The sequence below is a fragment of the Streptomyces sp. NPDC059499 genome (genome assembly GCF_042749285.1).
Taxonomy (GTDB): domain Bacteria; phylum Actinomycetota; class Actinomycetes; order Streptomycetales; family Streptomycetaceae; genus Streptomyces.
Genome location: NZ_JBHYTT010000024.1, coordinates 31,042 through 87,368 on the forward strand (window position 1 = coordinate 31,042; position 56,327 = coordinate 87,368).

A 56,327-nucleotide genomic window follows, 5' to 3' on the forward strand; every position below is an offset into this window, starting at 1 on the left:
GGCGGCCCGGGACCGCTGTGGCAGGGTGCCTTCCCGGAACGCTGTCCCCCGCCTTAGCATTCCGACCCCCGCCCCCCCCCCCCCGCCGGGTTGCGCGCCACCCCCGTCCCCACGGTGCGGCGCGGGCGGGCCGCCGTCATCCGCTCGGACGACGGCCCACGTTCATCGGGGCGCGGGCGGGGGCGCCGGGGGCCTGAGCGCGGGAAGGACGGCGCACTCGATGAAGCGGGTGACGAACGCGTCGTCCGTGTACCGCCCCTCCAGCAGCGGCCGGGCGCGCATGATGCCCAGGATCTGTGCGGCGACGTACTCGGCCGCGGGGTTGTCCGCCTCGATCTCGCCTCGGTCGACGGCGCGCCGGACCATGCCGTCGATCGCGGCGATCGACGGCGCGATCAGCGCCTCACGCAGGGCCAGTAGCAGGTCGGGGCTCTGGAGTGCGGCGTGGCCGAGTGCGTGGACGAGGGTGGAGTCGCGGTCGGACGCCGTGCAGACGGCCTCGGCGGCCGCGTGCAGGTCGCCGCTCAGGGTGCCCGTGTCGATGTCCGCGAGCACCGGCCTGCGGGTGCTGTGCAGCGCGGCGACGACCAGCTCCGGCTTGGATCCCCACTGCCGGTACAGGGTCGACTTGCCGCACCGCGTGCGCGAGGCGACACCCTCCATGGTCAGTGACTCGTAGCCGCTCTCCCGGAGCAGGTCCAGCACGGCCGTGTAGAGCTCGTGCGCCCGTTCCGGTGTGATCTTCGACCGGCGCGACGTGGGAGCCGACTCCTGTGCGGAACCGGCCGGCTGTGTGGAACCGGGCGACGACATGCGCTTTTCCCTCTCTGCGGCTCTGCGACGAGGATCCTCTGCACTCCAGTGTATCGATACGCCAGTGTACCGATACGCGAACGTATCGGTACACTGGCGTATCGATACGGCATGGGCTCGACCATGCCGCCGTAACAGCGCTTCGTCAGCAAGGGGGCACGGGTGATGCACACCCGCAGCGAGCCTGCGGACCGGGAGCCGGACACCTCTGCCCGACCGCCCCTCGTCCGCGAGCTCCTTCTGGTCGCGGGACTCTTCCTCGTCTACAAACTCGGCCGGCAGGCCGCGAACGGACATGTCGAGGAGGCCTACCGCAACGCCGGGGACGTCTGGGACCTGGAGCGGGCACTGCACCTCCCCGGTGAAGGGAGCGTGCAGGGCGTGCTGCTCCACAGCCAGACGCTCGTGCAGGCGGCGAACACCTACTACGTGACCGTGCACTTCCCCGTCACGCTGCTGTTCCTGGTCTGGCTGTACTGGCGGAGGCCGCGCCACTACGTGTGGTCGCGCCGCATACTCGCCGTTCTCACCGGTGCCGCGCTCGTACTGCACGTGCTCTTCCCGCTCGCACCCCCTCGGATGCTGGACGCAGCCGCTCTCGTCGACACCGGACAGGTGTACGGCCCGACGGTGTACGGGGCCACGCCCTCGACCGACTCGATGGCCAACCAGTTCGCCGCGATGCCGTCCCTGCACTTCGGCTGGGCTCTGACGGTCGCCGTCGGACTGATCGTCGCCACCCGCTCCCGGTGGCGCCTGCTGTGGCTGCTCCACCCGCTCGTCACCCTGCTCGTCATCGTGGGCACGGCCAACCACTACTGGCTCGACGCGATCGTGGTCTCCGCGCTGCTGGCCGTGGTCCTCGCGGCGATCCGGCTGCCCCGCCCCGGCCCCCTCCACGCGCACCTGCCGTGGCAGTCCGCCGGGATCCCTGCCGAGGCGCCCAACCTGCCCTCACCCGTCCCGAGCCCCGCGTACGCGTCCGCGTCCGGGCCGTACGCACGATCCGGAGCACCGCGATGAACGCCACACTCGTCGCCGTCGCGCTGTCGCTCGTCTCCGCAGCCGCCTACGCCGCAGCCGCGGTGGCGCAGGCACGGCTCGCCGGCCGTGCCGAACCGTCTGCAGGAGTGCTCCGCCTGATGGGCCGGGGCGCCTGGTGGTCGGCCGTCGGCCTCAACGCCGGAGGGGCGCTGCTGCACGTCGCCGCGCTCAAGTACGGACCGCTCACCCTCGTCCAGCCGCTCGGCGCGCTCACTCTCGTCGCAGCCGTCCCGCTCGGAGCCCGTGCCGCCGGACGCAAGGTCAGCCGCACGGAGTGGCGCGGCACGCTCCTCACGCTGCTCGGTCTCGGCGCCCTGCTGACGGCAGCGGGAGGCGCCGGCCCGCACGACACGCTCAGCCTGCCCGAGGCCCTCGGTGTCTCAGCCGTCACGATGGCGCTGGTCGCCGGTCTCAGCCGTCCGGGCGCCCGCCCGGGCCTCCGGCACGCCGCGGCTTCCGGCATCACCTCGGGCGTGGCCTCCGCGCTCACCCAGACGCTCACGGTCGCGGCCACCGACCACACGGGTCCGCTGCTCAGCTGGCGGCTGGTGACGGTGGCCGTGCTCGTGTCCTTGTTCGCCATGGGCGGCCTGCTGCTGTCCCAGACCGCTTACCGGGGCGGACTCGGTGCTCCGCTCGCCGTGGTCACCCTCGCCAACCCGATCGCCGCCGCCGTGATCGGTCTGGCTCTGCTGGGCGAACGCCTGCAGGGCGGCGTGACCGGTCTGGTCCCGGCGCTCATCGGCGCGGCGGCCGCGGTACGGGGCGTGGTTCTGCTCAGCCGCGCCCAGCAGCGGACCGCATCCGGCCCGGCCGGTGCGGACGCGCCCTCGCGGGTCGTCGTCAGCAGCGCGTCGATCGCGGGCCGTCCGCCCGTGACGAGCCCGGTCGGCGTCAGCCCGCCCGTCACGATCCCGGTCGGCGCGAGCCAGGCGAACAGCAGTCCGGTGACGAGCAGTCCTGTCGGCAGCGGCCCGGTCGGCGTGGGCAGTCAGGTCATCGGCACTCCCCGGGCCGCCGACCCGCTCGGGCTGAGGCCCGAACCGGTCAGGACATCGGTCTGCGGCCCATAGGACCCGGCTTCAGGCAGCCGGGTCCTCGTCCGGCCCGAGCCCGTCCAGATCGCCGATGGCCCTGGTCAGCCACCCGGTCCAGAAGGTCTCCAGATCGATGCCCCCGCGCAGCACCAGATGCCGCAGGGTGTCCTCGCCCGCGGTCCGCTCCGGCGGGAAGTCCCGTTCCTCGATGTCCAGGTACTCCCGCAGTTGCCGCTCGTGCAGGGCGAGATGCCGGCGCAGCTCGCCGGCCAGCCCGGGGGCCCCGACCACCGCCGCCGCCCGCATTCTCAGCAGCAGCGGATCGCGGACCGGGCGCGGGTCCTCGGACACCGCCACCCAGGCCGTGAGCTCGTCGCGGCCCGCGGGCAGGACCTCGTACTCCTTCTTCTGCCCGCGGGCCGGCTGCGGCGACGGCAGGACCCGGATGTGCCCCGCCTGCTCCAGTTTCCCCAGCTCGCGATAGATCTGCTGATGCGTCGACGGCCAGAAGTACCCGATCGACCGGTCGAACCTGCGGGTCAGCTCCAGCCCCGACGACGGCTTCTCGAGCAGGGCGGTGAGGATCGCGTGCGGGAGGGACATGCAGTGCATCCTAAGGAGGGGTGGAGCGGAGCCGTCACAGCGCTGCGGCGAGCTCCGTGCCCTGACGGATCGCGCGCTTGGCGTCCAGTTCGGCGGCCACGTCGGCCCCGCCGATCAGGTGCACAGGGCGGCCTGCGGCACGCAGCTCCTCGTACAGCTCGCGACGCGGCTCCTGGCCGGCGCACAGGACCACGGTGTCGACCGGGAGCAGGTGCTGCTCGCCGTCGACGGTGAGGTGCAGGCCCTCGTCGTCGATGAGGTCGTACGAGGCGCCCGCGATCATCGTGACGCCGCGGTGGCGCAGTTCGGTGCGATGGATCCAGCCGGTCGTCTTGCCGAGTCCGGCCCCGACCTTGCTCGCCTTGCGCTGGATCAGATGCACCGTGCGGGGCGACTTCGGACGCTCGGGGGCACGCAGTCCGCCACGGTCCGCGTAGTCGGTGTCCACGCCCCACTGCCGGAAGAACACCTCCGGGTCCAGGCTTGCCGCGTCACCGCCGTCCGTGAGGAACTCGGCGACGTCGAAGCCGATGCCGCCGGCCCCGACGAGCGCGACCCGGTCGCCGACCGGTGCCCCGTCGCGCAGGACGTCCAGGTAGCTGACGACACTCGGGTGCTCGACACCGGGGATCGCGGGGGAGCGGGGCTCGACCCCGGTCGCCAGGACGATCTCGTCGTAGCCGTCGAGCTCGGCGGACGTGGCGCGCGTGCCGAGCCGGAGCTCGACGCCCTCCTCGGCCAGCCGGGTACGGAAGTAGCGCAGCGTCTCGTTGAACTCCTCCTTGCCGGGCACCCGGCGCGCCACGTTGAGCTGGCCGCCGATCTCGTCGGCCGCGTCGAACAGCGTCACCGCGTGCCCGCGCTCGGCGGACGTGACGGCACACGCCAGACCGGCGGGACCCGCGCCGACCACGGCGACGCGCTTGCGGGTACGGGTCGGCGAGAGCACCAGCTCGGTCTCGTGGCAGGCGCGCGGATTCACCAGGCAGGAGGTGATCTGGAGGCTGAAGATGTGGTCCAGGCAGGCCTGGTTGCAGCCGATGCAGGTGTTGATCGCGTCGGCACGCCCCTCGGCCGCCTTGGCGACGAAGTCCGGGTCGGCGAGGAACGGCCGCGCCATCGACACCATGTCCGCACGTCCCGAGGCGAGGATCTCCTCGGCCAGCTCGGGGGTGTTGATGCGGTTGCTGGTCACCAGCGGTACGGAGACGGCGCCGCGCACCTTCTCGGTCACCCAGGTGAAGGCGCCGCGCGGCACGGACGTCGCGATGGTGGGGATGCGTGCCTCGTGCCAGCCGATGCCGGTGTTGATGATCGTCGCGCCGGCCGCCTCGATCTCGCGGGCGAGCTGGACGACCTCCTCCAGCATGGAGCCGCCGGGCACCAGGTCCAGCATGGAGAGCCGGTAGATCAGGATGAAGTCGGTGCCGACCCGCTCGCGTACCCGGCGCACGATCTCGACGGGGAACCGGATGCGGTTCTCGTAGCTGCCGCCCCAGCGGTCCTCGCGGTGGTTGGTGGCGGCCACGATGAACTCGTTGATCAGATAGCCCTCGGAGCCCATGATCTCGACGCCGTCGTAGCCCGCGCGCTGTGCCAGTTCCGCGGCCCGCACGAAGTCCTCGATGGTCTCCTCGACCTCGTCGTCGGTCAGCGCGTGCGGGGTGAACCCGCTGATCGGTGCCTTGAGAGCGCTCGGGGCGACCAGGTCCGGGTGGTGTGCGTAGCGCCCGAAGTGCAGGATCTGCATCGCGATCCGGCCGCCCGCCGCGTGCACCGCCGCGGTGACCTCCGCGTGCTGCGCCGCCTCCGCCTCGTTCGTCATCTTGGCGCCACCGGGGAAGGAGCAGGCACGGGCGCTGGGCGCGATACCGCCGGTGACCATGAGGCCCACGCCGCCGCGCGCGCGGGCCGCGTAGAAGGCCGCCATCCGCTCGAAACCGCGCTCGACCTCCTCCAGGCCGATGTGCATCGATCCCATCAGCACCCGGTTGGGCAGGGTGGTGAAGCCGAGGTCGAGCGGGCTCAGCAGGTGGGGGTACGGGCTCATCCGGGTCTCCTCGCACAGTGTCGTCGTGCCAGTTGTAGACGAGGGGAACGTCATTGTGCAACTAGTTGCACAATGACGTACGTCGCACTCGGTGACTCCTGCAGCGCAGTCCCCGCACGGGCGGCCCCCGAACGGCCCAGCACTGCCGCACCCCGCCGCCCGGGCGCGACGACAGTGGATTCGTACGGTTTCGTACCTCCGCGCGCTCCGCCTCGACGGGAGACCCCCATGACCTGCATCAACCGGCGTGACCTCGGACTTCTCATACTCAGGGTCGGTACGGGCGCCGTGCTGGCGGCCCACGGCAGCCAGAAGCTCGCCGGCTGGTTCGGCGGCGGCGGTATCGAGGGCACCACCGCGGGAATGGAGGCCATGGGCTTCCACCCGCCCAAGTACAGCGCAGTGGCCGCCGGACTCGGCGAGGCCGGCGGAGGGGTCCTGCTGGCCCTCGGTCTCGCCACCCCGGCGGCCGGAGCCGCCGCGGCCGGCACGATGGCCGGTGCTGTCGCCGTACACGCCCCCGCGGGCTTCTTCGCGATGGGCGGTGGCTACGAGTACCCGGCGTTTCTCGGCTTCACCGCCGCCGCGATCGGCCTGACGGGTGCCGGACGCTACTCCCTGGACCACGCCACCAACCACGTCCTCGACCGGCCGTGGACGCTCGCCCTCGCCTTCGCCGGAAGTGCCCTGGGCGCGGCCGCCGTCGTGGGCCGACGCGCGAAGGGGCAGGTGGCGACGCCCGCGGAGGAGGAGTAGGGGCGCGTCCGCAGCGACAAACGGGCATTGATCGCCGCTTCGGGGGCAACCGGCAGTTCATGAATACAAACGCGTTGTCGGCGGACGGACGTCGTACTGCCAGAAGAGCCGCGAACAGCAAGGCCGTGGCCGCCGGCGCCCGGGCGGGGTTCGTCGCGCGCGGGGTGATCTACCTCCTTGTCGGACTGCTCGCGCTGCGCATCGTCTTCTCCGACAGCGGCGGGAAGCAGGCCGACCGAGGCGGCGCCATCGCCGAGATAGCGGAGAAGCCCTTCGGGAACGTCCTGCTCTGGGTGCTCGGCGTGGCGCTGGCCGGAATGGCCGTGTGGCGCCTGTCCGAGGCCTTCTTCGGGCAGGCGGGCCCCGACGGCGACAAGCCGGGCAAGCGGGCCATGGCCGCCGGCCGCTTCCTCTTCTACGGCTTCGTGTCGTACTCCGTCCTTTCCTACGCCGCCGGTGACCAGGGAAGCGGCAGCGGCTCCAGCGACCGGCAGACCGACGACGTCACGGCAAGGGCCCTGGAATGGACCGGCGGCCAGTGGATCGTCGGGATCGCGGGTGCCGCCGTCGTCGGAGCGGGGCTCTGGATCGCCTTCCGGGCCGTGACCCGCAAGTACCGCAAGCACCTGAAGATGTCCGAGATGACACGGAAGGTCCGCCGGGCCGTCGATTTCTCCGGCATGTTCGGCGGCGCGGTCCGCGGCATCGTCTTCGCGACGGCGGGCGGGTTCGCCGTCGCCGCCGCGGTCCGCCACGAGCCGGGCCGGGCCAAGGGCATGGACGACACCCTGCGTTCCTTCACCGAGACTCCGGCCGGCCCGTGGCTGCTCGCACTGGTCGCGCTCGGCCTGGCCGCCTTCGGGGCCTTCTCATGGGCCCAAGCCCGCTGGCGCAAGGTCTGAAACGCCCTGAGCGCTGTCCCGTGATCCCTGGTGGGCCGGGTGGTCCGGCCCTCAGTCGAGTCCCCTGGCCTCCCTGAACCGGGCCAGCCCGTCGGCCAGGCCGACGACAGGCTCCGGATAGTCGTACCTGGCGCGCTCCGCGGCCCGCAGCTTCCACGGCTCATGGACGGCACCGCCGTCGATCCCCGTCAGCTCGGGCAGCCAGCGGCGGACGTAGGCGCCGTCCGGGTCGTACCGTTTGGCCTGCAGCACCGGGTTCAGCACCCGGTTGGGCCGGCTGTCCGTGCCCGTACCCGCCATCCACTGCCAGTTGAGCTGATTGTTGGCGATGTCCCCGTCCACCAGCAGGTCCAGGAAATGGCGTGCGCCGATCCGCCAGTCCACGTACAGCGTCTTGACGAGGAAACTCGCGGTCAGCAGCCGCCCACGGTTGTGCATCCAGCCCTCGTGGCGCAGCTGGCGCATCGCGGCATCGACCACCGGATAGCCGGTGCGGCCCTCTTGCCAGGCGGCGATCTCGTCCGCGGCAGACCGCTCGGTGCGCCAACGGTCGTGCTGCGAACGGTAGTCGGAGCGGGCGGCGGAGGGCCGGGCGGCCAGGACCTGGTGGTGGAAGTCCCGCCAGCACAACTGCCGTACGAAGGCATCCGCACCCGGACCGCCCGCCGCGCGGGCCCGGTGGGCCAGCTCGGTGGGGGACAGGGTGCCGAAGTGCAGGTGCGGGGAGAGCCGTGAGGTGCCGTCGCCCGCGAGATCGTCGTGGCGCGTCTCGTACTGTCCGAGTCCGTGGCGGCGCCACCCGGCGAAACGCTTGCGGCCCTCGTTCTCCCCGCCCTCCGCCAGTCCCGCCGAGACCTCCGTGAGACCGGCGCGTGAGGGCACCGCCTCGGACACGGGACCCTCCGGTACGCGAACGGTGCGCGGTGCCCCGAAGGGGGACCGCACCTGCGCTCCGGACCAGCGGCGGAAGTACGGCGTGAAGACCGCGAAGTGGTCCCTGCCCCCACCGGAGGGAACCACCGCGCCCGGCGCCACCGCCGTGATCACCGCGTCATGGACGTGCAGCCGGCAGCCCTGGGATCCGAGCTCCGTCCGCAACCTCTCCTCGCGGCGCTGCGCGTGGGCGCTGACGCCCGCCGCGACGTGAACGTCGCGCGCACCCGTCTCCGTGACGATCCGGCAGACCTCCTCGGCCGGCTCGCCCGACCGGATCACCAGCCGTCCGCCCCGGGCGCGGAGCCCCGAGTCCAGGTCCCGGAGACAGTCGGCGAGGAACGCACGCCGGTTCGGGACACCGAATCCGGCGTCCTCGATGCCGTCGTCCAGGACGAACAGCGGAAGCACCTCGTCGGCCGACGCGAGGGCCGCGTGCAGGGGCGGATGGTCGTGGAGACGCAGGTCCGAGGTGAACAGGACCACCGATACGCTCAACGCGTCCCACCGCCCTTGCCCGCCGCCCGTGCGATGTTGCGCGACATCCCGCCGAACACGATCGCGTGGAACGGCGAGACGCTCCACCAGTACGCGTGTCCCAGCAGTCCGGACGGGTGGAAGATGGCCCGTTGCCGGTAGTGGGACCGGCCGTCCTCGCCGTTCTCCACAGACATCTCCAGCCAGGCCAGACCGGGCAGCCGCATCTCGGCGCGCAGCCGGAGCAGCCGGCCGGGCTCGATCTCCTCCACCCGCCAGAAGTCCAGCGAGTCCCCGACGCGGAGCCGTTGGGCGTCCCGTCGGCCCCGGCGCAGTCCCACACCGCCCGTCAGCCGGTCCATCCAGCCCCGCACCGCCCAGGCCAAGGGGAAGGAGTACCAGCCGTTGTCACCGCCGATGCCCTCGACGACCCGCCAGAGCGCCTCGGGCGAGGCGTCCACGTCGTGCTCCCGCACATCCGTGTACAGGCTGCCACCCGCCCAGTCGGGGTCGGTGGGCAGCGGGTCGCTGGGGATGCCGGGGGTGGACGCGGAGGACCACCGGGTCGTCACTCTGGCCTCGCGAACCCTCTGCAGGGCCAGGCCGAGAGCCGTGGCGAAGGAGAAGGGCTGCCCGGCGCCGTCCGGCACATGGTCGGCGATGTCGTGCTCGTGGCACACGACCTCGTACCGCAGGGACTCCGCGAGCGGGCGTGCGATGGAGGCAGGCACAGGGGTGACGAGCCCGATCCAGTGACTGGACAGTCTCGGCGTCAGCATCGGGACGGGCAGGATCAGCCGGTGCGGCAGTCCGGCCACCTGGGCGTACTTCTCCATCATCGCCCGGTACGTCATGACGTCGGGCCCGCAGATGTCGAAGGTGCGGTTCACCTCGGAGGGCATGCGCGCGCTGCCGACGAGATAGCGCAGCACGTCCCGGACCCCGATCGGCTGGATCCGGGTCGACACCCAGCTCGGTGTGACCATCACGGGCAGTCGCTCGGTCAGGTAGCGCAGCATCTCGAAGGAGGCGGAACCGGCCCCGATGATGACCGCGGCACGCAGCGCGGTCGTCGGAACACCGGAGTCGAGCAGGATGCGGCCGACCTCGGCACGCGAGCGCAGATGCGGCGACAGTTCCTGCTCGGGGACGTCGGCCGGGGTGAGCCCGCCCAGGTACACGATGCGCCGGATGCCGGCGGCGCGCGCCTGCTCACCGAAGATCCGCGCGGCCTTCCTGTCCGTCTCCTCGAAATCCGCCCCGCTGGTCAGGGCGTGCACCAGGTAGTAGGCGACCTCCATGCCCTCCATGGAGGCTGCCACGGACTCCGCGTCGGTCACATCGCCCTTGGATACCTCCACGTCACCCGCCCACGGGTAGTCCCGCAGCTTCTCCGGGCTTCGCGCGAGACAGCGGACCGTGTGGCCCGCGTCCAGGAGCTCGGGCACGAGGCGGCCCCCGATGTACCCCGTCGCGCCGGTCACCAGGCACCGCAGTCCGTCGTCGTCCCTGCTCTCCATGACCTCTCCGATCCGGCTCGGATGTACTGCTTCCACGGTGTCCCCCCGCAGGCCGTTCCGCTTGTCGGTGGCCGGCCGGGAGAGCCGGGGCGCCGCGTCGGGCCGACGTGTCCGGTTCCGTGCCTGCACAACGGGGGGAAGCGGCGGGAAGGTACGGCCCCGGAGCGCCCTAGTATGGTGCGGTGGACAGTGCAGACGACGCTCGCGAAGGATCACGCACGGGAGCGTCTGCCGTTCCGGAGCTGCAGGCTCTCGCGATGCAGTTGCGCCGCATGAACGGCGAGATCAACCGTCTGGTGCACGCCTACGCGCACACCCAGGGCCTGCACGCGACGGATGTCCAGGCGCTCGCGGCGATCCTCGACGCGGATGTTCCGCTGACTCCCGGGCGGCTGCGCGACCATCTCGGTCTGACCTCCGGTGCCGTGACGGCGTGTCTGGACCGTCTGGAGCGCGTCGGCCACATCCGGCGCTCGCGGGACACCACCGACCGGCGTGTCGTGCACCTGCACTACGAGCCCACGGCCAAGGCGGCCGCCCGCTCGTTCTTCATGCCGCTCGCCGAAGCGGCGTCCGGGGCCCGCAGTTCGTCCGATCCGGAGGAACTCGCGGCCACCCTCCGCTTCCTCGCCCGCATGAACGCGGAACTCGCCCGTATGCAGGCCCCCCAGCGCTGAGCCATCCGTCCAGGCGTCAGCCGGACTGTCTTGGGCCGTCGGGCGGGAGCGGGCCAATCATATGTTTCAATAATTGAGATACTCGATGATTGAAAGAGTTTCCCCCGACCCGGGAGCACCATGTCCGTCGCATCGAGGCCGGTTCGCTGGCTGATCCCCGTATTCCTCGTCGTCGTCTGGCTCGCCGTCGGCGGCGCGTTCGGCTCGTACGCCGGAAAGCTCGGCGAGGTGGCCACGAACGACCAGGCCTCGTTCCTCCCGCAGAGCGCCGAGTCCACCCAGGTCGTCGAGGAGCAGAAGGCGTTCAGCCGGCAGGAGACCGTCCCGGCCATCGTCGTCTGGACGTCGGAGAAGGACGGCGCGGACGTCGGCCCGGAGCAGCGGCAGGCGGCAACGGCCGCCCTGGACTCGCTCAACGGCGTTCCGGGGGTGGCGGGTGAGGTGACCCCGGCGCTGCCGTCGGAGGACGGCCAGGCACTCCAAGGCATCGTCCAGCTGGATTCCGGCCTGGGGGACGAGCTCCCCGACACGGTCGCGCAGATCCAGAAGGCGGCCGACGGGGTACCCGGAACACGTGCGCAGGTCGCCGGCCCCGCGGCCAGCCAGTCGGACCTCTCCGAAGCCTTCGCCGGAATCGACGGACTGCTGCTCGGTGTCGCCCTCGTGACCGTGCTGGTCATCCTGCTGCTGGTCTACCGGAGCGTGCTGCTTCCGCTGGTCATCATCATCGGAGCCGTCTTCTCGCTCGGTGTGGCCTGCGCGATCGTGTACGTACTCGCGGACCACGACGTCGTACGGGTCGACGGCCAGGTGCAGGGGATCCTCTCGATCCTCGTCATCGGCGCCGCCACCGACTACGCACTCCTCCTCACGGCACGGTTCCGGGAGGAGCTGGGGCGCCACTCCGACCGGTGGACCGCCATGCGTGCCGCCCTGCGTGAGTCCGCCGGACCGATCGTCGCCAGCGCCGCCACCGTCGCCCTGGGACTGCTCGCCCTCCTGCTCAGCGACCTGACCAACAACCGCGCGCTCGGGCCGGTGGGCGCCATCGGCATCGTGTGCGCCGTCCTGAGCACGCTCACCTTCCTGCCCGCCGTCCTGGTGCTGCTCGGCAGGACTGCCTACTGGCCCGCCAGGCCCAAGCAGGGCGAAACCGCATCGGGTTCGGCGGGAATCTGGTCGCGGATCGCGGCCCTGGTCGACCGGGCCCCGCGCAAGGTGTGGGGCGTCACCCTGATCGTCCTTCTCGCCTGCGCCGCCTTCATGCCGACGCTCAACTCGAAGGGGGTGCCCCTCGAGGAGATCTTCGTCAACGACGCACCTTCCGTCGCCGCCCAGCAGACCCTGAGCAAGCACTTCCCCGGAGGATCGGGCAATCCCGCCGTGGTGATCGCGAAGGCCGACCGGGCGGCGGAGGTCGCAGAGGCCGCCGATCAGGTCGCCGGTGTCGCGGACGTCTCCGTGGTGACCGTCTCCGGGCGCCCGGGAGTCGGCGAGCCGCTCGTCGTGGACGGCAGCGTCCGTATCGACGCCACGCTGAAGAACGCGGCCGACAGCGACGCAGCCAAGGAGACCGTCACGCGCCTGCGCGACGCGGTGCACGAAGTGCCCGGCGCGGATGCGCTGGTCGGCGGCTACACCGCCCAGCAGTACGACACCCAGAAGACGGCCGAGCACGACCGTACCCTCATCGTGCCGGTCGTACTCGTGATCATTCTGCTGATCCTGATCGGTCTCCTCCGCTCCCTGCTCATGCCGCTCCTCCTCGTCGCGACGGTGGCACTCAACTTCCTGGCCACCCTCGGCATCTCGTCACTGGTCTTCCAGCACGTGTTCGGATTCAGCGGCACGGACTCCTCCGTACCGCTGTACGGATTCGTCTTCCTGGTGGCCCTCGGGGTGGACTACAACATCTTCCTGATGTCCCGGGTCCGCGAGGAGTCCCTGATCCACGGCACACGGCAGGGCGTGCTGCGCGGGCTGACGACCACCGGCGGGGTCATCACCTCTGCCGGCGTCGTCCTGGCGGCCACCTTCGCCGCCCTGGGCGTGATCCCCCTCGCGTTCCTGGTCCAGATCGCGTTCATCGTCGCCTTCGGCGTACTGCTCGACACCCTGGTCGTCCGCTCGCTCCTGGTGCCCGCACTGGTCAGGGACATCGGACGCGTCGCGTGGTGGCCGGGCGCACTGAGCCGGGAACCGGAGGAGAAGGCCGAACACAGCGCACCCTGAGACCGGCGTGGGAGCGACGGCTGACCGGCTTCGCCCAGGACGTCGACGACGTGTCAGCCGTCCGCACCGCGTGGGGTCGTCCGCCCCGCGCCGAGCCCGCCCGGCGTGTGACGCCCGGGCGGGCCGGGGCGGGACCGTACGATCCGCGCATGCGACCGACCGCGTACGTGAGGCGCTTGCTGTCCGTCGGGGCGGTCGTGGCCGCCGTCTGCGGCGGCCCGGCCGCCGCTGCCCCGGCCGATTCCGGAGCCGGCGCGCGCCACGGCGGGGACGCCCTCGCCCGGCTCCGCGCGCTCGCCGACCTCTCGGAGCGGCGGCTGGCCACGGCCGAGCTCGTCGCCGCCGCCAAATGGGGGACGGGCGCCCCCGTCGACGACCCGGTCCGCGAGGAACAGGTCCTCGGCACGGCCGCGCGGCAGGCCCGCGTAGCGGGAGCCGATCCCGGCGTGACGGTACGGATCTTCCGGGACCAGATCGAGGCCAACAAGCTGGTGCAACGCGCTCTGCACCGCAGTTGGGACGCGAACCCCGCCGACGCACCGACGGACCACCCGGACCTCGCGGAGGTGCGCGAGGAGATCAACCACGTCAACATCGGCCTGGTCCGCGCGATCGCCGGCTCCGCGGCAGCGCGCGCGGCCCCTTCCTGCGGCGGCACACTGAGGGCCGCCCAGGCATCCGTACGACGCGACCCGCACGTCGACCGCCTCCGCACGGCGGCACTGACGCACGCACTGCGCTCCGTCTGCGCGCGGCCGTTCGCCGGCCCGGCCTGATCGGCCGCGCGGGGCGCGAGGTCAGCGCCTGCGCACCTTCGGTGCCGGGACCAGGCGGACGACGGTGTTGAGCACATGGTCGATCACGTCGTGCGAGGGCTTGTCCGTGAGATCGGTGAGCATCCGGGCCAGGGTGTTGAGCAGGAACGGTGACCCCATGACGTAACGGTTGAGGATCGGCTGGAAGCCCGAACGGCTGAAGACGATGTCGGCGGCCGCGTTCCCGAGACGGTAGTAGCGACCCCAGCGTCGGTTCATCTCGACCGGGTAGCCGTGCAGCACCCGTTCCCGTCCCGGGCCCGGGGGGCGGGCGAGGGCCAGCGCGGCGCTCTCGGCCGCGACTTCGCCGGCCTCCATGGCCTGGCCGATGCCCTCCCCGTTCCAGGGGCTGATCATGCCTCCGGAGTCGCCGACGAGGAGGAGACCGCGGGTGTACAGGGGGTGGCGGTTGAACCCCAGGGGCAGCGCGGCGCTCCGGACGGGGCCCTCGGCGTTCTCCTCGTTCAGGCCCCAGTCGGGCGGAGTGCGGGCCAGCCATTCGTCCAGCGTGGCCCGCAGGTCCGCGGTTCCGTGCCGTCGGTGGGGCAGCGCACCCAGCCCGACGTTGACGCGGCCGTCCCCCATGGGGAAGATCCAGCCGTACCCGGGCAGGTAGTGACGGCTGCCGGGGAAGCGGAGGTCCGCCCACAGTTCCAGATACTCCTCCTGGGACCGTTCCGGGCTGCGGTAGTAGCGGCGTGCGGCCGTCGCGATCTGCCGGTTCATGTCCCGCTGCAGGCCCATACCGAGAGCGAGGCGCGCGGAGGCGCCGTCGGCGGCGATCACGATCGGCGCGCGGAAGAGCACCGGCTGCTTGTCCCGGGCCGTGGCGCCGACGCCGGTGATGCGGCCGGCCCGGTCGGTCACGGGCCGGGTCACCTTCACCCCGTTGCGCAGCCGTGCTCCGGCGGAAACGGCGTGCCGGGCCAGGATGTCGTCGAAGTCATGACGACTGCGCGAGAGGCCGAAGTCCGGATAGCGGCCCAGGGCGGGCCAGTCGATGTGCACCTGATGCTCCCCGGCCACCCAACGCATACCGCGTGAGCGCGTCCATCCCGGAGCCTTGATGTCGACACCCATCCGGATGAGCTGGTACACCGCCCGCGGGGTCAGGCCGTCCCCGCACACCTTCTCCCGAGGGAAGTCGGCCTTCTCCAGCAGCAGGACATCGACGCCCGCCCGGGCGAGGTGGAAGGCTGCGGACGAGCCCGCCGGACCCGCCCCCACCACGATCACGTCGGCCTCTTCGCCCGAGCCGTGGACGGTGCGATCATCCGATCGGTCCGGCTTCGTTTCCCGCACGCGGAACCCCTTCCTGGGTCAGCCGGTGCCGTACCGAGGACGGCAGCCCGGCACCTCATCATTGATCAGGACGAGCCGGTGCGGAACACGGCCGGGTGTCCGGCCCCGGGTGTACGGCCCCGCTCGGCGCGCGAGTACGCCCGATGGAGCCTACTTTGGGTGTCTGGCTCAGCACGTTCGGCTACATCTCCTTCCCCTTCCTCGTGCGGGCCCGGAGGGACGCATGCCCGATCTGTTCATCGGTGGACGATGGAGCGCCGCGATCGAGGGCGGAACGCGTGATATCCGCTGCCCTGCCGACGGCACGTCCGTCGCCACCGTCGACGAGGCGGGGCCGCAGGACGCCGCAGCGGCGGTGGCCGCGGCGCGCGAGGCGTTCGACCGGGGGCCGTGGCCGAGTACGCCGGCCGCCGAGCGCGGCCGATTGCTGCTCCGCGTCGCCGATCTGGTGGAACGGGACAAGGACGTGTTCGCCAGAGCCGAGACCCTGGACACCGGGAAGCGGCTCGTGGAGAGCGAGTACGACATGGACGACATCGCGAACTGTTTCCGCTACTTCGGGAACCTGGCCGCTTCCGGCGGCACCGACCGCGTCGTCGACACCGGTGACCGGGGGATCGACAGCAGGGTGGTCCACGAACCCGTGGGCGTCTGCTCGCTGATCACGCCGTGGAACTATCCGTTGCTGCAGACGGCCTGGAAGGTGGCCCCCGCGCTCGCCGCGGGCAACACCTTCGTACTCAAACCCAGTGAACTGACGCCGCACACCGCGATCCTCCTGATGAAGGCGCTCACCGAGGCCGGACTGCCGCCCGGTGTCGCGAACCTCGTGCTCGGCGCCGGGGCCACCGCGGGCGCGCCGCTGAGCGAGGACCCGCGCGTGGACATGGTCTCCTTCACCGGCGGTCTGGTCACCGGTCGGCTCATCATGGCGGCGGCCGCACCCACCGTGAAGAAGATCGCGCTCGAACTGGGCGGCAAGAACCCCAACATCGTGTTCGCCGACGCCGAGTTCGACACCGCGGTCGACTACGCGCTGATGGCGGTGTTCCTGCACGCCGGACAGGTCTGCTCGGCCGGTGCGCGGCTGCTCGTGCAGGACGAGCTGCACGACACGTTCGTCGACGAGCTGGTACGGCGCGCCAGGGCCATCCGGCTCGGCGGACCGTTCGACGAGGACGCCCGCAGCGGGCCGCTGATCTCGGCCGCCCATCGCGACAAGGTCGAGGCGTACGTGGCCGCGGGGCTGGCGGAGGGCGCCGTACTGCGCTGCGGCGGCGCCCGCCCGGACGACCCGTCGCTGCAGAGCGGCTTCTACTACCTGCCGACGGTGCTCGACGAGTGCACGCCGGACATGACGGTCGTACGCGAGGAGTCGTTCGGCCCGGTCCTGACCGTGGAGCGGTTCCGGGACGAGGGCGAGGCCGTCGCCCTGGCCAACGACACCGTCTACGGACTGGCGGGGGCCGTCTGGACGCAGGACGGCGAGCGCGCCCACCGGGTGGCAGCCGGGCTGCGCGCGGGGACCGTGTGGATCAACGACTTCCATCCGTACGTGCCGCAGGCGGAGTGGGGCGGAATGAAGCAGTCCGGCGTCGGCCGCGAACTGGGCCCGGCCGGTCTCGCGGAGTACCAGGAGGCCAAGCACATCTGGCGCAACACCGCAGCCCAGCCTCAGAGGTGGTTCGAGTGAGTCATTCCGACCCGACAGGTCCCGGCGCGACCGGCACGCCGCCCCCCGGCACCCGGGCCGACGGCACCCACGACGACGACTCGCTCACCGAGCTCGGCTACAAGCCCGAACTCAAGCGGACCCTGGGCAACTTCCACACCTTCGCCGCGGGCATCAGCTACATCTCGATCCTGACCGGCACCTTCCAGCTGTTCTACTTCGGCGTCAGCTTCGGCGGCCCGGCCTACTGGTGGTCCTGGCCCATGGTCTTCGCCGGCCAGCTGATGGTCGCCCTGTGCTTCTGCGAGCTCGCCGCCCGCTACCCGGTGGCCGGCTCGGTCTACAACTGGGCCAAGAGCATGGGAGGCCCGCACATCGGCTGGCTCGGCGGCTGGATGATGATGACCGCCACGATGGTCACGCTCTCCGCCGTGGCGCTCGCCTACCAGATCACGCTGCCGCAGATCGACAGCGGGTTCCAGTTCGTGGGCGACGGCACCGGCAAGAACGACGCGGCGGCCAACGCCGTTCTCCTCGGCACGGTACTGATCCTCTTCTCCACCCTGGTCAACGCGTTCGGTGTGCAGCTCATGGCCCGGATCAACTCGGCGGGCGTGTTCATCGAACTGATCGCCGCGATCGGCCTGATCATCTTCCTGGGGGCGCACCTCACCCGCGGACCCAGCACCGCCCTGACGGAGACGAACGGGCTCGGCGCAGGACAGACCCTCGGGTACTTCGGTGCGTTCCTCACCGCGTCGCTCGCGTCCGCGTACGTCATGTACGGCTTCGACACGGCGTCATCGCTCGGCGAGGAGTCGCACAACCCGAGCCGCAACGCTCCCCGTGCCATCCTTCGTGCGCTCATCGCGTCGTTCCTCATCGGCGGTCTGATCCTGCTGTTCGCGCTTCTGTCGGTGCCGGATCTCGCCTCGGAGGAGCTGGCGACGGGCGGCCTGCAGTACGTGGTGCTGGAGGTTCTCGGTTCGACCATCGGTGAGATCTTCCTGTGGTGCGTGGTCGTCGCGATCACGGTCTGCGTGCTGGCCGTACAGGCCGCCGGTATCCGGCTGATGTTCGCCATGGCACGCGACAACAACCTTCCCGCGGGTTCGGTCCTTGCCCGGGTCAGCCCCCGCTTCCAGACCCCGGTGGTGCCTGCCGTCGTCATCGGCGTGGTGGGCGTCGTCATCCTGGTGATCAACGTGAACCAGCCGCAGATCTTCTCGGTGATCACGAGCATCGCGATCATCATGATCTATCTGGCCTATCTGATGGTCACGACCCCCATGCTGATCCGCCGGCTGCGGGGCACCTGGAAGCCCGCCGAAGGCAGCTTCTCGCTCGGCAGGTTCGGGCTGCCGATCAACATCCTCGCCGTGCTGTGGGGGGCGGCCATGTCGCTCAACCTCGCCTGGCCGCGCGCCGAGGTCTACAACGCGACGGGGGCGCAGCACTGGTACCTGCGCTGGGGCGCGTTCCTCTTCATCGGCGTCGTCGCGCTCGGCGGCTTCGCCTACTACTGGTTCGTGCAGCGGCACAAGACCGGAGTTCTCGAGAGCCACCGCACCGAGGTGCAGGACGCGACAGCGCCCGAACCCCCGCGCGGTTAGCCGCCCCCGCAGTCAGCCGCCCCGCACCACTACGACCTCTGGAGACACAGATGCCGGCAGACAGCCGACCGCAGGACGACTTCGACTACGTGGTGGTCGGCGGGGGAACCGCCGGCGCGGTCGTCGCCGCCCGGCTGTCCGAGGACCCGTCCGTCACCGTCTGCGTACTGGAGGCCGGTCCCTCCGACGTCGGCGACGACAACATCCTGCGGCTCGACCGGTGGATGGGACTGCTGGAATCCGGCTACGACTGGGACTACCCGGTCGAGCCGCAGGACAACGGCAACAGCTTCATGCGGCACGCCCGCGCCAAGGTCCTCGGCGGCTGCTCGTCCCACAACTCCTGCATCGCCTTCTGGGCGCCGGCCGAGGACCTCGACGAATGGGCCGCCCTCGGGTGCACGGGCTGGAGTGCCGCGGACTGCTTCCCGCTCTACCGACGGCTGGAGACCAACGACGCGCCCGGCGACCACCACGGGCGCAACGGCCCGGTGACCCTCCGTACCATCCAGCCGAACGACCCGTGCGGAACGGCCCTGTTGGAGGCCTGCGCCGCTGCCGGAATCCCCACCACACCGTTCAACACCGGTACGACGGTCGTGCGCGGGGCGCACTGGTTCCAGATCAACGCCCGCCCCGACGGCACCCGTTCGTCCGCCTCGGTCTCCTACCTGCACCCGATTCTCGGCCGGCGCCCCAACCTGGAAGTACGTACAGGACTGCAGGCCAAGCGCCTGATTCTGGACGCCGAACGGCGGTGCACCGGCGTCGAGTACCTGGCGCCCGACCTCATCCACACGCGTACCGTCGGCGCCCGACGTGAAGTCGTCGTGTGCTGCGGCTCCATCGACGCGCCGAAGCTGCTGATGCTGTCCGGGATCGGCCCGGCGGAGCACCTGCGTGAGACCGGGGTGGAGGTACGCGTCGACTCGCCGGCGGTCGGCGCACACCTCCAGGACCACCCCGAGGGCGTGATCATGTGGGAGGCGCTGCAGCCCATGGTCACCACGTCCACCCAGTGGTGGGAGATCGGCATCTTCGCCGACACCGAATCCGGCCTGGACCGGCCGGACCTGATGTTCCACTACGGATCCATGCCCTTCGACATGAACACCTACCGGCGCGGATACCCGACCTCCGAGAACGCCTTCTGCCTCACGCCCAACGTCACCCGCGCCCGCTCCATGGGCACGGTCCGGCTTCGCACCCGCGACTTCCGGGACAAGCCGCGGGTCGACCCGCGCTACTTCACCGACGAGCACGACGTACGGGTGATGACCCACGGGCTGCGGCTCGCCCGCGACATCGTCTCCCGGGCGCCGATGGCCTCCTGGGCCGGCACGGAACTGGCGCCCGGGGCCGACGCCCGGACCGACGAGGAACTGCTCGACTACATCCGCCGGACCCACAACACGGTCTACCACCCGGCAGGCACGGTACGGATGGGTGCCACCGACGACCCCGGTGCCGTCCTCGATCCGCGGCTGCGTGTGAAGGGGGTGCGGGGTCTGCGGGTGGCCGACGCGTCCGTGATGCCGTTCCTGCCCGCGGTCAACCCGTGCATCACGACGATGATGATCGGGGAGAAGTGCGCGGACATGATCAGGGAGGACCGGGACTGATCCGGTCGGCCCGCAACAAGTTGCGGAAATTTTCCGCACGTTCTTGCTCGAACCGTGACGGCCTGCTTGACTCACCCGTCGGCGACCGCAGCTGACGGCGCGTCCGGTCGACCGCGAGGGACGTCGACGCCTCACCCTCGCGCCGCGCCAGGTCCGAGAGGAACGCCATGAACACCGAGACCGACGTGCTCGTCCTGGGCGGCGCGGGCGTGGACACCATCGTGTACGTCCCCGAGCTGCCGCTGCCCTACGCCGACAGCTACATGGTGCGGCCGGGGATCGAGACGCGGGCGGGACAGACCGGGGACTTCATAGCCTTGGGATTGAGCGCGCTCGGTCTGCGGACCCATCACCTCGACATGATCGGCGACGACCACGAGGGCGACCTGGTCCGCGCCCTGCACAAGGACCGCGGCATCGCGCTGACCGAGATACCCCTGCCCGGCGGCACGAAGCGAGCGGTCAACCTCGTCGGCCCCGACGGGCGGCGGCTGTCCCTGTACGACGACAGCCGTTCGAGGGAGGAGGACCGGCTGCCGACGGCGACGGTCCGGGCCCTGGCCGCGACGAGCCGCCACGCCCATGTCTCCATCACCTACCCGTGCGCCTTCGCCCTTCCCGAGCTGCGGGAGGCCGGCGTGACCATCTCGACCGACCTGCACAACTGGGACGGTGCCAACGCCTACCACGAGGCCTTCGCGTACGAGGCGGACATCGTCTTCCTGTCCACCACCGCCCTGACGGACACGGAGCGGACCATGCGCCGGATATCGGAGCGCGGCCGGGCCGGCGCGGTCGTCGCGACCGCCGGGGCCGAGGGCGCGTACCTGCTGGCCGACGGGGAACTGACCCACATTCCGGCCGTCACACCGCCCGGACCGGTGGTGGACTCCAACGGCGCCGGCGACGCCTTCGCGGCCGGCTACCTCCTCGGTCATCTGACCGGCGAGCCGCCCCGGCGGTGCGCCCTCTACGGCGCGGTCGCCGGAGCCCACGCGTGCACCGTTCCGGCGACGCGGGCCGACCCCGTCGGCCGGGACGAACTCCTCGCCCGGGTCGCCGCCCGCGAGGCAGCGGCATGACGGCGCGGACCCTCGGCGGTACGCCTCGTTCCCGCCCTGCCAGGCGACCCCTCAGTCGGTGAGGCCCAGCGTCCCCGCTGCCTGGATCGCCAGCCAGACCTCGGCCAGGGCTCCCGTCGACGCCAGGTCGCGCCGGGCGAGTGTGCCGAAGCGGCGCAGGCGGTAGGCGAGGGTGTTCGGGTGGATGTGGAGCGCCGCCGCGGCCGTCTCCGTACGGCGGTCGCGTTCCATCCACGTACGGGCGGAGACCAGCAACTGCGAGTCGTGGGCCTCGTCGTAGCGCAACACCTCACCGAGCACGTGCTCGACCAGCGCGGTCAGGACGGCGGGGTCGTCGGGCAGCCACCGGCCCGTCGAGTCGTCGCCGTACCGGACGACGGGGCGGCCCGACTCCACGGCCTTGGAGACCGCCCAGAGCGCCTCGCGCTGGGCGACCTTCAGCGCGGCGCCCGGCAGGAAGGGGCGGCTCATCCCGGCCGCCACGCCCGGCAGCTCACCGACCGCCGCCGTCAGCTCCGGCGCTCCCAGCACGTAGCGGTCCTCGCCCCAGGTGAGCAGCAGATGGGGATGGTCCTCCAGACAGCGCAGCAGTGCCTCGTCGGTGGTGCGGCGCACCACGAGGAGCACGGTGTCGCCCTCGATCGCGTGCCTGGCGAGCCGGCGGCGCGCCGCCTCCGGGTCGAGCACCTCCTGCAGCAGTTCGGCCAGGGTCTCCGCGCCCTCGCGCCGCAGGGTCTCCCGCTCGTTGCGCACCATCGCCAGCCGCAGCGCCGCCACGGTGGCGATGTGCTGGACGACGGCGAGGCCCGCCGGCTGTGCGCCCTGACGCTCGAACGCGACGAGGAAGCCGGCCGGGCCGCCGGGCGCGGGCACCGGGAGGACGAATCCGCCCGGGATCGTCGGTGGAGCGTCGACGGAGGCCGGCAGGACACCGGGATCAGGCGTGGGGACGCCGGGCAGGAGCGGGCGGCCCTGCGGGGTGCACAGGTAGACGTCGTAACCCGACAGGCGTTCCAGGCGGCGCAGGAGTGTCGGTGTGTCGAGGCCCTCGGCGACCAGCCAGCGCAGCGAGCCGAACACCTGGAGCTGGGCGCCCAGCCGGTGCCTGGCGTCCTCCTGGACCGAGGCCGCGACCTCCTGGGCGACCGCGATGAACGGCACGGAGAGCGGCACTTCGAGAACGGGGAAGCCCCGCTCCTCGGCCGCCCGGAAGAACGCGTCGTGGAGCGGGGGCATGTGGAGCTGCGCGGAGAGTGCGAGAGCGGACACCCCGGCATCGTCCAGCCGCTCCAGATAGGCGCGCTGCCCCGTCGCGGTACGGGGGACCGCCAGCCCCGTCGTCATGATCATCTCGGCGCCCAGGAGCCAGGGCGTCGGATCGGCGAGCTCGATGGGGTGCGCCCAGGACACGGACCTGCCCAGACCGCCGGCGCCGGCCTTCACGGTGAGCTGGAGTGCCGGGAAGGAGAGCAGATCTTCGACGGTAAGTTTGTTGCTGGCCACAGAAGAGAGCCTACTGCTCCGTGATCGGCACAGTTGTCGAAGATCGTGCATGGGCCACACACTGTGGGACCGTCCCCATGCATGAACGGAAGGTGGAGCCACCCGTGACGACCTCGATCACCGAAATCGAGACCTATGGTGTCGAGAGGATCCCGGACAAGGACCGCACGGCCCGCCCGATCGACCTGTTCCGGCTCGCCTTCGGCGGTGCCAACACCTTCGCGACCTGCGTGCTCGGCGCCTTCCCGATCCTCTTCGGTCTCTCCTTCTGGCAGGGTCTCGCGGCGACCGTCCTCGGCCTCGTCGCCGGTGCGCTGCTGCTGGCCCCGATGGCCCTGTTCGGCCCCGCCAACGGCACGAACAACGCCGTCTCCTCCTCCGCGCACCTGGGCGTGCACGGCCGGGTCGTCGGCTCGTTCCTCTCCCTGCTCACCGCCATAGCCTTCTTCTCGATCTCGGTGTGGTCCTCCGGCGACGCGCTCGTCGGCGGAGCGCACCGGCTTGTCGACCTCCCCGAGACGGACGTCACCTACGGCATCGCGTACGCGGTCTTCGCCGGTCTCGTCCTGGTCGTCTGCATCTACGGTTTCCGGTTCATGCTGCTGGTCAACAAGATCGCGGTGCTCGCGGCGTCGGCCCTCTTCGTGCTCGGCGCCTTCGCCTTCGCGGGCGACTTCGACCCCGGCTACGCGGGGGCCTTCGCCTCCACCGCCGACCCGCTGTTCTGGCCGTCGTTCATCGGCGCCGCGCTGATCGTGCTGTCCAACCCGGTCTCCTTCGGCGCGTTCCTCGGTGACTGGTCCCGCTACATCCCGGCCGGGGCCCCGCGCCGCCGGGTGATGGGGGCCGCGTTCCTCGCCCAGATCGCCACCCTGCTGCCGTTCCTCTTCGGCCTGGCCACCGCGTCGATCATCGCGTCCAAGGCCGCGAAGTACGTCGACCCGGCCGCCCCCAACTACGTGGGCGGACTGCTCGCGATCTCGCCCGGCTGGTACTTCCTGCCGCTCTGCCTGATCGCCCTGATCGGCGGCCTCTCCACCGGCACGACGGCCCTGTACGGCACCGGCCTCGACTTCTCCAGCGTCTTCACGCGCTTCAGCCGTGTCCAGGCCACCTTCTTCATCGGCGCCCTGTCCATCGCGTTCATCTTCGTCGGCCGCTTCGCGCTCAACCTCGCGCAGTCCATCTCCACCTTCGCCACGCTGATCATCACCTGCACCGCACCGTGGATGATCGTCATGGCGCTCGGGTACGTCACCCGGCGCGGCTGGTACGACGCGGAGGCGCTGCAGGTCTTCAACCGCCGCCAGCGCGGCGGCCGCTACTGGTTCACGAACGGCTGGAACTGGCGTGGCATGGCCACCTGGCTCGTCTCCGCGGTCGTGGCCCTCCTGTTCACCAACCTGCCCGGCCAGTTCGTCGGCCCGCTCGGCGACCTCGCCGACGGCGCGGACATCTCGCTGCCGGTCGGCCTCGTCCTCGCGACCGTGCTCTACCTCGCCCTGCTCGCCGTGTTCCCCGAGCCGCGCGCCGTCTACGGACCCGCCGGCCCCCGCTTCGTCCGGGCGTCCGACGCCTCCGTGCCGCCGATCACCGGCAGCACCGAGGAGACCGCCACCGAGCCCGCCGCGGCGCACTGAACCCTCGCCGACACCCCGTAACCGAATGCCGGGCGTTCCGGCACCGCCCGCCCGAACGCCCGTGACCAGGAGCTGTGCATGAGCACCACCACCGTCCAGGAGATCCGGGCCGCCGCGGACGCGCTCGTCGCGGCCTTCGCCGAGGGCCGCCTCGACGACTACTTCGGCGCCTTCGCCCCCGACGCGACCTTCGTCTTCCACACCACCCCGGAGCGGCTCGGCTCCACGGCCGAGTACCGCGCGCTCTGGCAGCGGTGGGTGGAGCAGGACGGCTTCCGCATCCTCGGCTGCACCTCGTCCGCACAGCTGATCCAGCACTTCGGCGACACGGCCGTCTTCAGCCACGACGTGGAGACCCGGGTCTCCACCCACGCCGGCGAGGAGACGGTCCAGGAGCGGGAGACGATCGTTCTCACCCGCGCCGACGACGGCCGCTGGACCGCCGTCCATGAGCACCTGTCCGCCCGCACCGCAGCCTGAGCAGGAGAAACGTTCCATGAGCACCACGTTCCGCAACTACATCGACGGTGCGCTCGCCGATGCCTCGGACGGTCGCACGCTCGATGTGGTGGACCCCGCCACCGGCGACGTCTACGCGACCTCACCGCTCTCGGGGGCGGCAGACGTCGACGCGGCGATGGCCGCCGCAGCCGCTGCGTTCCCCGTCTGGCGCGACACCACACCGTCCGTGCGACAGCGCGCACTGCTGAAGATCGCCGACGCGATGGAGGCACGGGCCGACGAGCTGGTCGCCGCGGAGAGCCGCGACACCGGCAAGCCGCTCCACCTCACCCGCAGCGAGGAACTCGCCCCCGCCATCGACCAGGTCCGCTTCTTCGCGGGCGCGGCACGGCTGCTGGAGGGCCGCTCGGCCGGTGAGTACATGGAGGGCCTGACCTCCATCATCCGCCGTGAGCCGGTCGGTGTGTGCGCACAGGTCGCGCCGTGGAACTACCCCCTGCTGATGGCGGTGTGGAAGTTCGCCCCGGCACTCGCGGCGGGCAACGCGGTGGTCCTCAAGCCCTCGGACACCACCCCGGCCTCCACGGTGCTGATGGCCGAGATCATCGGCGGTGTCCTCGAGGAACTGGACCTGCCCCGCGGAATCTTCAACGTGGTCTGCGGCGACCGTGAGACCGGCCGCCTGATGGTGGAGCACCCCACGCCCGCGATGGCCTCCATCACCGGCTCGGTACGCGCCGGCATCCAGGTCGCCCAGAGCGCCGCCAAGGACGTCAAGCGTGTCCACCTGGAGCTCGGCGGCAAGGCCCCGGCAGTCGTCTTCGAGGACGCCGACCTGGTGAAGGCGGTCGAGGACCTGGTGGTCGGCGGATTCTTCAACGCCGGCCAGGACTGCACGGCCGCGACCCGCGTCCTGGTCCACGAGTCCGTCCACGACGAGTTCGTCGCCGCGCTGGCCAAGGCGGCGGCCGACACGAAGACGGGCCTGCCGGACGACGAGGACGTGCTGTACGGCCCGCTCAACAACGCGGGCCAGCTGGCGCAGGTCAGCGGCTTCATCGAGCGGCTCCCCGACCACGCCAAGGTCGAGGCGGGCGGCCACCGGGTCGGCGACAGGGGCTACTTCTACGCCCCGACCGTCGTCTCCGGCCTCGAGCAGGACGACGAGATCGTCCAGAACGAGGTGTTCGGCCCGGTGATGACCGTCCAGTCGTTCACGGACGAGGCCCAGGCGCTCGAGTACGCCAACGGGGTCGAGTACGCGCTGGCCTCCTCGGTGTGGACCAAGGACCACGCCCGCGCGATGCGGATGTCGAAGAACCTCGACTTCGGCTGCGTGTGGATCAACACCCACATGGCGCTGGTCGCCGAGATGCCGCACGGCGGATTCAAGAAGTCCGGCTACGGCAAGGACCTTTCGGCGTACGGCTTCGAGGACTACACCCGGATCAAGCACGTCATGACGTCGCTCTGACATCCGGGAATCCGTCGCCCGCCCCGGTCCCCGCCGGGGCGGGCGGGGGAGTGGCCACGTTGCTGAATGCCCTGCGGAGCGGCGTGTACGCCGAGTAGCGATGGATCGGATGTTCTACCGTTCCCTGATGCGCCGATCTGTTCCCTGGTGGGTCCTTTTCTCCTCGGTGTGCGCTCCGGTTCTGCTGGTCGCCGGCTGGGCGATCTCGGCCGTCCTCCAGGGGCCCGAGTACGATCCCGCCTCGCGAACGATCAGCACCCTCGCAGCCAGGGGCGCCGACGCGTACTGGGTGATGACCCCGGCCCTGGTCGCCCTGGGTGCCTGCCACGTGGTCACCGCCTGCGGGCTGCGTTCCGCGGCACCCCCCGGACGTGTGGCGCTGGCCGGCGGCGGCGTGTCGGCGATACTGCTGGCGCTGTTCCCGGCGCCGAGCAGTGGCGGCTCGCTGGATCATGGCGCCGTGGTGGCGGTCGGCTTCTCGCTTCTCGCGGTCTGGCCGATCCTGGCCGTACGGCGCGGCGCCGCAGGCCGGGGCGGCAGTACGAGCGAGCGGCGTCCGGCGGCCGTACCACCGGTCCGGACCGCGCCGTGGGGTCTGCGCTCCGGGCCGTCGCTCATGGCGACCGCGCTGATGTGGGTCGGCGGTGGCTGGTTCCTGATGGCGCTGTTCGTGCACGACACCGCTGGAGCCGCCGAACGCGTCATCACCTTCGCGCAGTCGCTCTGGCCTCTCGTGGTCGTCGTCTCCTGTGTACGACAGACCGATGGCGACGAGGAACCGCGGTGAGCCCGGTCTTGCGGCCGAGGAGGACGTGACTCGTCAACCGCCTCGTGCCGCCCGGGGAAGTCCGCCGGGAGAGGCGGAGCGGCTCGCCCACGAGAGCGCAGGGCTCCCGCAGTTGTGCTTGCGGCACGACCGGATCTCCGTACGGGAACAGCACGGTCTGGACGAGCGGGAAGCCCTGGCAGCCGAGTACCGGCACGGGCTCGCTCCGCTCACCGCGGGCGAGACCCGGGCCGGGGCCGACCGGTTTGCGGGGGGTGCCGGCCGCCATTGCTCCTTCCGGCTGACCGAAGACAATCCGCCGCGGTCCATGCAGTCAGGTAGAAATGCTTTCCTCGGGGCCGTAGCCGAGAGGAATTGACCTGACTCCGGCCGTTCGGGAATTCCCTGTCCGGCCGGGGAGTCGGTGCCGTAAAGCCGGCGGAGCCCAGAACCAGGACCCTTTTCAAGAAGCGCCGTCCGTCCTCAAGGCTCGTGGGCCGGGCCGGAGGGTGTCACCTCCGATCGCCGCGGCATCGTAGTCGAACCCGGGCGCGGGCTTTCGTCCGGCTCCGTCCGTAGTGGCTCCCACGAGTCCACGACCGGCCGCGTCTCACCCGGCCTCCATTCGCGAAGCAGACATCAACTCGCTAATCACCCCGCGAGTTGGTCTATCCGTGGCTTCCTGTCCGATGAGCGGTGATGAACTGCCCGTGGCGCGCGGGGGAAGTTGCTCCTTTCCGTGGCCGGAGCGGCTGCGCGGATGATCCCCTTCGCCCTGGATAGGCGCCGGTTGTCGCACTCGGCCACGCTGCGCAAGCGTTGCAACCCCCGTACAATGATCGCGATTTGGCATGCCAGGTCGCTGTGGCACCACTGCGTTCGATGGCGGAGAGCCGGAAATCGCCTGCGACCCCGTCCCCAACGGAGCCCCGATGGATTCTGATCCCCTGTCAGCGACGGCCCGGCGGCCCTGCGACCACCCCAAAGGCCCGTCGACCCAGTGGTTGTGACGTGGCGTCCGACAGACGACCGGTGAAGCCCGTCCGGCATCGCGGTGCCGCTCCTGTGGCTCCCTTTATTAACTCCGTGTCACCTCGGCGGCCGAGGTGTGGTGGCGTCGCCTCCGCTTGTTCAACCTTCACGGATCATTCACACGCCACGTACGACCCGCTCGAACCCGCTCGACCACAGCCCCGAGAGTCCCTCCAGGCGTATCGGGGAATGACAGCCAGCCTCTATCGACCGACGTGTCCGCCGGGCAAGTTCCCGGCAGCTCGAACCCAACCCTAGGACCCCTCACCCGTGACCTTGCTATCAGACTCCGCCATAGCACTCGGCGTCGTGACAGTCCTTTTGGCCGTCACTGTCGTGCTGCTGGCACGCTCGCGCAAGAAACACATACGGCGCGGCAGGGAATACGAGTCGGCCCGCAACGGATTCGAATCGCGCATGCGAGATGCCGAAGGGCGTGCGCTGACCGCAGCGAAGGAAAAGAAAGCTGCTGAGACCCGCGCCGGAGAGGTCGAAGCCCATGCGGCGGATTTCCGCGACGAGGTACGTCACCTTGTCTCCGCGCGGCTGCCTGCTCTGGCACTGAATCTGATCAGTTCGCACCATCCCGTTCCCGGCCTGCTGGACCAGAACCTTGCCGGTTCCGACGACGGTCTCCTCCTGGACTCCGTACTCGAGCACGTATCCGTCAGTCTGCTCAAGGAACGACGCCGTGTGGACGCCGCTGCTCGGGCTGCCCTGCGAGGCACGAACCAGGACGCGCAGGCGCTCTCGTACCGTCTGCAGACGGAGATCGACGAGCTGCAGCACGAGTTCAGCGCCCCGCAGAGTCTGACCAGCAGGCTGCTCCAGGCTGACCACCTCAACGAGCAGCTTCTGCGGCTCCTCCAGAAGTCCGCCGTGGCGTACGGGGCCTGGCCCGGGCATGTCCGCAAGGACACGTACGTGACCGAGATCATCGGTGGTGCTTCCTCGCGACTGCGCGGCTTCGAACGTATTCAGATCATCTCTCGGCTCCGGTCCTCCGACATCGGTGTCGTCGGACGTGCCGCCGAGCCCATCGCGATGGCCTGTGCGGAGCTGATGGCCAACGCGCTGGAGCATTCGCGCGACGACCTGATGGTGGAGGTCAGCGTGCTTCAGACCGGGAACGGCAACGTGTGCATCACGTTCGACGACTCGGGCACGGGCATGACCGCGGAGGCAACCGTCCGCGGGACACGCCTGCTGTCGGGCAATCAGCAGGAAGTGATGCTCACCGAGCTCGGTGACCCGCCGTCCCAGGGCTTTGCCGCCGTCGGCCGGCTGGTGGCCGACTACGGCTTCGCCGTCTCCATCAACCACCAATCTGCCTACGGTGGGGTGCGTGCTGTGCTGTCGATTCCGCCGAACCTGCTGACCTCGATGAACGAGGAGGCGAAGCCCCCGTCCGCGATGGCTCCGCTGCCCGCCTCGGCACCCCAGGTCCGCAAGCGCTCCGTCCCCGCTCAGCCCGCTGCCTCCGAGCCGAGCCGCAGCCCTGCCGCCGCCTCGGCTGCGCCGGAACTGCCCCAGCGCAACCGGCGCACCGTTGCGGTTTCGGCCACCGAGGACGTCGCTCCCCGGTACGTGCCCCAGGATCCTCGCCGCGCCCAGGACACCTGGAACGACTTCCAGGAGGGGCTGGCCAGCGGCCGAGCAACCACCGATTCGGAGGAAACACCGTGACGCTCAACAACTACAGCCAGCCCGACCAGTCCGCGTGGTACCTGAAACCCATCACCGAGATCAAGGGCGTCCTGCACGCCCTGACGATGACTCGCGACGGCATGGTCCAGGCCACCTCGGAGAATCTCAAGCGGGACGACGCGGAAGGCATAGGCGCGATGACGTCCGCCTTCTACGCCGCCGCCCGGGCTGCCACCAACACGGCCCTGGGCCAGCCGGAGAACACACCGCTCGTCACAGCGACCACGCAGAACGAGCACGGCATCTACATGGTCATGCCGGCCGGGGACAACACCCTGATCGCGGCCGCCGGCACTGACGACATGCCCATGGGCGTGGTGGCGGGGGCCATGGCCCGCCAGGCCATGAAGCTCGGCCAGCAGAGCATGTCCGTTCCCGCCCGCGCCCAGGACGGTCTGTCATGAGTCCGGAGCGGAGGCTGCTTCCGCCCTATCTGGGAACGGGAGGCTCCGAGGCCCCTACCGCCGGCAGCCTCGACAGACTGACAGCCCTGCGTGCCACCGGCCTTCCTCTTCCCTCTTATCACACACCGATACAGCTGCGCATGGTCGATCTTGTCGTGGAGGGATCCCTCAGCGTCATCGAGGTAGCCGGCTACCTCAAGCTCCCGGTCGGAGCGAGCCTCATGATCGCCGGGCAGCTCGTCAGCGAGGGGCACTTAGAGGCGAGCGACCCGGTCCCGGACGCTCTCTCCGCATTGCGCGCAGACCGTCCGTCGAAAGCAGTTATGGAAGAGGTTCTGAGTGGACTCCGCCAACTCCTCGTCGCCTAGTACGCGCCCGGTCTATCTGCCGGAGGGGACGCACAAACGCATCAAGATTCTTGTCGCCGGTCCCATCGGCGTGGGCAAGACGACGTCGATACAGACGCTGTCGGAGATACCGACGCTGCACACCGATGAGGTCATGACCGACGCGGCGGCCACCACCGACGACCTCAGCCTCGTCGGCCTGCGCAACAAGACCACGACCACGGTGGCCATCGACTTCGGCCGCCGGACCCTGCCGGGCAACAAGATCGTTCTGTATCTGTACGGGACGCCGGGGCAGCGCCGCTTCCTTCCCCTGTGGGAGGGCATCGCCTTCGGGGCCCTCGGAGCTCTCGTCCTGGCCGACACCCGGCGCCTGGACGAATCCTTCGAGGTGATGGATCTCATCGAGGAGCGCGGTTTGCCGTACGCCGTCGCAGTCAATACCTTCCCTGACTCACCCGACTACCCGATAGAGCTGCTCCGTTCGAAGCTCGATCTCGACTCGGCCACCCCCCTGGTCACCTGCGACGCCCGTGACATGAACAGCAGCCTCGAAGCTCTCATCGCCCTCACCGCCCATTCCATCTCCTCTGCCGTAGCCGGAGCCGAAACCTCGTGACCATCACCCCGACCGATGCGCCCGTGTCCCTGTACGGGGCCGAGCACGCCGCCGACCCTCAGCGCAGCTATGAACTGCTGCGCCGGCAGGGGCCCGTCGGCGTCGCCGAGGTCGCTCCTGGTGTCGTTGTCCATCTGGTCACCGACTATCAGGCAGCGATCGAACTCCTGCGGGACACGGACACCTGGTCCAAGGACACCCGTAGTTGGCTCCACCAGGTGCCGGAGGACAGTCCGATCAGGCCCCTGGTGGAATGGCGGCCGAGCCTCTTCTTCGCCGACGGCGAGCAGCACGCACACCTGCGGCGTGTGATCACCGACAGCTTCGGCCTCCTGGATCCCCACGAGGTACGTGCCCTGACGTGCCGGTACGCGGACACGCTGCTCCAGGATTTCGCCGATACCGGGAACGTCGACCTCGTCCGGCAGTACGCGCAGCAGCTGCCCCTGATGATCTTCAACGCCCTGTTCGGCATGCCGGACGAGCACGGCCCACGGCTCGTGTGGGCCCTCGCGGCGATGATGGACAGCGATCCGGAGAAGCAGGCAGCCGGCGGACAGACGTTCGGCGCCTACCTCCAGACGCTCTACGCCACCAAGTCCGCCCAGCGCGGCCAGGATCTGACCTCGTGGTTCATCGACCACCCCAACGGCCTGAACCAGGAAGAGGCCACCAACCAGATTCTGATCACGCTCGGCGCGGGTAACGAGCCACTGGTCAATCTCATCGCGAACACACTCGTCCGCATGCTGAGTGACGAGCGCTACTTCGGCACTCTGACCACCGGCAGTCTGCCCATCCAGCATGCGATCAACGACGCACTGTGGAACGAGTCTCCCTTGGCCAACTACAGCTTCCATGTGCCCAAGGAGGACATCAACTTCTATGGGACCGCCATAGCCGCGGGCTCACCCGTCATGGTCTCGTACGCCGCCGCGAACACCTGTCCTCACTCAGGGACCCCGTCCGACGGCTACCGCTCGGGTTCCAAGGCGCACCTAGCCTTCGCTGCCGGTCCTCATGCCTGTCCCGCCAGTGATGTGGCACTGCTCATCGCCACCACCGCGATCGAACGCCTCGTCAGCTATCTGCCGGACATCGAACTGGCTGTACCCGCTGGGCAACTCGCCTACCAGGCCGGAGCCGTTCACCGGACGCTCACCGCGCTGCCCGCACGATTCACGCCGCTGACACCCGATGCCAAGGGGGCAACTCCTTGGTCCCGGAGCCCCGCCGATCCCAGGAAGAAGGACGGGTCGGCCTCGGCGGATACGGACCTCAGCGCACTGTCGAGGCCATCGGCCTAGCTCTGCAAGGCCGTTATGACGCGGTGGTGCCGTCCGCGGAAGCGTTCGGCACCACCGCGCCATCCAGGCGAGTCCTTGTCCCGGGCCAGTCCTCTGTGCGAGCGAAAAACACCACGACGGCTCTCGATTAAGGGATCGACCGATGACGGAAATACTTCCTGCTCTCCCTGACCTCTCTCCTCTGCACCACGAGGTGGGCTCTGCCCTGACGGGCTTCCTGGACGCCAAGGACCGAGCGGCCCCGGGTACCGAGCTGTTGCACCTGACGTCCACCCTCCGCAGGCTCCTGGTCGGCGGCAAGCGCCTGCGTTCCCGGCTCTGCCTCTACGGATGGCAGGCAGGAGGGGCGACAGGGGACCCGGCGGCCGCCGTACGCGCGGCGGCCAGCCTCGAACTCTTCCAGGTGTTCGCCCTGATACACGACGATGTGATGGACGACAGCGACATCCGTCGCGGGCAGCCGTCCGCCCACCGCGCGCTGGCCATGGCCTACACCGACAGCGGCGGCCGCCGCGACAGGGCCGAGGCTCACGGTCTCGGCGCCGCCGTACTTCTCGGTGATCTGGCGCTCGTGTGGTCCGACGAACTGCTGGAAACAGCAGGGGCCGCGCCTCGCCGGCTCGCCCAGGTGCGGCCGCTCCTGGCGAAAATGCGGAGCGAGGTCATGTACGGCCAGCTCCTGGATCTTCAGACCACCGGCCGCCTGTCCGACGATGTCGAGACGGCGTTGCACATCATCCGGTACAAGACGGCGAAGTACACGATAGAGCGCCCCCTGCACATCGGGGCGGCTCTGGCCGGCGCCGCCCAGCCGGTGCTGGAAGCGTGCACCGCTTTCGGAATTCCGCTGGGAGAAGCGTTTCAGCTGCGGGACGACCTGCTCGGGGTCTTCGGCGATTCCGTCGACACGGGCAAATCGGTACTCGACGATCTACGCGCGGGCAAAGGCACCGTACTGATGGCGCTCGCGGTCCAACGAGCATCTCCCGCGCAGCTGAGCACCCTGCGCAGCCTCGTCGGGAGGAGCGACCTGAACGAGGACCAGGCCCATGTGGTCCGCACCATCCTCGACTCCACAGGCGCCCGGGAGAGCGTGGAGGAAATGATCGCCGTGCGACGGACCACCGCGCTCGCAGCCCTGGACGAGGCCCCCTTCCCGGGCGTCACGACGGCCTCCCTGCGCACGCTCGCGGACGCCGCGACCGCACGCCAGGCATAGGCACAGCACCCCCGTACACACCATCCCGACCATGCGGAGGAAACCACCCCCATGAGCAACGCGCCCGCCGGTACGACCTTTCCCGAACAGGCCACAGATCTGGTGGCCAGGGTCGACCGGGACAGGTGGGGCAAAGTCCGCCCTTCCCTGTACGAGACAGCCCGTGTCATCTCGGCGGCACCCTGGCTGCCCGGAGAGGCGCGCCGGGTCGGCTATCTGCTCGATGAGCAGGCATCCGACGGCAGTTGGGGCGACGGCCCGGAGCCCTATCGTCTGCTCCCGACACTCAGCGCGGTGGAGGCCGCCCTGGCGGTACTCCGCAGGGGCGCCGTCTCCGGGGATGTCAGGGCCCGGCTCACCGGCGCAGCGGCAAGAGGCCTGACCGCGCTGCGCGCACTTCCGCCGCACGGCCCGTGGCCCGACACGGCCGCAGCCGAACTCCTCGTTCCCAGCCTGATCTCCGAGGTCAACGGACACCTGGCCGTTGCCACCGAAGAAATTCCCGGCCTGGACGGCGGAGCCGTGGCGGACCGCTTGGCGATACCGGGCGGTTACCACGAGGGGGCACCCGCATACGTCGCCGCACGGTACGAGGCCGCGGGCGCGCTTCCCGTCAAATTCCACCACACCTTCGAAGGCATGGCCGGGCACATACCTCGGAATCTCATACCCGAGATCGATGGTCTCCTGGGGAGCTCGCCGGCCGCCACCGCCGCCTGGGCCGCGTCACGTACCCCCGCCGCCGTGCAGCAGGCTGTCGCGCACCTGGAACCCGTCGCACATCGATACGACGGTCTCTTCCCCGAGGCAGCCCCCATCCGTGTCTTCGAACGGCTGTGGGTTGCCGCCGCGCTCGCCGGGGCAGGACTGCCCGCCGCCACCCTGCCCACCATTCGCGGGTGGGTCGACGAAATCTACGATCCCGAAGGGGTACGCGGCGCACCCGGCCTCATGACGGACGCCGACGACACCGCCATGGCCGTGCTGGTGGCCTCACTCGTCGGCCGGCCGTACGGGCCCGGCCCGCTCGACGCGTTCCACAACGGCAGCCACTTCGACTGCTACATCGGAGAGGACACCGGCTCGGTCACGGCGAACGCCCACGCACTCCAGGCATTGGTCAGCTGTTCGCGGCGCCTCCCCCCGGAGGACGGCATCGACGATCCCCGCGCGGACAAGCTGTGCGACTGGCTGATCGGCCAGCAGAGGACCGAAGGCCACTGGCCCGACAAATGGCACGCCTCTCCGTACTACTCCACCGAGCGGTGCGTGAGCGCGCTGGCACAGTACGGCGGACACCATGCCTCGGCAGCGGTCGCACGAGCCGCCGCCTGGACCGCGGACACCCAGCGGGACGACGGGTCATGGGGCGTTTGGGGCGGTACCACCGAGGAGACCGCGTATGCCGTCAAGATCCTGCTCGCCGCGGCCCCTCCCACACCCGCGCCGCACCAGGTGCACGCTCTCCGCCGCGCCGAGGCATACCTGGACGCCGCAGCGGTCGCCGGCACCGAGCACCCCGCCCTGTGGCACGACAAGACCCTGTACGCGCCCGACGCGATGATCGAAGCCGAGATCCTCGGCGCGCGGGAGATGCTGCGGATCCGTCACCTCTGAGCCGACGGACCCCCTGTACGGACGGACCCCCGTGATCACCCCCCAGACAAAGAGTGAGGACAGGCACGTGAGCGCCGAGAAGGACCTGCCGCCGACCGCACCGGGTCGGCTGCCACTCGTAGGACACGCACTGCCTCTGATCAGGGACCGGCTGGCATACGTCCAGAAGCTCCGCTCCTACGGGCCCATCGTGCGCTTGGACATCGGCCCCAAGCCGATAGTCGTGATCAACTCGCACGAGCTGCTCCACGACGTACTCACGCGCCAGTCCCAGCACTTCAACAAGGGGCTGCTCTTCGAGAAGCTCAAACTCTTCGGGGGAAACCCGCTGCCTGTCGCAGAGGGGAAGCAGCACCTGAACCGACGGCGCATGATGTCCCCCGCCCTCCACCGCGAACAGGTCGCGGGCTACATCGAGATGATGCGGGAAACCGTGGAGCCGTCCCTCTCGGCCTGGGGCGACCGCCAGACCCTCGACGTGTGCAACGAGATGCAGCTGATGGCCCAAGGCGTCGTCATGGCGGCCCTGTTCTCCTCCACCCCGGAACCAGGACCGGCACAGACGATCCTCAACAGCGTCGACACCGTCTTCAAGGCCGCTCTGACGCATGCCATGGTCCCCGTCGCGGCCCTGGAACGGCTGCCGACGCCCGGCAACCGCAAGGCACGGGCTGCCAACGCCGTTCTGCGCGAGGCCATCACAGCCATCATCACCGACCACCGGGCGAACCCCGACGCGTACAACGACCTGGTGTCCCTGCTCATGACCGCCCCGAACGAGACCGGCGGCCATCTGAGCGACGAGGAGGTCATGGCTGAGGTCACCGCGCTCCTCGCGGCAGGATCCGAGACCACCGCGGTCACCCTGGCCTGGCTCTTCCACGAGCTGGGCCGCAATCCGGAACTGGAGCGCAGACTGCACGAGGAAGTCGACTCCGTGCTCGCCGGCGGACCGATCGCCCTCGAGCACATTCCCCAACTCGTCTTCACCCGCAGGCTCATCGACGAAACCCTGCGTCTGCACAATCCCGCCTGGATCCTCACCCGGCAGGCCATCTCCCCCGTGGAGATCGGCGAATTCCGGCTGCCGGCGGGGACGGACGTCATGTGGAGCCCCTACGCCATGCACAGGGACGCAGAACTGTTCCCCGATCCGCTGCGCTTCGACCCCGACCGCTGGATCCCGGAACGTCCCCAGCCGCCGCGAGGAGCCTTCATCCCCTTCGGGGTCGGCAAGAGGATGTGCATCGGAGACCAGTTCTCCCTGACCGAGGCCGTCGTCATCACGGCACTCGTCGCGTCCCGGTGGCGACTGCGCCCGGCTCCCGGAAAGACGGTCCGGCCGATCCCCGAGATCACCGTGCACCCGTCCTCCCTCGACATGATCGTCGAAGCCAGGCAGCATGCGGTCCTGGGGCCCGCGGCATGAGCGACACCCCCCTGAGGATGCCCCCTGCGCTCCCCGCCGCCCTGCCGATGCCGGACCTTCGCGATTCCTTCCCCGGCCCCTTCCTCGTCAGTCCTCACGTGGCCGCCATCGAGCGGCATACCGAAGACTGGCTCGACACCTATCCCCTGATCGGCTCGCCGGGAGCGCTGAGGGCGCTCCGCAACATCACGAGCCGGGGCATCGCCCGCACCCTCCCGACGGCCGACATCGACAGCCTCTTTCTCTGCGCCGACCTCTTCCTGTGGCTCACCGCGTTCGACGACACCTGCGGAGAGACCGCGGGAGCCGACGACCTCGCCGCACTTGTCCGCAGGAGCGGCGAACTCATCGAGCTGCTCGCCGGCCACCACGACGAACGGGCCGCCGGCGAGCCGAGCGTCTTCGGTGCCGCCCTGCGGGACCTCCTGGTCCGCATCGAGGAACGGGCCACGCCCACGCAGTATCTGAGGATCACCGCCCACCTGCGCGACAACCTCTTCGGGATCCTCTGGGAGGCGCACCACCTCCACACCCCCGGCCGCATCACGTTCCGCGACTACCGGGCCATGCGCCCTCACACGGTCTTCGTACGCACCGTCATGGCAGCCGCGGAGGTGGCGCTCGGATACGAGCTCACCCGGCAGCAGCGTTCCTCGGCGGCGGTCCGAGAGCTGGAATCGGCCGTGGCCAACCTCGCCGGATGGATCAACGATGTCGCTTCCTACGCGAAGGAAGCAGCCGACGAGGGACCGATCCCGCTGAGCCTGCCCACGCTGCTGATGCGTGAGAACGACTGCGACATCGAGACGGCTTTCCGGCAAGCGGCCCGGATGTGTGAGGAGGAGGCCGCCATCGTGCGCAGTCGCATCACTGACCTCACCACCGGTTCCGTCGGAGAGTCTGCCGATCACGCTCGGGCCCTGGAGGCCGTCGCCGCCTCCTACGTCTGGCACATCGAACATTCCCGCTACCGCACGTGACGGTCCGCTCCGGCACGGGCGGTGTGCAGCGGAGGAGTGCTTCGATCGGGGGGCCTTTCCGGCGGCCTCCCGGTCGAGTCCTTCGAGGCGGACGAGGCGACCGCCGGGGCGGGCTCCCGCTTCCGCCACAGCGTGCTGCGCAGATCGGAACCCCGGACGAGCTGGATACGCCACGGATCGATGCGCAGGACGTGGTAGTCGGGATCGCCGGGACCGCCACGCCAGTAGTGGACCGGGTCGTAGCCCAGACCCGGCGGACCGCCCCGCTTGTAGAGGTCCCACGCATGAACCTTGGATTTCTCATCGTCGGCCCAGCTGGAGACGCTGTCCACGAAGACCGCGTTCTGGCGGGGATTCCAGTACGCGTACGTCGTGTGGGGGTTGTCCGCGAGGTGCGCGCTCTTGACCGGGGTCCGGTTCGCGGCGAGCCAGCCGACCGGTTCGCCGTCGACGATCTCCCACACGGGAAGCAGCACACGAGCGCGTGGGCGGTGCCGGCGGTCGACCGTGACCATGGTCGCGTACTTGATGTCGCGGATGTAGGCGAGGAAGGAGTCCTGGATCTCGGAGAACGCGCTGACGGTGTCGGTCACGAGCCTGTCCTTTCTAGATTCAGCGGGAAGCGGGGATGCCGGATCGCTCGGCGGCGTCCGGCACGCCCTTCACCGCGACGGACGGCGCGGAGCCCCGTCGGGAGCGCAGGCCGAAGGCGCTGATGACGGCGGCGACCAGCGCCGCCGCGAACGGCACGAGCAGACCGGCCCGGTAACCGTCCAGCTGTGCGGCAGACGTCTCCGCGTGTGTGGCGGCCACGCTGACGGCGGTGACCGCGGAGAGCCCGAGGGCGGCACCGAACTGGAAGGCCGTGTACAGGAGTCCGCCCGCGAGCCCCTGCTCCTCCTCGGCGATCCCTTCCGTGGCCACGATGGTCAGCGGGCCGTACGCCAGGGAGAAGGCGAGGCCGAGGACGATCAGGCCCGGGAACATCGCCGCGTAGCTCCAGTCCGCTCCCAGCGGGAGGAACAGCCCGTAGGAGAGCACGGCCAGCAGGAGCCCCCCGAAGATCACCTTGGCGTTCCCGAAGCGGGCTACCAGCCGTGGGGTGAGGGTCGGCGAGAGGATCGCGTCGACCCCGATGACCAGCATCGCGAAGCTCGTCTGCAGCGTCGACCAGCCACGCAGTTCCTGGAGATACAGCACCACCAGGAACTGGAAGCCGAAGAAGCCGGCGGCGAACAGCATCGCCGAGAGGTTCGCCCGCACCAGGGATCCGCTGCGGAAGATGCCCAGGCGTACCAAGGGCTCGGCGGAGCGCCGTTCGATGACGAGGAAGGCCACGAGGAACGCCAGCCCGGCGAGCAGGGTTCCGGAACTGGCCACGATCCCGGCGTGTGCCGCACGCTCGACGCCCAGCACGGTCAGCACGAGAGCAGTGGTGATGGTGAGGGCACCGGCGGCGTCGACCCGCTTGCCGGTTCTGTCCGGGCGTTGTGACCTGGGGACGAACGCGAGGGCGGCGACCAGGATGAGGAAGGACAGAACGACCGGGGCGAAGAAGACCCAGCGCCACCCGATGGCGGTGAGCAACCCGCCGGCGACCAACCCGACCGTGAAGCCTCCCGCGGCGGTGCCCGAGTAGAGGAGCAACGCCTTGTTCCGCTCCGGACCTTCGGCGAAGCCCGTCGTGATGATGGACAGACCCGCCGGGGTCATGAAGGCCGCCGCCACGCCCGTGACGAACCGCGCGACGATCAGCATCCATCCCTCGGTGGCGAATCCGCCGAGCCCGGAGAACAGAAGGAAGACGGTGAGCCAGAGGACGAACATCTGACGGCGTCCGAACAGGTCGGCCGCCCTCCCGCCGAGGAGCATGAAGCCGCCGTAACCGAGTACGTAGGCGCTCATGACCCACTGCAGGTCACCGGTGGAGAGTCCGAGGTCGGCGCGGATAGACGGCAGCGCCACGTTGAGCATCGCGACATCGATGCCTTCGAGGAAGATCGCGCCGCACAGCACGAGCAGCACGCCCCACTTGCGCGAGCCCGGCCCGCTCGAGGTACTCAAGGCACTCATGACGAGGAACCCCTTCCGGAGTGTTGGGAGTTGGTGATGCCTCAAGCCTTCTCCACACCCCGGACGGGAACAACAGCGATGATCGCAACGTTCGTTCAACCAGGCTTACCGATCCGTGTCCTACGCGATCCCGGAGACGTACATGGACCAGAACGAACTCGAATGCTTTCTCGTACTTGCCGAGGAACTGCACTTCGGCCGGACCGCCACCCGTCTGCGCCTCTCCCGGGCACGGGTGAGTCAGCTCATCCAGAAGCTGGAGCGACGCGTAGGAGCGCCTCTGTTCACGCGGACGAGTCGCAGTGTGGCGCTCACTGCCCTCGGCAGCCGACTCCGCGACGACCTCGAGCCGCACTACCGGGGCATCGAGAGCGCCCTGGGGCGTGCCGTCGCGTCGGCGCGCGCCATCGAGGGAGTGCTGCACGTCGGCTTCTCCACACCACTGGCCGGAGAGATGGTGATGAAGGCGACCGAGAGGCTGCGCACCACCCATCCCGAACTCGCCGTCGAGGTGTGCGAAGTGCCGCTCTCGGACCCGTACGGAATGCTGCGGAGGGGCGATTTCGACCTCCAGTTGACCGATTTCCCCGTGCACGAGGACGACTTGACCCGCGGACCGACGCTCCTGGCCGAGGAAAGGGTGCTGGCGGTCGCCGCTGGGCATCCCCTGGCCGGACGGGACACGGTGACGCTCGAGGACCTGGCAGGTGTGGCGTTGCTGACGATCGCGGGAGACATTCCGGCGTACTGGCTGGAGCATCAACTGCCGACGCGCACCCCCAGTGGCCGGGAGATCGGCCAGGGTCCGTCCGTCACCAACTTCCAGGAGGCACTGACGCTCGTCGCGGGCGGCAACGGGGCTCTGCTTGCAGGGGCCCATGTCGCCCTCTACCACGGTCGTCCTGGTATCTGCTACGTCCCCGTGGTGGGGGACAAACCCCTCGGATACGGCCTGACGTGGCGGTCGGACGGAGGTAACCGTGCGATCGAGATCTTCGGTCGCACCACACGCGATATCGCACGGGACATGGCTCCGGCGGACCCGAGGAGAGCGGTACCCGGCTGACCGCGCCAGCGATCCGAGTGATCACGTACGAAGCGTCGTCCGGACTCCGAGGTCAAGGACCAAGTGAGGCGGAGGTGATCAACACCCGGCGGCCGATCTCCCCGACACCCTTGCGTTGAAGCGCACTTCAACACGCAGACTCCTGCTCATGGCCACCGGACGACGGTGACCGGAACCGGAGGGGAACGTCATGAAGTACCGCACCATCGGCACAGATCCCGCCACCCGTCGCGAGGTGAGCGTCCTCGCGCTGGGCGCCATGCTCTTCGGGTCGATCACCGACGAGAGGACGTCGTTCGCGATCCTGGACCACTACGTCGAGGCCGGCGGCACCTTCATCGACACCTCCGACAACTACGCGTTCTGGATCGAGGGCGGCCTCGGCGGCCAGAGCGAACGGCTGCTCGGCAAGTGGCGGCGCAGCCGCGGTGTCGGGGACGAGATTGTCATCGCCACCAAACTGGGCGCCGAACCGCTCGCACCCGGCACCGGGTTCATCGACAACCCGGAGGGCCTGTCGGCCAAGGCGGTGCGCGAGGCCGCCGAGCGCAGCCGGGAACGTCTCGGGGTGGAGAAGCTCGACCTGCTCTACGCCCACATCGAAGACCGGTCCGTCCCGCTCGCCGAGACCGTCGAGGCGTTCGGGGAACTGACGGCGAACGGCACGGTCGGGCTGCTGGGGGCCAGCAACCACGCCGTCTGGCGAGTGGAGCGCGCCCGGGCGCTCGCGGCCGCGGCCGGGCTGCCCGGCTACGAGGTGCTGCAGTACCAGCACAGTCACCTCCGCCCCCGCTTCGACGTACCCAGCCCCCTCTTCGAGGACGGCAGCCTGGGTCACGCCGGACCCGAACTGCTCAGCTATCTGCGCGCCGAACAGGACCTCACGCTGGTCGCCTACTCACCGCTGCTCGCCGGCGCGTACACCCGCCCGGACAAGCCGCTCCCCGAGGACTACGACCACCCCGGCACCCCTGCCCGGCTCGCGGTCCTGCGCGAGGTCGCCGCCGAGACGGGGGCGGGCATCAACCAGGTCGTTCTGGCCTGGCAGATCGGCAGCCGGCTTCCCCTGATCCCGCTGGCCGGGGCGTCGTCGGTGGCCCAGCTGAAGGAGAACCTGGCGGCGGTCGACCTGGAACTGACGGAAGAGCAGCGGGCGCGGCTGGACGCGGCGCACTGAGGTGGGGCGGGCGGACGGGGGTTGCTCGAACCCCCGCATGACTCGACTCGCGACAGTTCCCGGTGACAGGAGCACGCCCGGCATCCCGGTGCGACCGACCTGGTACCGCTCACCTGCAACGAGATCCAGCGCCGGTTCACCACGCTCGTCGCCAGGCCGGTCCACGGCGCGGGCTTGTCCGATTGGCGCTGCCGCCATCAAGTCCGCGCCCGTGCCAGTCATTACAGTCGGCAAGCTGCGAATCAGGCATGAAGATCACCCTCCGCAGTCGGAGCGCTAGCCTGCGGACATGACTCAATTCCGCGAGGCCAGGCCAGGCGACTTCGAACACATAATGCGCCTCTACCGGCAACTGCATCCGGGGGACCCGGTGCTGCGTGACAAGTCCGACGCAGCGGCGTTCGCGCACATTCTGGGCTCACCCGGCCTGCACCTGTTCGTCCTCGAAGCCGATGGGGCCATCATCGCCACGACGTACCTGAACCTGATCCCGAACCTCACCCGGTCGGCATCGCCCTATGCGGTCATCGAGAACGTCGTAGTTGAGGAAACCCTGCGGGGCACCGGTCTGGGCAAGCAGATCATGGCCGGCACGCTCCAAGCCGCATGGGACGCGGGCTGCTACAAAGCGATGCTGCAGACAGGCTCGCGCACTCCCGCCACACACGCCTTCTACCGAGCGTGCGGCTTCTCACCCGACGCCAAAACTGCATACCTCGCTCGCCCATCATGACGCCGGAGCCAGGTTGTTGCGCCTGCCGGCACGGTCGATTCCATGGCGCTGCCTACCGGGATACCCCGAGCTGTCCGGGGCGAGCCCTCCACCCAGCCGCCGCCACTTGGCAGGGCTGGGCGAGTATCGCGAGATGCCCGCAGTGACGGTAGTCACGAGGAGCCGGCGAGGGGCGTTGCGTAGACTTGCGTCGTCGCCACGGCGGGGGAGCGGATGGGCCGAGGAGTCCTCTCGATCCTTCCTGACGAACCGTCAGTGAAGTCGGCAGGTGGTCAGCATCGAGTCCTGAAAAACCTGGGGACAGCTGCCTGGACCTGCGACTCGTTGTAGAGTGTGAAAACAGCACTTGACCTGCAAAAACGCAGGCAGGGAGCCTAGATCCAGGAGTACTTCGATGATGCGTACCATGTTCAAGTCGAAGATTCACAGGGCCACGGTGACCCAGGCCGACCTGCACTACGTCGGATCTGTGACGGTTGACGCCGATCTGATGGACGCCGCGGATCTGCTTCCCGGCGAGCTTGTCCATATTGTGGATATCGACAACGGTGCCAGGCTGGAGACGTACGTCATCGAGGGTCAACGCGGTTCCGGCGTCATCGGGATCAACGGTGCGGCCGCCCACCTCGTGCACCCCGGCGATCTGGTCATCCTCATCAGTTACGCCCAGGTCGACGATGCCGAGGCCCGTACGCTCACGCCGAGCATCGTGCACGTCGACGCGGACAACCGCGTGGTCGCTCTGGGGACGGATGCCTCGGCACCGGTGCCGGGCACCCGCACCGAGCGCAGCCCGCACGCCGTTCCCGCGCGCGCCTGACGCAGTCCGCCCCGCCCTGTCGTACCGGTTCGAGGGAGTACCCACCATGGCAGCAGGAGACACCGCAGTCGAGATCCGGGACGACCGGGAGCACGGCAGGCTGGTGGCGTACGAGGACGGAAAGGCCGCAGGGGTCATCGCGTACTTCGTGATGCATCCCGAGCCCGGGGCCCTCGTCGCCGTGCACACCGTCGTGGAGCCCGAGCACGCGGGCAAGGGCATCGCGGGCGCCCTGGCCACCGAGTTCTACGCCATGGCCGCGCGCGAGGGTGTTCCCGTCGTGCCGCTCTGTCCGTACGTCGCCAAGTGGGCCCAGCGCCATCCCGAGCAGGCGCCCGAGGCCCCCGAAGAGCTGGTCCAGGGGGCGAAGAAGCAGCTCGAGTCGCATCCCGAGCTGCTCTGAGCACGGTGACCCGCACGGTCCGCACGTATGGACTCGGCAGGCGCGGGCAGCCGCACGGGGAGACGGTGGAGATGAGATCCACTCCGCCCTTCGCTGCTGTCTGGAGGCCCGAGATGACCCACCCGTACCCCGACCCCGTACCGCCCGCGCCGACTCCGCCGCCCGTGCCGGGACCCCCGACGCCGGTGCCGTCGCCGCCGCCCGTGCCGCCCGGTCCCGTGCCTCCCGGTCCGGCCCCGGACCCGATTCCCACGCCGCCGAGCCCGAACCCGGAGCCCGTGCCCGAGCCGGAACCCTCGCCGCAGCCCGCGGGATGAGCCGCGGGCGCCGCGTCACCCGGCGGCCAGGACCGCGTTCGCCCGCTCCGTGACCGTGGCCAGGACGCGGCCTGCCGTGGCCAGGTCCTCGGCGGGCAGGTCCGCGTAGAGACCGGCGGTGACCTCGGCGGTCCCGGTCCGGATGTCGTGCTGGAGGGCCGTGCCGCTCGTCGTGAGTGCCAGGCGGGAGCCGGTGTCCCCGAGGAGTCCGGACGCGATGAGCGTGTCGATCGCCGCCGCGGCCGTGTCCGCGTCGACCTTGAGGGTGCTCGTCATGCGGTCGGTGAGCCGGTCCCGCTCCATCGCGCCGCCCTCGTCGGCGGTCGCGTTGAGCGCCACCGCCTGGTGGAAGGTGATTCCGGACCTGGCCAGCACCTTCTCGAGCACGGCTCGCGTGGCGTAGTGGGCCCTGCCGATGATCTGGCCGTTGACGGTGATGGTGCTGGTCATGGCTGCTCCTTGGGAGTGGATGGCTCGTCCAGCAGCACTGCCAGCGTCCGGGTGAACGCCTCGGCCTCCGGCCCGCCGAGTCCGCCCAGCGGTGCCAGCAGCCGGTCCATGAGCTCCTGGACGACCTCGACCGCTCGCGCAGCGACCGCTCTGCCCTCGTCCGTGAGGGCCAGCTGGACCGCCCGGGTGTCGGCCGGGTCGGGCGTCCGCTCCACCAGGCCGGCCGTTTCCAGGGAGCGGGCCAGCTTGGAGACGTACAGGGGTTCGAGGCCCGTGTGGTCCGCGAGGCGGCGCTGGCTGGGGCGTTCACCGGAGCGCTGCATGCCGTGGAGCGATCCCACCAGCGAGTACTGCGCGTGTGTGAGGCCCAGGGGAACCAGCGCCCTGTCGACGGCGACGCGCCACTTCATGGAGAGACGCCAGACGAGGAACCCGGCTGTCGGTGCTCCGGGGGCGCTGCTGGAGGGAGTGCTGCTCGGAGGAGTGCTGCTCATGGAAAATAAGGTACATGGATATTATGTACATGGCTACTATTTTCTGGGGGCGCCGGTACTCAGGCCCACCAGCGCGGCGACGTGGCCCAGCCCGCTCTCCGCCGCCACCGAGTCCAGCGACTGCGCGTCCCGCACCGGAGCGAAGCGCACACCGCCTCCGCCGGGGTCGTCGACGAAGCCGTACACGGCGGGACGGGGCAGGCTGTTGTAGGCCCAGTGGGTCGAGAAGTAGTACGCCCCGGTGTCGTACAGGACGACGAAGTCGCCTTCCCGCAGTTCGGGCAGTTCCCGGGCGTGAGCCACGACGTCTCCGGCGAAGCAGCAGGGCCCCGCGACGTCCTGGACCATCGGCGGCCCGGTCCGGGGGAGGCCCTCGGCGTCGAAGGCGCCGACCCGAAGCGGCCAGGCCTCGGGCATGAAGACCGTGCGGGTGGCGATCTGCGCCCCCGCGTGGGTGAGCGCGATACGCCGTCCGCCCGCGTCCTTCGTGTACTCGACCCGCGCCCCGATGAAGCCGTTCTTGGCGAGCAGGGACCGGCCGAACTCGGTGACCAGGGCGTACCGGCCGTCGAACAGACCGGGGGCCTCCGCGCGGAGCGCCGCGACGTAGTCGGCGAAGGACGGGCGGACTGTGTCGTCGTCGAAGTTGACGGGCAGCCCGCCGCCGATGTCGATGCCGGTGATCTGCCGGGTGCCCACCGACTCGTTGATCTCCTCGGCCAGCCGGTAGGTCTCGGCGACCCCCGCCGCGATCAGTTCGAGCGGGCAGCCCTGCGAGCCGACATGGGTGTGCAGCCGCGTCAGCCACGGGCGCTCGGCGAAGGCCTGTACGACCTGCTTGCGGACGCCGGGATCACCCAGGGCGACACCGAACTTCGATGTGTCGGTGGCCGTGCTCATCGCCCCGATGGAACCGCCTCCCACCTGCGGATTGATCCGCAGCCCGATCACGGACGCCGATCCGGTCGACCGCAGTTCCCCGATGCGGCGGAGTTCGGAGAAGCTGTCGGCGTTCACGGCGACGCCGAGGTACAGGGCCAGCCGGAGCTCGTCGCGGGTCTTGGCGGGCGAGTCGAGGACGATCCTCGCCGGATCGAATCCCGCCTCGACGGCGAGCCGCAGCTCGCCGGGGCTCGCCACCTCGCACCCCATGCCGCAGTCGGCGAGCAACCGCAGTACGGGGACCAGGGACGCGGCCTTGGCCGCGAAGGTGTGCAGTACGGGCACCCCGGGGACGGCGGCGAACGCGTCGTGCAGCGCGGCGACGGAGTCGCGCACACCGTTCGCGTCGAGGAAGCCGGCGACGGGCTGTTCCTCGCTGAGCAGGCCGTCCGCGACCGCCCGGCGGATCGTCTCGCTGAACCTGGTGGAGGACGGGGCGCGCAGGGGATCCGTTTCGCTCACGGGAGATGTCGACGTCATACGGCCAGTGTCGGCCCTGCGCAGGCCCGGGGCACGCGATTGCTCCTGACCGCCGGTCGCGGGCACGCGAGGTCAGGCGATGAGCCCGATCACGGCCTCGGGCGTCAGCATCCGGAAAGTGAAGGCCTGGTGGAAGTAGAGCCGGATGTCCGTGGCGTCGTGGTCGAGGTAGCCGATGGACAGGTCCTGGCCCAGACACAGTTCGAAGTCGCCGCCGCGGGTGGACAGCAGCACACCGCCCTTGACGGCAGGCGCCCACAGGATCGGTTCGTCGAGCACCCGGGCCAGATGGGTGGCCACCGGATAGCCGTGGTCGGAGGTCTCGGTGGCCTCCGTGAACGCGTCGGCACCGAGGAGCAGCCGGTACGGTCCGTCGACACCGGCCAGGCGCAGCCGGGTCAGTGCCTGGCTCACGGCGGCCGGATAGTCCCGGGCGTCGGCGGGAAGCGCGAGAGGGGTGTGCGAGGAACCGTCCCGCAGGCCCGTGATGCCGGCCGCCGCGTACCCGTCGATGACGGCCATGTCCTCGGCGAACGCACAGGTGCGGGCCGCGTCCTTGACGGGCTGCCAGTCGCTGTCTTCGGAGCCGCGTTCCACGTCGTCGACGGCCGCCCGGGTCACTGTGAACGGCACCCGCCACTCGATGACGGGCGTGGACGTGCGGGCGCGGGCGATCACGTCGGGGGTGGGCGGGTCGATGTCGCGCAGGTGCCCGTCGCCGATGGCGGCCAGGCCCGGACCCTCCGGGTCATGGACGTCCACCACACGTCGGCCGGCCACATGGCGGCTGAAGGTGCGCCGGGCTTCCTCTTCGATCTGTTCCCAGGCGGCGTCGGTGACGGGGGCCAGTTCGCGATGGAGGTTGTTCATCATGAGGCGCTTTCTTGCAGGCTGCCGATGCGCAGCGAACCGTCACGGACCGCGGCGGCGGACGGGGACTGCGGCGCCGGCGCGGACACCGGCCCAGGCAGGGCCCCGGAAGCGGCGGAGGCGGGCAACGGCGGAGGGGCGTCGAGGAAATCGGCGCTGGGGGCGTGGAAGAGCGTGCCGGTGACCGCCGTGGAGAAGTCGAGGATGCGGTCGTGAGTGCCGGGCGGGCTGCCGAGGAACATGTTGCGGAGCATCTGCTCGGTCACTCCGGGATCGGCGGCGTATCCGATGAAGTACGTGCCGAATTCGCCTCGTTCGAAGCTTCCGAAGGGCATGTTGGCGCGCAGGATGTCCTGTTCGGTGCCGTCCGGGCCGGTGATGGTGTTCAGCGCGACATGGGAATCGGCGGGCTTGACGTCGTCGGCGAGTTCGACGTCGGCGAACTTGGTGCGGCCGATGATCCGTTCCTGCTGCTCGGTGCTGAGACCGTTCCAGCCGGTCAGGTCGTGGAGGTACTTCTGCACGATGACGTAGCTGCCGCCCGCGAAGGCGGGATCGTCCTCGCCGACCAGCGCCGCCGCCAAGGCGTCCTTGCCCACGGGGTTCTCCGTACCGTCGACGAAGCCGAGAAGGTCCCGGTGGTCGAAATAGCGGAATCCGTGGACCTCGTCGACGACCTCCACCGCGCCGCCCAGCCTGCTGAGCAGCTGGGACGCCCACTCGTAACAGACGTCCATCTGTTCCGCCCGGACATGGAACAGCAGATCGCCCGGGGTGGCCGGAGCATGATGCAGCGGACCCCGCAACTCCTGGAACGGATGCAGGGCGGCCGGCCTGGGACCCGAGAACAGCCGGTCCCAGGCGTCCGAGCCGAAGCCCGTCACACACGCCAGCCCGGCGTCCGGCACCCGGAAGCCGATCGAGCGGGCGAACGCGGCGAGATCGGGCAGCACCTCGCGTACCGCGGATTCGCCCCCGGGCTCGATCGTGGCGACCAGGACCAACGCGGCGCTGGTCAGCGGCGTGACGACGGGCTGGACGACGACGGGATCCGGGACGGCCTCGGGCATGCGCGCACTCCGTGGGTGGTGGCAGGACTCCCTGCCACTAATCCACAGCCCCGTCCCGGCCGCACTCCGGGCGGTCCGGCCGGGCGAAGGAGCCGCGCCGTCAGCCGGTGGCGGTCTCCGACCTGTCGCCGCCCCAGAGCGTGTGGAACGAACCCTCACGGTCCGTGCGCCGGTAGGTGTGCGCCCCGAAGAAGTCCCGCTGGCCCTGGGTGAGTGCCGCCGGCAGCCGGTCGGCGCGCAGCCCGTCGTAGTACGAGAGCGCCGCCGCGAAACCGGGAGTCGGCACACCCTGGCGCACGGCCTCGCCGATCACCGAGCGCCAGTCGTCCTGCGCCGCTCCGATCTCCTCGGCGAACTGCTTGTCGGAGAGGAGGCTCAGCAGGTCGGGTCGGGTGTCGTACGCCGCCCGGATCCGGTCCAGGAACGCGGCGCGGATGATGCACCCGGCCCGCCAGATCGCCGACACCGCCCCGAGATCGATGTCCCAGCCGTAGGCGTCGCTGCCGGCCCTGATCTGGTGGAACCCCTGCGTGTACGAGACGATCTTCGATGCGTACAGCGCCTGCTCGACCCGGTCGGCGAAGGCCGCCGCGTCCGCCTCGTCCAGTGCGGCGGCGGTGGGCCCCGGCAGCTCACGGGCGGCCTCGCGCAGATCGGCGTGTCCCGACAGGGAGCGGGCGAAGACGGCCTCGGCGATCCCGGACACCGGCACACCCAGGTCGAGCGCGATCTGCACGGTCCAGCGGCCGGTGCCCTTCTGTTCCGCCCGGTCCTGCACGATGTCGACGAACGGCCTGCCCGTCGCCTCGTCCGTGTGGGCGAGCACCTCCGCCGTGATCTCGATCAGGTAGGAGTCGAGGCGCCCGGTGTTCCAGCTGCGGAAGGTCTCGGCGATCCGGGCGGGGGAGTAGCCCGCGACGGCCCGCAGCAGGTCGTACGCCTCCGCGATGAGCTGCATGTCGGCGTACTCGATGCCGTTGTGGACCATTTTCACGAAGTGTCCGGCGGCGTCCGGCCCGATGTGGGTGGTGCACGGCGAGCCGTCCTTCGCCTTGGCGGCGATCTTCTCCAGCATCGGCCCCAAAGACGCGTAGGACTCCTCGGAACCGCCCGGCATGATGCTCGGCCCGTTCAGCGCGCCCTCCTCGCCGCCGGAGATACCCACGCCGACGAAGTGGATCCCGCGTTCGCGCAGTTCCTTCTCGCGGCGACGGGTGTCCTCGAAGTGGGCGTTGCCGCCGTCGATGATGACGTCGCCGTCCTCCAGGAGCGGGGCGAACTCCTTGATCACGGCGTCCGTCGGCTCACCCGCCTTGACCATGATCACCAGACGGCGGGGGCGCTCCAGGGCGGCGACGAACTCCTGCGGGGTGTGCGCGGCGACGAATGTGCCCTCCTGTCCGAACTCCTCGACGAGGGCGTCGGTCTTCGCGGTGGTGCGGTTGTGCACGGCGACGGTGAAACCGTTCCGGGCGAAGTTCCGGGCGAGGTTGCGGCCCATCACCGCGAGTCCAGTGACGCCGATCTGCGCAGTGCCGCTCATATGGGTGCTCCTGCAATCTGTTCGGGGATGCCGGTCAGGGATACGGGTTTCGGCGGGTGGGCGTTCAGCGGGCGGTCTCCTCGCCCAGGAGGTCCTCCTCCTCGGGAATCACGTGCATCGCCGCCTCCTCGGCCGATGCCGCCGCACCGTCGATACCGACGTCCTGGGCGGTCAGTGTGGCCGGGACGTGGCCGTCGCCACCCTGGGTGAGGCGTCCGGCGCGGTCGGTGCCCACTTCCGTGTCGTAGAGCTCGCCGTCACCCTCGGCCAGATCTCCCGGCCCGTCGCCGTCTTCCGAGACTTCGGGAATCTCCCTGGTCAGACGGGTGTCGAGGGACTGGCCCGTGTGTCCTTCCGTCGCGGTGGTGCCTTCGTCGTTCACCGCCCACGGCCGATCGGGCGGTGAGTACCCCTCGTCGAGGACGTCGGTGACCCCCGTGGTGTCCAGGGTGTCCTCCACATCGAGCAGGTCGTCGGGGTCCGAGGCTTCCGGTTCCTGGGGCTGGTAGACGTCGTCCCCCCGGTCGGTGTCGCTCATGGTCTCTTCCTTTCGATCCGGGGGTGGGTGGGGCTGCCGCCGCGTCCGCGGGGCGCCGGGGATCGTCGCGCCCGTTCCGGGTCCCTGTACGCAATTCCACTCCGGTCCAGCGATCACCGCAACGGAAGCGGTGCGCGAAAGAGCATGACGAAGCTTTAGATGACAATGAAAACGATTATCGATAGCGTGTGGGCCGTCGGGCAGGACAGCCCCCGCACCGGGGTGAGCTCTGCCTGCCCGGCATTCCCAACGGCACTGTGAGAAGGGGGAGCTCGTGGCTCACCTGTTGGTGGTCGAGAGCTGGGTCGGATCGATGAGCAGACTGCTGCCGCGGGCGCTGGGTGAGGGCGGGCATCACTTCACCTTCCTCACCCGCGACCTGCAGCACTACCTCCGGGCCGCACCGGAGGGCACGGCCCATCCGCTGCTCACCGCACGGAACGTCGTCACGGCACCGACCAATGACCTCGGAGCGCTGCTCCCGCTGGCCGAGCGGCTGCACGGAGCGCTTCCCTTCGACGGGGTGATCACCTCCTGCGACTACTACCTGCCCGCGGCCGCCCGTATCGCCGCCCGGCTCGGTCTGCGGGGCCCGGCACCCGACGCGATGGAGAACGCCTGCCGCAAGGACGCCACCCGCCGGATCCTGGCCGCCGCGGGCCTCCCGGGCCCTCGGTTCGCGGTCTGCGAGGACGCCGTCGCCGCGGCGGAGGCCGCGCGGGACATCGGCTATCCACTGGTGGTCAAGCCGGTGGACCTGTGCGCGGGCATGCTCGTCCGGCGTGTCGACGACGCAGCGCAACTGGCCGCGGCCTGCCGTGCTTTGGAGGCGTTCCCCGTCAACGCCCGTGGACAGCGCCGCACGGCCCACATCCTCCTCGAGGAGTTCCTGCGGGGCCCCGAGGTCAGCGTCGAGACCGTGACGTACGAAGGCACCGTCCATGTCGTCGGGGTGACCGACAAGAGCGTCGGCGGTGCGCCGGCCTTCGTCGAGACCGGTCACATGTTCCCCGCCGACCTCACCCCCGACAGGATCGCCGCCGCCGCGGACACCGCCGTACGCGCCGGAACCGCACTCGGACTCGACGACGTCGTGGCGCACACCGAGATCAAGCTGACCGCCGACGGACCCCGCGTCGTGGAGGTCAACCCACGCCCCGCGGGAAACCGCATCACCGAACTCGTACGTCACGTCACCGGCATCGACCTCGCCGCCGCCTGTGTCGACGTGGCGCTCGGCCGCCGGCCCGATCTCCGCCGGCGCGACACCGGACTGCGCAGTGCCGCCATCGGATTCCTGGTCCCGGACACCATGGGCACGCTGGCCTCCGTCGAGGGATCCGCCGGGTTGCGCGACGCCGACGGAGTGCTCGACATCCAGCTCGCCGAACCGGGACGGACGGTCGGGGCGGCGGACAGCAACAACGCCTACCTGGGCCACGTCATGGCGGGCGACGCCGCAGGGCTCGGTGCCCGTGACCGCGTCGAGTCGCTGCTCGCAGGCCTGCGCCCCCGGTTGGTGCGGTCATGACGACGGCTTCTTCCGCCGAGGCCGAGACCCTCACCCTCGACGTGCTCCTGCACCGCGCACTGGCCGGGGAACTGGGTCCGGATCCCCGTACCCGCCGTGTCTCCGTGGCCTTCACGACGTCCCAGGCCGCACGGCACGACGGGCGGCGCGGCGGGTACCGCAACGAGGTGCTGAGCCTCCGCCTCGGCCGGGCCGTCGGCTCCTGCTCCGTCGAACCCGGCGCCCTCCCTGCCGGGACGGTCGACGACTGCGCCGGTGCGGACGTGGCCGGTCTCCTCGCCCATCCGCTGCTGCCGGTACGGGTCGCGGCGCTGGACGCCTACCTGATGGACGTCCTGCCGCACAGCCGGGCGGACGGGGCGCAAGCCGTGGCCGTACCCGCCGGGACGTCGATCGAGCGCTCCCGTGCGCGGGCGAAGGCCGTCGTCGATCTGCTGGCTGTCGCGCCCGGCGGCACGGTCCTGGTCGTCGGAGTCGTCAACTCCCTGCTCGCCGAACTGCGCGCACGGGACATCACCGGCCTGCCGTGCGACCTGAAGGGCGGCACCACCGAATGGGGCGAACCCGTCGCCACCGACGCCCTGGAAGCCGTCGCGCACTGCGACGCCGTGCTGGCCTCCGGCATGACGCTCGGCAACGAAACCTTCGATCCGCTGCGCCGGCGCGCCCTGGACCGCGGCAAGCCCCTCGTCATGTTCGCCCAGACAGGGAGCGCGGTGCTGCCCCGCTTCCTCGGCGCCGGAGTGACCGCGGTCTGCGCGGAGCCGTACCCCTTCTTCTGGCTCGACGGCGGACCCGGCACCGTCCACCGCTACCGGGCGGGCACGGACAGCCGCTCCCCGGCGGGCGCCGGCGGATCCGGAACCGAGCACCGGCACCCGGCGGACGACGGAGGCACCCTGTGACCACAGCGGCAGCACCACAGACCCTCGCACCCCACCGCGAACTCCTCGCACTCCTCGGCCGCACCCCGCTGGCCAGGATCACGACAGGACTCCCGGCACCCCACCCCGGCTTCTGGGCCAAGCTCGAAGGGCACGCCGTCGGCGGCATGAAGGCGCGGGCCGCGGTGTCGATGCTCCTGGGAGCCGAGGAACGCGGCGAACTGCGCCCCGGAGCACCCGTGGTGGAGTCCACCTCCGGCACCCTCGGCATAGGTCTGGCCTTCGCGGGACAGGCGCTCGGCCACCCCGTCGTCCTCGTCGGCGACAGTGAACTCGAACCGTCCATGCGGCAGTTGCTGCGCGCCTACGGAGCCCGGCTCGAGCTCGTCGACCGTCCGGCCGCACGGGGCGGCTGGCAGGGCGCCCGGCTGGAACGGCTGCACGACCTGCTCGGCCGGCTGCCCGGCGCGTACTGGCCCGACCAGTACAACAACCCCGACAACACGGCCGGTTACGCCTCGTTGGCCGCCGAACTGGCAACCCAGCTAGATCACTTGGACATCCTCGTGTGCAGCGTCGGCACCGGCGGGCACAGTGCCGGGATCGCCGGGCCGCTGCGCAGGCACTGGCCCGCCCTGCGCATGATCGCCGTCGACTCCACCGGATCCACCATCTTCGGGCAGTCCGCGGCACCACGCCTGATGCGCGGGCTCGGCAGCAGCATCCATCCCCGCAACGTGGCCTACGACGTCTTCGACGAGGTCCACTGGGTCGGTCCGGCCGAGGCCGCCGACGCCTGCCGACGCCTCGCCCGGGGCAACTTCGTCAGCGGCGGCTGGAGCACCGGCGCCGTCGCACGCGTCGCCGCGTGGGCCGCCCGCACCCAGCCGGGCGCGGCCGTCGCCACCGTCTTCCCCGACGGACCGCACCGCTACCTCGGAAGCGTCTACGACGACGACTTCACGACCGCCCACGGAATCGCCCCGGACCTCGCGGCCACCGAACCCGTGGAGATCCCGCACCCCCGCGCCGCCCCGAACGCCGGATGGGCCAGGTGCACCACCGTCACCGACCCGCTCGCCGAACACCTGGAGAGGCAGCGGTGAACGTCACCCAGCACACCGGCCGGCTCGTCCTCGCGGAACCGCTGCGGATCTCACGCTCGACCATGACCTCGCGCGACGCCGTGCGGCTGACCGTAGAACACGAAGGGCTGCGCGGTCACGGCGAGGCCGTCACGAGCGTCTTCTACGGCCTCGGCACCTCGGCACTGCAGAGGCTGTTGGCCGACGTCGCAGGGCAGCTCACCCGCTTCGCCGTGCCGGAGACCGCACTGCACGCACTGCGCGTCGGGGAGCTCACCACCCCGGACACCCCCGCCGCCGTGACCGCAGCCACGGAAGCGGCGCTCCTCGACCTGGTCGGCAAGCGCACCGCCACCTCCGTACACGGGTTCCTCGGTTCCCCCGAAGCACCGAGGGCCGCCACCGCCCGCACGATCTCCCTCACCTCTCCGGGCCGCGCGGCAGCAAGAGCCCGCCTGCTGGCCGACGCCGGGTTCTCCGTCATCAAGATCAAGGCGGGCGACCGGGACCAGGAAACCGACCTGGACCGGGTGCGGGCCGTCCGCGCGGCAGCCCCCGGCGCCCGGCTCCTCCTCGACCCGAACGGCGCCTGGTCCGCGGGCCAGGCCCGCAGGCTCCTGCCCCGGTTCGCCGAACTCGGCATCGAGGCCGTGGAACAGCCGCTCGCCCCCGGCGACCCGGAGGCCCTGGCGCGACTCGCGGCCCGGTCCCCGCTGCCCGTCATCGCGGACGAGGACGCGGTCACCTACGAGGACGCCCGACGGCTCGCCGGACGCGTCCACGGAATCAACGTCAAACTCGCCAAGTGCGGCGGAGTCCACGCCGCACTGCGGATCGCCGCCCTCATCGAGGGCAGCGGGACGGACCTGATGCTCGGCTGTCTGACCGCCAGCACCCTCGGTATCGCCCCGGCGGTCCACATCGCCGACCGTGCCCGCTGGATCGACCTCGACGGGCACCTGCTGCTCGCCCACGACCCCTGGACCGGCATCGGCGGCGCCGACGGCTTCGTGGGAACGACCGGGCGGCCGGGGCTCGGCGTGCGACAGCGCACCGCGGTGGAGCACGGGACGTCCGAGGCGGCGGTGTCATGAGGACCTGGCACGAGATCCGCGGTTTCCCGCTCGCCATCAGGCTCCTCCTGGTCAACCAACTCGGGGTCAACACGGGCTTCTACCTGCTCATCCCCTTCCTGGCCGTCCACCTCGGCGACAACCTGGGCATGTCCGCAGCCGTCGTCGGCATTGTCCTCGGAGTGCGCAACCTCAGCCAGCAGGGCCTCTTCCTCATCGGCGGATCGGCCGCAGACCGGCTGGGCGCGCGTGGCGTCATCATCGCCGGCTGTGCGATACGCACCGTCGGCTTCGCCCTGTTCGCTCTCGGCGACGGACTGCCCGTCCTGCTCGCCGCCTCGGTGCTCAGCGGAGTGGCAGGGGCCCTGTTCAACCCGGCCGTCCGTACGTATCTCGCCCAGGAGGCGGGAGAGCGCCGGGCCGAGGCCTTCGCGCTCTTCAACGTCTTCGCGACCACCGGTGCCCTCATCGGCCCGCTCCTGGGCAGTGCCCTGCTCCTCGTCGACTTCCGGGCCTCCGCGCTCACCGCCGCCGCGATCTTCGCCCTGCTCACGGTCGCCCAGGCACTGGTCCTCCCCGCCCGCGAGGTGCCACCGGCCACGAGCAGCGTCACCGCCGACTGGCGGGAGGCCGTCGGCAACCGCGCCTTCCTCGCCTTCGCACTGGTCATGGTCGGCATGTTCACCCTGGAGAACCAGCTCTACCTGCTGCTGCCCGACAGCGCCCGGCGGGCCACCGGCTGGGACGGTGCGGCCGGACTCGTCTTCCTCGTCGGTACGCTCGCCGGCCTCGCCCTGCAGCTCCGGATCACCCGTGTACTGAAGCGACGCGGCAGCAGGGGCCGCTGGATAGCCACCGGTCTTGCCCTCATGGCCCTCGCCTTCATACCGCCCATGACACTGGCGGGGACCGGCGCACCACCCAGCGGTGCCACGGACACCGCCCTGCGCGCCCTGCCCGTACTGGCCGGAGCCTTCCTGCTCCATCTCGGGATCATGACCGCGCAGCCGTTCGTCATGGAACTGATCCCCGGCTTCGGGCGGCCCGAACTGACGGGAACGTACTTCGGGATCTTCTACGCGGTCTCCGGAATCGCGGCGGCAGTCGGCAACACCGCCGTCG

General features: G+C 70.3%; 51 protein-coding genes (1 of these 51 running past the window's edge). 34 read left to right on the forward strand and 17 right to left on the reverse strand.

Annotated features, from left to right (window positions below; genetic code table 11):
- Window positions 1-162: 162 nt before the first annotated feature.
- Window positions 163-813, reverse strand: a complete 651-nt coding sequence (locus ACFW9O_RS34555) for a TetR/AcrR family transcriptional regulator (RefSeq protein ID WP_384614918.1) — start codon at window positions 811-813, stop codon at window positions 163-165.
- Between the two features lie 165 nt (window positions 814-978).
- On the opposite strand from ACFW9O_RS34555, the gene ACFW9O_RS34560 reads away from it, so the two are divergent.
- Both ACFW9O_RS34560 and ACFW9O_RS34565 read left to right on the forward strand, forming a co-directional pair.
- The gene (locus tag ACFW9O_RS34560) at window positions 979-1,836 is read left to right on the forward strand and encodes a phosphatase PAP2 family protein (RefSeq protein ID WP_384614920.1); all 858 of its coding nucleotides are present in this window, start codon (window positions 979-981) and stop codon (window positions 1,834-1,836) included.
- On the forward strand, window positions 1,833-2,930 hold the full coding sequence (locus ACFW9O_RS34565; protein ID WP_384614922.1) for a hypothetical protein: 1,098 nt from the start codon (window positions 1,833-1,835) through the stop codon (window positions 2,928-2,930). Before ACFW9O_RS34560 ends, ACFW9O_RS34565 begins: the two co-directional genes overlap by 4 nt.
- A 9-nt stretch (window positions 2,931-2,939) precedes the next feature.
- On the opposite strand, the gene ACFW9O_RS34570 is transcribed toward ACFW9O_RS34565, so the two are convergent.
- Entirely contained in the window at window positions 2,940-3,497 is a 558-nt protein-coding gene (locus ACFW9O_RS34570) for a helix-turn-helix transcriptional regulator (protein WP_351180385.1), read from the reverse strand.
- A gap of 34 nt (window positions 3,498-3,531) precedes the next feature.
- Window positions 3,532-5,547: an FAD-dependent oxidoreductase gene (locus ACFW9O_RS34575; RefSeq protein WP_384614924.1), complete on the reverse strand. Its 2,016-nt coding sequence runs from the start codon at window positions 5,545-5,547 to the stop codon at window positions 3,532-3,534.
- Between the two features lie 228 nt (window positions 5,548-5,775).
- On the opposite strand from ACFW9O_RS34575, the gene ACFW9O_RS34580 reads away from it, so the two are divergent.
- Window positions 5,776-6,303, forward strand: a complete 528-nt coding sequence (locus tag ACFW9O_RS34580; protein ID WP_384614925.1) for a DoxX family protein — start codon at window positions 5,776-5,778, stop codon at window positions 6,301-6,303.
- Between the two features lie 59 nt (window positions 6,304-6,362).
- Window positions 6,363-7,205 (forward strand): DUF1206 domain-containing protein, encoded by an 843-nt coding sequence (locus tag ACFW9O_RS34585; RefSeq protein ID WP_384614926.1) that lies wholly within the window; start codon window positions 6,363-6,365, stop codon window positions 7,203-7,205.
- Between the two features lie 51 nt (window positions 7,206-7,256).
- Here ACFW9O_RS34585 and ACFW9O_RS34590 read toward each other — a convergent pair whose 3' ends face one another.
- The gene (locus ACFW9O_RS34590; RefSeq protein ID WP_384614927.1) at window positions 7,257-8,636 is read right to left on the reverse strand and encodes a cryptochrome/photolyase family protein; all 1,380 of its coding nucleotides are present in this window, start codon (window positions 8,634-8,636) and stop codon (window positions 7,257-7,259) included.
- Window positions 8,633-10,135: an SDR family oxidoreductase gene (locus tag ACFW9O_RS34595; RefSeq protein ID WP_384614929.1), complete on the reverse strand. Its 1,503-nt coding sequence runs from the start codon at window positions 10,133-10,135 to the stop codon at window positions 8,633-8,635. The genes ACFW9O_RS34590 and ACFW9O_RS34595 overlap by 4 nt, the downstream gene beginning before the upstream one ends.
- 182 nt (window positions 10,136-10,317) lie before the next feature.
- Here ACFW9O_RS34595 and ACFW9O_RS34600 point away from each other — a divergent pair, with 182 nt between their 5' ends.
- From ACFW9O_RS34600 to aroQ, 3 genes are all read left to right on the forward strand, one after another.
- On the forward strand, window positions 10,318-10,812 hold the full coding sequence (locus ACFW9O_RS34600) for a MarR family winged helix-turn-helix transcriptional regulator (protein WP_351180367.1): 495 nt from the start codon (window positions 10,318-10,320) through the stop codon (window positions 10,810-10,812).
- A gap of 120 nt (window positions 10,813-10,932) precedes the next feature.
- Window positions 10,933-13,044 (forward strand): MMPL family transporter, encoded by a 2,112-nt coding sequence (locus ACFW9O_RS34605; RefSeq protein ID WP_384614930.1) that lies wholly within the window; start codon window positions 10,933-10,935, stop codon window positions 13,042-13,044.
- Window positions 13,045-13,193: 149 nt separating this feature from the next.
- Complete coding sequence (aroQ, locus tag ACFW9O_RS34610; protein ID WP_384614932.1) at window positions 13,194-13,820, forward strand: gamma subclass chorismate mutase AroQ; 627 nt, start codon at window positions 13,194-13,196, stop codon at window positions 13,818-13,820.
- 21 nt (window positions 13,821-13,841) lie between these two features.
- Here aroQ and ACFW9O_RS34615 read toward each other — a convergent pair whose 3' ends face one another.
- Window positions 13,842-15,161: a geranylgeranyl reductase family protein gene (locus tag ACFW9O_RS34615; protein WP_384614933.1), complete on the reverse strand. Its 1,320-nt coding sequence runs from the start codon at window positions 15,159-15,161 to the stop codon at window positions 13,842-13,844.
- Window positions 15,162-15,384: 223 nt separating this feature from the next.
- Here ACFW9O_RS34615 and ACFW9O_RS34620 point away from each other — a divergent pair, with 223 nt between their 5' ends.
- From ACFW9O_RS34620 to ACFW9O_RS34635, 4 genes are all read left to right on the forward strand, one after another.
- On the forward strand, window positions 15,385-16,854 hold the full coding sequence (locus tag ACFW9O_RS34620) for an aldehyde dehydrogenase family protein (RefSeq protein ID WP_384614935.1): 1,470 nt from the start codon (window positions 15,385-15,387) through the stop codon (window positions 16,852-16,854).
- Window positions 16,851-18,446 (forward strand): APC family permease, encoded by a 1,596-nt coding sequence (locus ACFW9O_RS34625; RefSeq protein WP_384614937.1) that lies wholly within the window; start codon window positions 16,851-16,853, stop codon window positions 18,444-18,446. The genes ACFW9O_RS34620 and ACFW9O_RS34625 overlap by 4 nt, the downstream gene beginning before the upstream one ends.
- A gap of 50 nt (window positions 18,447-18,496) precedes the next feature.
- Window positions 18,497-20,068: a GMC family oxidoreductase gene (locus ACFW9O_RS34630; protein ID WP_384614939.1), complete on the forward strand. Its 1,572-nt coding sequence runs from the start codon at window positions 18,497-18,499 to the stop codon at window positions 20,066-20,068.
- 167 nt (window positions 20,069-20,235) lie between these two features.
- Window positions 20,236-21,150 carry an adenosine kinase gene (locus ACFW9O_RS34635; RefSeq protein WP_384614941.1) on the forward strand — a complete coding sequence of 305 codons (915 nt, stop codon included), beginning with the start codon at window positions 20,236-20,238 and terminating at the stop codon, window positions 21,148-21,150.
- A 51-nt stretch (window positions 21,151-21,201) separates the two neighbouring features.
- Here the strand turns inward: ACFW9O_RS34635 and ACFW9O_RS34640 are convergent, their stop codons facing one another.
- A complete protein-coding gene (locus ACFW9O_RS34640) occupies window positions 21,202-22,653 on the reverse strand; it encodes a PucR family transcriptional regulator (RefSeq protein WP_384614943.1) in 1,452 nt (483 codons plus the stop codon).
- A 77-nt stretch (window positions 22,654-22,730) separates the two neighbouring features.
- Between ACFW9O_RS34640 and ACFW9O_RS34645 the strand changes: the two genes are divergently transcribed.
- From ACFW9O_RS34645 to ACFW9O_RS34660, 4 genes are all read left to right on the forward strand, one after another.
- On the forward strand, window positions 22,731-24,293 hold the full coding sequence (locus ACFW9O_RS34645; protein WP_384614945.1) for a purine-cytosine permease family protein: 1,563 nt from the start codon (window positions 22,731-22,733) through the stop codon (window positions 24,291-24,293).
- A 78-nt stretch (window positions 24,294-24,371) separates the two neighbouring features.
- The gene (locus ACFW9O_RS34650) at window positions 24,372-24,773 is read left to right on the forward strand and encodes a YybH family protein (RefSeq protein WP_384614946.1); all 402 of its coding nucleotides are present in this window, start codon (window positions 24,372-24,374) and stop codon (window positions 24,771-24,773) included.
- A 16-nt stretch (window positions 24,774-24,789) separates the two neighbouring features.
- Window positions 24,790-26,229, forward strand: coding sequence for a gamma-aminobutyraldehyde dehydrogenase (locus ACFW9O_RS34655; RefSeq protein WP_384614948.1), 1,440 nt, complete (start codon window positions 24,790-24,792; stop codon window positions 26,227-26,229).
- Between the two features lie 127 nt (window positions 26,230-26,356).
- Complete coding sequence (locus ACFW9O_RS34660; RefSeq protein WP_384614949.1) at window positions 26,357-27,016, forward strand: DUF998 domain-containing protein; 660 nt, start codon at window positions 26,357-26,359, stop codon at window positions 27,014-27,016.
- Window positions 27,017-28,309: 1,293 nt separating this feature from the next.
- Here ACFW9O_RS34660 and ACFW9O_RS34665 read toward each other — a convergent pair.
- A complete protein-coding gene (locus ACFW9O_RS34665; RefSeq protein WP_384614951.1) occupies window positions 28,310-29,110 on the reverse strand; it encodes a hypothetical protein in 801 nt (266 codons plus the stop codon).
- Window positions 29,111-29,377: 267 nt separating this feature from the next.
- On the opposite strand from ACFW9O_RS34665, the gene ACFW9O_RS34670 reads away from it, so the two are divergent.
- From ACFW9O_RS34670 to ACFW9O_RS34710, 9 genes are all read left to right on the forward strand, one after another.
- Complete coding sequence (locus ACFW9O_RS34670) at window positions 29,378-29,713, forward strand: hypothetical protein (protein WP_384614953.1); 336 nt, start codon at window positions 29,378-29,380, stop codon at window positions 29,711-29,713.
- Complete coding sequence (locus ACFW9O_RS34675; RefSeq protein WP_351181708.1) at window positions 29,710-30,138, forward strand: roadblock/LC7 domain-containing protein; 429 nt, start codon at window positions 29,710-29,712, stop codon at window positions 30,136-30,138. The genes ACFW9O_RS34670 and ACFW9O_RS34675 overlap by 4 nt, the downstream gene beginning before the upstream one ends.
- Entirely contained in the window at window positions 30,135-30,506 is a 372-nt protein-coding gene (locus ACFW9O_RS34680) for a DUF742 domain-containing protein (RefSeq protein ID WP_351181705.1), read from the forward strand. The genes ACFW9O_RS34675 and ACFW9O_RS34680 overlap by 4 nt, the downstream gene beginning before the upstream one ends.
- Window positions 30,478-31,104, forward strand: a complete 627-nt coding sequence (locus ACFW9O_RS34685) for an ATP/GTP-binding protein (protein ID WP_384614955.1) — start codon at window positions 30,478-30,480, stop codon at window positions 31,102-31,104. The genes ACFW9O_RS34680 and ACFW9O_RS34685 overlap by 29 nt, the downstream gene beginning before the upstream one ends.
- Window positions 31,101-32,411, forward strand: coding sequence for a cytochrome P450 (locus tag ACFW9O_RS34690; protein WP_384614957.1), 1,311 nt, complete (start codon window positions 31,101-31,103; stop codon window positions 32,409-32,411). Before ACFW9O_RS34685 ends, ACFW9O_RS34690 begins: the two co-directional genes overlap by 4 nt.
- Window positions 32,412-32,553: 142 nt before the next feature.
- Window positions 32,554-33,630 (forward strand): polyprenyl synthetase family protein, encoded by a 1,077-nt coding sequence (locus tag ACFW9O_RS34695; RefSeq protein WP_384614958.1) that lies wholly within the window; start codon window positions 32,554-32,556, stop codon window positions 33,628-33,630.
- 51 nt (window positions 33,631-33,681) lie between these two features.
- The gene (locus ACFW9O_RS34700; RefSeq protein ID WP_384614960.1) at window positions 33,682-35,247 is read left to right on the forward strand and encodes a prenyltransferase/squalene oxidase repeat-containing protein; all 1,566 of its coding nucleotides are present in this window, start codon (window positions 33,682-33,684) and stop codon (window positions 35,245-35,247) included.
- A gap of 67 nt (window positions 35,248-35,314) precedes the next feature.
- Complete coding sequence (locus tag ACFW9O_RS34705; RefSeq protein WP_384614961.1) at window positions 35,315-36,676, forward strand: cytochrome P450; 1,362 nt, start codon at window positions 35,315-35,317, stop codon at window positions 36,674-36,676.
- Entirely contained in the window at window positions 36,673-37,656 is a 984-nt protein-coding gene (locus ACFW9O_RS34710; protein WP_384614963.1) for a terpene synthase family protein, read from the forward strand. The genes ACFW9O_RS34705 and ACFW9O_RS34710 overlap by 4 nt, the downstream gene beginning before the upstream one ends.
- Here the strand turns inward: ACFW9O_RS34710 and ACFW9O_RS34715 are convergent.
- Window positions 37,644-38,249, reverse strand: coding sequence for a pyridoxamine 5'-phosphate oxidase family protein (locus ACFW9O_RS34715; RefSeq protein ID WP_384614965.1), 606 nt, complete (start codon window positions 38,247-38,249; stop codon window positions 37,644-37,646). The two genes, ACFW9O_RS34710 and ACFW9O_RS34715, sit on opposite strands and share 13 nt — an antisense overlap.
- A 19-nt stretch (window positions 38,250-38,268) precedes the next feature.
- Window positions 38,269-39,729 (reverse strand): MFS transporter, encoded by a 1,461-nt coding sequence (locus tag ACFW9O_RS34720; protein ID WP_384614966.1) that lies wholly within the window; start codon window positions 39,727-39,729, stop codon window positions 38,269-38,271.
- A gap of 115 nt (window positions 39,730-39,844) precedes the next feature.
- On the opposite strand from ACFW9O_RS34720, the gene ACFW9O_RS34725 reads away from it, so the two are divergent.
- From ACFW9O_RS34725 to ACFW9O_RS34745, 5 genes are all read left to right on the forward strand, one after another.
- Window positions 39,845-40,795, forward strand: coding sequence for a LysR family transcriptional regulator (locus ACFW9O_RS34725; RefSeq protein WP_384614967.1), 951 nt, complete (start codon window positions 39,845-39,847; stop codon window positions 40,793-40,795).
- Between the two features lie 190 nt (window positions 40,796-40,985).
- Window positions 40,986-41,972, forward strand: a complete 987-nt coding sequence (locus ACFW9O_RS34730) for an aldo/keto reductase (RefSeq protein WP_384614969.1) — start codon at window positions 40,986-40,988, stop codon at window positions 41,970-41,972.
- Window positions 41,973-42,261: 289 nt separating this feature from the next.
- Entirely contained in the window at window positions 42,262-42,705 is a 444-nt protein-coding gene (locus tag ACFW9O_RS34735; RefSeq protein WP_384614971.1) for a GNAT family N-acetyltransferase, read from the forward strand.
- A gap of 394 nt (window positions 42,706-43,099) precedes the next feature.
- Window positions 43,100-43,525 carry an aspartate 1-decarboxylase gene (gene panD, locus ACFW9O_RS34740; protein WP_384614973.1) on the forward strand — a complete coding sequence of 142 codons (426 nt, stop codon included), beginning with the start codon at window positions 43,100-43,102 and terminating at the stop codon, window positions 43,523-43,525.
- A gap of 46 nt (window positions 43,526-43,571) precedes the next feature.
- Entirely contained in the window at window positions 43,572-43,928 is a 357-nt protein-coding gene (locus ACFW9O_RS34745) for a GNAT family N-acetyltransferase (protein ID WP_351174448.1), read from the forward strand.
- Between the two features lie 332 nt (window positions 43,929-44,260).
- Here ACFW9O_RS34745 and ACFW9O_RS34750 read toward each other — a convergent pair whose 3' ends face one another.
- The 7 genes from ACFW9O_RS34750 to ACFW9O_RS34780 all read right to left on the reverse strand — a co-directional run bounded on the left by ACFW9O_RS34750 (window position 44,261) and on the right by ACFW9O_RS34780 (window position 50,632).
- Window positions 44,261-44,695, reverse strand: a complete 435-nt coding sequence (locus ACFW9O_RS34750) for a hypothetical protein (RefSeq protein ID WP_384614974.1) — start codon at window positions 44,693-44,695, stop codon at window positions 44,261-44,263.
- Window positions 44,692-45,189: a MarR family winged helix-turn-helix transcriptional regulator gene (locus ACFW9O_RS34755; protein ID WP_384614976.1), complete on the reverse strand. Its 498-nt coding sequence runs from the start codon at window positions 45,187-45,189 to the stop codon at window positions 44,692-44,694. The genes ACFW9O_RS34750 and ACFW9O_RS34755 overlap by 4 nt, the downstream gene beginning before the upstream one ends.
- A gap of 36 nt (window positions 45,190-45,225) precedes the next feature.
- Window positions 45,226-46,611, reverse strand: coding sequence for a diaminopimelate decarboxylase (locus ACFW9O_RS34760; protein ID WP_384614978.1), 1,386 nt, complete (start codon window positions 46,609-46,611; stop codon window positions 45,226-45,228).
- A 72-nt stretch (window positions 46,612-46,683) separates the two neighbouring features.
- Window positions 46,684-47,481 (reverse strand): family 1 encapsulin nanocompartment shell protein, encoded by a 798-nt coding sequence (locus tag ACFW9O_RS34765; protein WP_384614994.1) that lies wholly within the window; start codon window positions 47,479-47,481, stop codon window positions 46,684-46,686.
- Complete coding sequence (locus ACFW9O_RS34770; RefSeq protein WP_384614980.1) at window positions 47,481-48,551, reverse strand: Dyp-type peroxidase; 1,071 nt, start codon at window positions 48,549-48,551, stop codon at window positions 47,481-47,483. Before ACFW9O_RS34770 ends, ACFW9O_RS34765 begins: the two co-directional genes overlap by 1 nt.
- A 100-nt stretch (window positions 48,552-48,651) precedes the next feature.
- Window positions 48,652-50,094 carry an NADP-dependent phosphogluconate dehydrogenase gene (gene gndA / locus ACFW9O_RS34775; protein ID WP_384614982.1) on the reverse strand — a complete coding sequence of 481 codons (1,443 nt, stop codon included), beginning with the start codon at window positions 50,092-50,094 and terminating at the stop codon, window positions 48,652-48,654.
- Between the two features lie 64 nt (window positions 50,095-50,158).
- Complete coding sequence (locus ACFW9O_RS34780; protein ID WP_351174458.1) at window positions 50,159-50,632, reverse strand: DUF5709 domain-containing protein; 474 nt, start codon at window positions 50,630-50,632, stop codon at window positions 50,159-50,161.
- Window positions 50,633-50,906: 274 nt separating this feature from the next.
- Between ACFW9O_RS34780 and ACFW9O_RS34785 the strand changes: the two genes are divergently transcribed.
- The 5 genes in view from ACFW9O_RS34785 to ACFW9O_RS34805 are tightly spaced (each overlapping or abutting the next) and all read left to right on the forward strand, a layout consistent with a single transcriptional unit that may run on beyond the window.
- Window positions 50,907-52,163 (forward strand): ATP-grasp domain-containing protein, encoded by a 1,257-nt coding sequence (locus ACFW9O_RS34785; protein WP_384614985.1) that lies wholly within the window; start codon window positions 50,907-50,909, stop codon window positions 52,161-52,163.
- Window positions 52,160-53,068 carry a Rossmann-like domain-containing protein gene (locus ACFW9O_RS34790; RefSeq protein ID WP_384614987.1) on the forward strand — a complete coding sequence of 303 codons (909 nt, stop codon included), beginning with the start codon at window positions 52,160-52,162 and terminating at the stop codon, window positions 53,066-53,068. Before ACFW9O_RS34785 ends, ACFW9O_RS34790 begins: the two co-directional genes overlap by 4 nt.
- The gene (locus ACFW9O_RS34795; RefSeq protein WP_384614989.1) at window positions 53,065-54,153 is read left to right on the forward strand and encodes a PLP-dependent cysteine synthase family protein; all 1,089 of its coding nucleotides are present in this window, start codon (window positions 53,065-53,067) and stop codon (window positions 54,151-54,153) included. The genes ACFW9O_RS34790 and ACFW9O_RS34795 overlap by 4 nt, the downstream gene beginning before the upstream one ends.
- Window positions 54,150-55,226, forward strand: a complete 1,077-nt coding sequence (locus tag ACFW9O_RS34800; protein WP_384614990.1) for an enolase C-terminal domain-like protein — start codon at window positions 54,150-54,152, stop codon at window positions 55,224-55,226. Before ACFW9O_RS34795 ends, ACFW9O_RS34800 begins: the two co-directional genes overlap by 4 nt.
- Window positions 55,223-56,327, forward strand: the 5' portion of a protein-coding gene (locus ACFW9O_RS34805) for an MFS transporter (protein WP_384614991.1). The gene runs 170 nt beyond the window's last position; 1,105 of the gene's 1,275 nt are visible here — the first part of the coding sequence; it begins with the start codon at window positions 55,223-55,225; its stop codon lies beyond the right edge, outside the window. Before ACFW9O_RS34800 ends, ACFW9O_RS34805 begins: the two co-directional genes overlap by 4 nt.

What these genes read in the sequence shown, in the direction of transcription:
- ACFW9O_RS34560 (WP_384614920.1), top strand. Translation starts at nt 979, where the DNA reads ATGCACACCCGCAGCGAGCCTGCGGACCGGGAGCCGGACACCTCTGCC.
- ACFW9O_RS34720 (WP_384614966.1), bottom strand. Translation starts at nt 39,729, where the DNA reads ATGAGTGCCTTGAGTACCTCGAGCGGGCCGGGCTCGCGCAAGTGGGGC.
- ACFW9O_RS34565 (WP_384614922.1), top strand. Translation starts at nt 1,833, where the DNA reads ATGAACGCCACACTCGTCGCCGTCGCGCTGTCGCTCGTCTCCGCAGCC.
- ACFW9O_RS34755 (WP_384614976.1), bottom strand. Translation starts at nt 45,189, where the DNA reads ATGAGCAGCACTCCTCCGAGCAGCACTCCCTCCAGCAGCGCCCCCGGA.
- ACFW9O_RS34695 (WP_384614958.1), top strand. Translation starts at nt 32,554, where the DNA reads ATGACGGAAATACTTCCTGCTCTCCCTGACCTCTCTCCTCTGCACCAC.
- ACFW9O_RS34655 (WP_384614948.1), top strand. Translation starts at nt 24,790, where the DNA reads ATGAGCACCACGTTCCGCAACTACATCGACGGTGCGCTCGCCGATGCC.
- ACFW9O_RS34580 (WP_384614925.1), top strand. Translation starts at nt 5,776, where the DNA reads ATGACCTGCATCAACCGGCGTGACCTCGGACTTCTCATACTCAGGGTC.
- ACFW9O_RS34750 (WP_384614974.1), bottom strand. Translation starts at nt 44,695, where the DNA reads ATGACCAGCACCATCACCGTCAACGGCCAGATCATCGGCAGGGCCCAC.
- gndA (WP_384614982.1), bottom strand. Translation starts at nt 50,094, where the DNA reads ATGAGCGGCACTGCGCAGATCGGCGTCACTGGACTCGCGGTGATGGGC.
- ACFW9O_RS34630 (WP_384614939.1), top strand. Translation starts at nt 18,497, where the DNA reads ATGCCGGCAGACAGCCGACCGCAGGACGACTTCGACTACGTGGTGGTC.
- ACFW9O_RS34710 (WP_384614963.1), top strand. Translation starts at nt 36,673, where the DNA reads ATGAGCGACACCCCCCTGAGGATGCCCCCTGCGCTCCCCGCCGCCCTG.
- ACFW9O_RS34765 (WP_384614994.1), bottom strand. Translation starts at nt 47,481, where the DNA reads ATGAACAACCTCCATCGCGAACTGGCCCCCGTCACCGACGCCGCCTGG.
- ACFW9O_RS34745 (WP_351174448.1), top strand. Translation starts at nt 43,572, where the DNA reads ATGGCAGCAGGAGACACCGCAGTCGAGATCCGGGACGACCGGGAGCAC.
- ACFW9O_RS34770 (WP_384614980.1), bottom strand. Translation starts at nt 48,551, where the DNA reads ATGCCCGAGGCCGTCCCGGATCCCGTCGTCGTCCAGCCCGTCGTCACG.
- ACFW9O_RS34575 (WP_384614924.1), bottom strand. Translation starts at nt 5,547, where the DNA reads ATGAGCCCGTACCCCCACCTGCTGAGCCCGCTCGACCTCGGCTTCACC.
- ACFW9O_RS34635 (WP_384614941.1), top strand. Translation starts at nt 20,236, where the DNA reads ATGAACACCGAGACCGACGTGCTCGTCCTGGGCGGCGCGGGCGTGGAC.
- ACFW9O_RS34555 (WP_384614918.1), bottom strand. Translation starts at nt 813, where the DNA reads ATGTCGTCGCCCGGTTCCACACAGCCGGCCGGTTCCGCACAGGAGTCG.
- ACFW9O_RS34650 (WP_384614946.1), top strand. Translation starts at nt 24,372, where the DNA reads ATGAGCACCACCACCGTCCAGGAGATCCGGGCCGCCGCGGACGCGCTC.
- ACFW9O_RS34680 (WP_351181705.1), top strand. Translation starts at nt 30,135, where the DNA reads ATGAGTCCGGAGCGGAGGCTGCTTCCGCCCTATCTGGGAACGGGAGGC.
- ACFW9O_RS34735 (WP_384614971.1), top strand. Translation starts at nt 42,262, where the DNA reads ATGACTCAATTCCGCGAGGCCAGGCCAGGCGACTTCGAACACATAATG.
- ACFW9O_RS34780 (WP_351174458.1), bottom strand. Translation starts at nt 50,632, where the DNA reads ATGAGCGACACCGACCGGGGGGACGACGTCTACCAGCCCCAGGAACCG.
- ACFW9O_RS34700 (WP_384614960.1), top strand. Translation starts at nt 33,682, where the DNA reads ATGAGCAACGCGCCCGCCGGTACGACCTTTCCCGAACAGGCCACAGAT.
- ACFW9O_RS34595 (WP_384614929.1), bottom strand. Translation starts at nt 10,135, where the DNA reads ATGGAGAGCAGGGACGACGACGGACTGCGGTGCCTGGTGACCGGCGCG.
- panD (WP_384614973.1), top strand. Translation starts at nt 43,100, where the DNA reads ATGATGCGTACCATGTTCAAGTCGAAGATTCACAGGGCCACGGTGACC.
- ACFW9O_RS34760 (WP_384614978.1), bottom strand. Translation starts at nt 46,611, where the DNA reads ATGACGTCGACATCTCCCGTGAGCGAAACGGATCCCCTGCGCGCCCCG.
- ACFW9O_RS34620 (WP_384614935.1), top strand. Translation starts at nt 15,385, where the DNA reads ATGCCCGATCTGTTCATCGGTGGACGATGGAGCGCCGCGATCGAGGGC.
- ACFW9O_RS34570 (WP_351180385.1), bottom strand. Translation starts at nt 3,497, where the DNA reads ATGTCCCTCCCGCACGCGATCCTCACCGCCCTGCTCGAGAAGCCGTCG.
- ACFW9O_RS34645 (WP_384614945.1), top strand. Translation starts at nt 22,731, where the DNA reads ATGCATGAACGGAAGGTGGAGCCACCCGTGACGACCTCGATCACCGAA.
- ACFW9O_RS34665 (WP_384614951.1), bottom strand. Translation starts at nt 29,110, where the DNA reads ATGCTCCAGCGCGTTGGCCATCAGCTCCGCACAGGCCATCGCGATGGG.
- aroQ (WP_384614932.1), top strand. Translation starts at nt 13,194, where the DNA reads ATGCGACCGACCGCGTACGTGAGGCGCTTGCTGTCCGTCGGGGCGGTC.
- ACFW9O_RS34605 (WP_384614930.1), top strand. Translation starts at nt 10,933, where the DNA reads ATGTCCGTCGCATCGAGGCCGGTTCGCTGGCTGATCCCCGTATTCCTC.
- ACFW9O_RS34790 (WP_384614987.1), top strand. Translation starts at nt 52,160, where the DNA reads ATGACGACGGCTTCTTCCGCCGAGGCCGAGACCCTCACCCTCGACGTG.
- ACFW9O_RS34660 (WP_384614949.1), top strand. Translation starts at nt 26,357, where the DNA reads ATGCGCCGATCTGTTCCCTGGTGGGTCCTTTTCTCCTCGGTGTGCGCT.
- ACFW9O_RS34730 (WP_384614969.1), top strand. Translation starts at nt 40,986, where the DNA reads ATGAAGTACCGCACCATCGGCACAGATCCCGCCACCCGTCGCGAGGTG.
- ACFW9O_RS34585 (WP_384614926.1), top strand. Translation starts at nt 6,363, where the DNA reads ATGAATACAAACGCGTTGTCGGCGGACGGACGTCGTACTGCCAGAAGA.